The sequence below is a fragment of the Nocardioides pocheonensis genome (assembly GCF_003725535.1).
Classification (GTDB): domain Bacteria; phylum Actinomycetota; class Actinomycetes; order Propionibacteriales; family Nocardioidaceae; genus Marmoricola; species Marmoricola pocheonensis.
Window position 1 is genome coordinate 168010 of the sequence record NZ_RJSF01000003.1, and the last position, 56948, is coordinate 224957.

The 56948-nt window shown below is 72.0% G+C and carries 53 protein-coding genes, 1 pseudogene and 1 riboswitch (2 of these 55 only partly in view); of the genes and pseudogenes, 32 read left to right on the top strand and 22 right to left on the bottom strand.

The genetic code is table 11. The features are described 5' to 3' along the window. A protein-coding gene (locus EFL26_RS01275) for a hypothetical protein (protein ID WP_123221070.1) crosses the window boundary here: on the top strand, nt 1-192 show its 3' portion. It extends 165 nt beyond the left edge of the window; only the last 192 of its 357 coding nucleotides appear in the window; the start codon falls outside the window, past its left edge; the stop codon is at nt 190-192. A 26-nt stretch (nt 193-218) separates the two neighbouring features. Here EFL26_RS01275 and pdxY read toward each other — a convergent pair whose 3' ends face one another. After that, nucleotides 219-1079 (bottom strand): pyridoxal kinase PdxY, encoded by an 861-nt coding sequence (pdxY, locus tag EFL26_RS01280; protein ID WP_123221071.1) that lies wholly within the window; start codon nt 1077-1079, stop codon nt 219-221. A 129-nt stretch (nt 1080-1208) separates the two neighbouring features. On the opposite strand from pdxY, the gene EFL26_RS01285 reads away from it, so the two are divergent. Next, nucleotides 1209-2831: a GMC family oxidoreductase gene (locus EFL26_RS01285; protein WP_123221072.1), complete on the top strand. Its 1623-nt coding sequence runs from the start codon at nt 1209-1211 to the stop codon at nt 2829-2831. Between the two features lie 241 nt (nt 2832-3072). On the opposite strand, the gene EFL26_RS01290 is transcribed toward EFL26_RS01285, so the two are convergent. The 9 genes from EFL26_RS01290 to EFL26_RS01330 all read right to left on the bottom strand — a co-directional run bounded on the left by EFL26_RS01290 (nt 3073) and on the right by EFL26_RS01330 (nt 12798). Beyond that, the gene (locus EFL26_RS01290; RefSeq protein ID WP_123221208.1) at nt 3073-3852 is read right to left on the bottom strand and encodes a dioxygenase family protein; all 780 of its coding nucleotides are present in this window, start codon (nt 3850-3852) and stop codon (nt 3073-3075) included. A gap of 47 nt (nt 3853-3899) precedes the next feature. After that, nucleotides 3900-4232 carry a hypothetical protein gene (locus EFL26_RS01295; protein ID WP_123221073.1) on the bottom strand — a complete coding sequence of 111 codons (333 nt, stop codon included), beginning with the start codon at nt 4230-4232 and terminating at the stop codon, nt 3900-3902. A 120-nt stretch (nt 4233-4352) separates the two neighbouring features. Beyond that, the gene (locus EFL26_RS01300) at nt 4353-5039 is read right to left on the bottom strand and encodes a uracil-DNA glycosylase (RefSeq protein ID WP_123221074.1); all 687 of its coding nucleotides are present in this window, start codon (nt 5037-5039) and stop codon (nt 4353-4355) included. A 20-nt stretch (nt 5040-5059) separates the two neighbouring features. After that, complete coding sequence (gene ligD, locus EFL26_RS01305; protein ID WP_123221075.1) at nt 5060-6778, bottom strand: non-homologous end-joining DNA ligase; 1719 nt, start codon at nt 6776-6778, stop codon at nt 5060-5062. A gap of 61 nt (nt 6779-6839) precedes the next feature. Next, nucleotides 6840-8270 carry a pyridoxal phosphate-dependent decarboxylase family protein gene (locus EFL26_RS01310; protein ID WP_245999933.1) on the bottom strand — a complete coding sequence of 477 codons (1431 nt, stop codon included), beginning with the start codon at nt 8268-8270 and terminating at the stop codon, nt 6840-6842. Beyond that, nucleotides 8267-9595 carry an MFS transporter gene (locus EFL26_RS01315; RefSeq protein WP_245999934.1) on the bottom strand — a complete coding sequence of 443 codons (1329 nt, stop codon included), beginning with the start codon at nt 9593-9595 and terminating at the stop codon, nt 8267-8269. The genes EFL26_RS01310 and EFL26_RS01315 overlap by 4 nt, the downstream gene beginning before the upstream one ends. Nucleotides 9596-9638: 43 nt before the next feature. Then, nucleotides 9639-10535 (bottom strand): SGNH/GDSL hydrolase family protein, encoded by an 897-nt coding sequence (locus EFL26_RS01320; protein WP_123221076.1) that lies wholly within the window; start codon nt 10533-10535, stop codon nt 9639-9641. Between the two features lie 26 nt (nt 10536-10561). Next, entirely contained in the window at nt 10562-11443 is an 882-nt protein-coding gene (locus EFL26_RS01325; RefSeq protein ID WP_123221077.1) for an SGNH/GDSL hydrolase family protein, read from the bottom strand. Then, the gene (locus EFL26_RS01330) at nt 11440-12798 is read right to left on the bottom strand and encodes an alpha/beta fold hydrolase (RefSeq protein WP_123221078.1); all 1359 of its coding nucleotides are present in this window, start codon (nt 12796-12798) and stop codon (nt 11440-11442) included. The genes EFL26_RS01325 and EFL26_RS01330 overlap by 4 nt, the downstream gene beginning before the upstream one ends. Nucleotides 12799-12973: 175 nt before the next feature. Between EFL26_RS01330 and EFL26_RS01335 the strand changes: the two genes are divergently transcribed. After that, nucleotides 12974-13807, top strand: coding sequence for an oxidoreductase (locus EFL26_RS01335; protein WP_123221079.1), 834 nt, complete (start codon nt 12974-12976; stop codon nt 13805-13807). On the opposite strand, the gene EFL26_RS01340 is transcribed toward EFL26_RS01335, so the two are convergent. Then, on the bottom strand, nt 13782-15293 hold the full coding sequence (locus EFL26_RS01340) for a WS/DGAT/MGAT family O-acyltransferase (RefSeq protein WP_221176792.1): 1512 nt from the start codon (nt 15291-15293) through the stop codon (nt 13782-13784). The genes EFL26_RS01335 and EFL26_RS01340 overlap by 26 nt on opposite strands. An 18-nt stretch (nt 15294-15311) precedes the next feature. On the opposite strand from EFL26_RS01340, the gene EFL26_RS01345 reads away from it, so the two are divergent. Further along, the gene (locus EFL26_RS01345) at nt 15312-15767 is read left to right on the top strand and encodes a VOC family protein (RefSeq protein WP_123221080.1); all 456 of its coding nucleotides are present in this window, start codon (nt 15312-15314) and stop codon (nt 15765-15767) included. A gap of 4 nt (nt 15768-15771) precedes the next feature. On the opposite strand, the gene EFL26_RS01350 is transcribed toward EFL26_RS01345, so the two are convergent. Then, nucleotides 15772-17235, bottom strand: coding sequence for an alpha,alpha-trehalose-phosphate synthase (UDP-forming) (locus tag EFL26_RS01350; RefSeq protein ID WP_245999936.1), 1464 nt, complete (start codon nt 17233-17235; stop codon nt 15772-15774). Between the two features lie 133 nt (nt 17236-17368). Between EFL26_RS01350 and EFL26_RS01355 the strand changes: the two genes are divergently transcribed. The 5 genes from EFL26_RS01355 to EFL26_RS01375 all read left to right on the top strand — a co-directional run bounded on the left by EFL26_RS01355 (nt 17369) and on the right by EFL26_RS01375 (nt 20917). Further along, a complete protein-coding gene (locus EFL26_RS01355) occupies nt 17369-17662 on the top strand; it encodes a DUF3263 domain-containing protein (protein WP_123221082.1) in 294 nt (97 codons plus the stop codon). Between the two features lie 8 nt (nt 17663-17670). Beyond that, nucleotides 17671-18189: a LytR C-terminal domain-containing protein gene (locus EFL26_RS01360; protein ID WP_123221083.1), complete on the top strand. Its 519-nt coding sequence runs from the start codon at nt 17671-17673 to the stop codon at nt 18187-18189. A 29-nt stretch (nt 18190-18218) separates the two neighbouring features. Beyond that, nucleotides 18219-19061 (top strand): trehalose-phosphatase, encoded by an 843-nt coding sequence (gene otsB / locus EFL26_RS01365; protein ID WP_123221084.1) that lies wholly within the window; start codon nt 18219-18221, stop codon nt 19059-19061. An 89-nt stretch (nt 19062-19150) separates the two neighbouring features. Next, a riboswitch (SAM riboswitch) is annotated at nt 19151-19300 on the top strand. Between the two features lie 10 nt (nt 19301-19310). After that, complete coding sequence (thrC, locus tag EFL26_RS01370) at nt 19311-20612, top strand: threonine synthase (RefSeq protein WP_123221085.1); 1302 nt, start codon at nt 19311-19313, stop codon at nt 20610-20612. 29 nt (nt 20613-20641) lie between these two features. Then, nucleotides 20642-20917 carry a MoaD/ThiS family protein gene (locus EFL26_RS01375; protein ID WP_123221086.1) on the top strand — a complete coding sequence of 92 codons (276 nt, stop codon included), beginning with the start codon at nt 20642-20644 and terminating at the stop codon, nt 20915-20917. A 12-nt stretch (nt 20918-20929) separates the two neighbouring features. Here EFL26_RS01375 and EFL26_RS01380 read toward each other — a convergent pair whose 3' ends face one another. After that, a complete protein-coding gene (locus EFL26_RS01380; RefSeq protein ID WP_123221087.1) occupies nt 20930-21388 on the bottom strand; it encodes a hypothetical protein in 459 nt (152 codons plus the stop codon). Nucleotides 21389-21495: 107 nt separating this feature from the next. Here EFL26_RS01380 and EFL26_RS01385 point away from each other — a divergent pair, with 107 nt between their 5' ends. After that, nucleotides 21496-22146 (top strand): Pr6Pr family membrane protein, encoded by a 651-nt coding sequence (locus EFL26_RS01385; RefSeq protein ID WP_123221088.1) that lies wholly within the window; start codon nt 21496-21498, stop codon nt 22144-22146. Between the two features lie 211 nt (nt 22147-22357). Beyond that, nucleotides 22358-23983, top strand: coding sequence for a chaperonin GroEL (groL, locus tag EFL26_RS01390; protein ID WP_123221089.1), 1626 nt, complete (start codon nt 22358-22360; stop codon nt 23981-23983). 170 nt (nt 23984-24153) lie between these two features. Here the strand turns inward: groL and EFL26_RS01395 are convergent, their stop codons facing one another. Further along, nucleotides 24154-24330: a DUF1059 domain-containing protein gene (locus EFL26_RS01395; protein WP_123221090.1), complete on the bottom strand. Its 177-nt coding sequence runs from the start codon at nt 24328-24330 to the stop codon at nt 24154-24156. Then, a complete protein-coding gene (locus EFL26_RS01400; RefSeq protein ID WP_148046598.1) occupies nt 24327-25277 on the bottom strand; it encodes a sensor histidine kinase in 951 nt (316 codons plus the stop codon). The genes EFL26_RS01395 and EFL26_RS01400 overlap by 4 nt, the downstream gene beginning before the upstream one ends. A 262-nt stretch (nt 25278-25539) precedes the next feature. Between EFL26_RS01400 and EFL26_RS23980 the strand changes: the two genes are divergently transcribed. From EFL26_RS23980 to EFL26_RS01410, 3 genes are read left to right on the top strand one after another with little or no spacing between them, the layout of a single operon-like run. After that, nucleotides 25540-25707: a hypothetical protein gene (locus EFL26_RS23980; protein WP_183407979.1), complete on the top strand. Its 168-nt coding sequence runs from the start codon at nt 25540-25542 to the stop codon at nt 25705-25707. Beyond that, on the top strand, nt 25704-26354 hold the full coding sequence (locus tag EFL26_RS01405; RefSeq protein ID WP_123221092.1) for a cytochrome b N-terminal domain-containing protein: 651 nt from the start codon (nt 25704-25706) through the stop codon (nt 26352-26354). The genes EFL26_RS23980 and EFL26_RS01405 overlap by 4 nt, the downstream gene beginning before the upstream one ends. 1 nt (nt 26355) lies before the next feature. Then, a complete protein-coding gene (locus EFL26_RS01410; protein ID WP_123221093.1) occupies nt 26356-27318 on the top strand; it encodes a hypothetical protein in 963 nt (320 codons plus the stop codon). Here EFL26_RS01410 and EFL26_RS01415 read toward each other — a convergent pair whose 3' ends face one another. Next, entirely contained in the window at nt 27319-27942 is a 624-nt protein-coding gene (locus tag EFL26_RS01415; RefSeq protein WP_123221094.1) for an alpha-ketoglutarate-dependent dioxygenase AlkB, read from the bottom strand. Between the two features lie 44 nt (nt 27943-27986). Further along, on the bottom strand, nt 27987-29363 hold the full coding sequence (locus EFL26_RS01420) for an MFS transporter (RefSeq protein WP_123221095.1): 1377 nt from the start codon (nt 29361-29363) through the stop codon (nt 27987-27989). A 150-nt stretch (nt 29364-29513) separates the two neighbouring features. Between EFL26_RS01420 and EFL26_RS01425 the strand changes: the two genes are divergently transcribed. From EFL26_RS01425 to EFL26_RS01435, 3 genes are all read left to right on the top strand, one after another. Beyond that, the gene (locus tag EFL26_RS01425) at nt 29514-30254 is read left to right on the top strand and encodes a GntR family transcriptional regulator (protein WP_245999937.1); all 741 of its coding nucleotides are present in this window, start codon (nt 29514-29516) and stop codon (nt 30252-30254) included. 75 nt (nt 30255-30329) lie between these two features. Next, entirely contained in the window at nt 30330-30653 is a 324-nt protein-coding gene (locus EFL26_RS01430) for a PadR family transcriptional regulator (RefSeq protein WP_221176793.1), read from the top strand. After that, entirely contained in the window at nt 30650-31042 is a 393-nt protein-coding gene (locus tag EFL26_RS01435) for a hypothetical protein (protein WP_123221098.1), read from the top strand. Before EFL26_RS01430 ends, EFL26_RS01435 begins: the two co-directional genes overlap by 4 nt. A 50-nt stretch (nt 31043-31092) precedes the next feature. On the opposite strand, the gene EFL26_RS01440 is transcribed toward EFL26_RS01435, so the two are convergent. After that, nucleotides 31093-31443, bottom strand: coding sequence for a hypothetical protein (locus EFL26_RS01440; protein ID WP_123221212.1), 351 nt, complete (start codon nt 31441-31443; stop codon nt 31093-31095). On the opposite strand from EFL26_RS01440, the gene EFL26_RS01445 reads away from it, so the two are divergent. Together EFL26_RS01445 and EFL26_RS01455 are read left to right on the top strand one after the other, a co-directional pair. Then, a complete protein-coding gene (locus EFL26_RS01445) occupies nt 31436-32218 on the top strand; it encodes a copper homeostasis protein CutC (protein WP_123221213.1) in 783 nt (260 codons plus the stop codon). The two genes, EFL26_RS01440 and EFL26_RS01445, sit on opposite strands and share 8 nt — an antisense overlap. A 503-nt stretch (nt 32219-32721) precedes the next feature. Next, a complete protein-coding gene (locus EFL26_RS01455) occupies nt 32722-34362 on the top strand; it encodes a hypothetical protein (RefSeq protein ID WP_123221100.1) in 1641 nt (546 codons plus the stop codon). 613 nt (nt 34363-34975) lie between these two features. Here EFL26_RS01455 and EFL26_RS01460 read toward each other — a convergent pair. Further along, complete coding sequence (locus tag EFL26_RS01460) at nt 34976-37084, bottom strand: HelD family protein (RefSeq protein WP_245999939.1); 2109 nt, start codon at nt 37082-37084, stop codon at nt 34976-34978. A 273-nt stretch (nt 37085-37357) separates the two neighbouring features. On the opposite strand from EFL26_RS01460, the gene EFL26_RS01465 reads away from it, so the two are divergent. Further along, on the top strand, nt 37358-38863 hold the full coding sequence (locus tag EFL26_RS01465) for an alpha/beta fold hydrolase (protein WP_148046599.1): 1506 nt from the start codon (nt 37358-37360) through the stop codon (nt 38861-38863). Between the two features lie 188 nt (nt 38864-39051). Here the strand turns inward: EFL26_RS01465 and EFL26_RS01470 are convergent, their stop codons facing one another. Next, nucleotides 39052-40710, bottom strand: coding sequence for a DNA repair helicase XPB (locus tag EFL26_RS01470; RefSeq protein WP_123221102.1), 1659 nt, complete (start codon nt 40708-40710; stop codon nt 39052-39054). A gap of 180 nt (nt 40711-40890) precedes the next feature. Between EFL26_RS01470 and EFL26_RS01475 the strand changes: the two genes are divergently transcribed. The 7 genes and pseudogenes from EFL26_RS01475 to EFL26_RS01510 all read left to right on the top strand — a co-directional run bounded on the left by EFL26_RS01475 (nt 40891) and on the right by EFL26_RS01510 (nt 47674). Further along, nucleotides 40891-41652: a DeoR/GlpR family DNA-binding transcription regulator gene (locus EFL26_RS01475; protein WP_123221103.1), complete on the top strand. Its 762-nt coding sequence runs from the start codon at nt 40891-40893 to the stop codon at nt 41650-41652. Beyond that, complete coding sequence (gene pfkB, locus EFL26_RS01480) at nt 41649-42602, top strand: 1-phosphofructokinase (RefSeq protein WP_123221104.1); 954 nt, start codon at nt 41649-41651, stop codon at nt 42600-42602. Before EFL26_RS01475 ends, pfkB begins: the two co-directional genes overlap by 4 nt. Then, nucleotides 42599-44595 (top strand): annotated as a pseudogene (locus EFL26_RS01490) (PTS fructose transporter subunit IIABC). Before pfkB ends, EFL26_RS01490 begins: the two are co-directional and overlap by 4 nt. Nucleotides 44596-44730: 135 nt before the next feature. Further along, nucleotides 44731-45015: an HPr family phosphocarrier protein gene (locus EFL26_RS01495; protein WP_123221106.1), complete on the top strand. Its 285-nt coding sequence runs from the start codon at nt 44731-44733 to the stop codon at nt 45013-45015. After that, nucleotides 45012-46652, top strand: coding sequence for a phosphoenolpyruvate--protein phosphotransferase (gene ptsP / locus EFL26_RS01500; protein ID WP_123221107.1), 1641 nt, complete (start codon nt 45012-45014; stop codon nt 46650-46652). The genes EFL26_RS01495 and ptsP overlap by 4 nt, the downstream gene beginning before the upstream one ends. A gap of 43 nt (nt 46653-46695) precedes the next feature. Further along, nucleotides 46696-47235, top strand: a complete 540-nt coding sequence (locus EFL26_RS01505) for a dihydrofolate reductase family protein (protein ID WP_123221216.1) — start codon at nt 46696-46698, stop codon at nt 47233-47235. Nucleotides 47236-47254: 19 nt separating this feature from the next. After that, nucleotides 47255-47674, top strand: a complete 420-nt coding sequence (locus EFL26_RS01510) for an SRPBCC family protein (RefSeq protein ID WP_123221108.1) — start codon at nt 47255-47257, stop codon at nt 47672-47674. A gap of 3 nt (nt 47675-47677) precedes the next feature. On the opposite strand, the gene EFL26_RS01515 is transcribed toward EFL26_RS01510, so the two are convergent. Continuing rightward, nucleotides 47678-49915 (bottom strand): helicase C-terminal domain-containing protein, encoded by a 2238-nt coding sequence (locus EFL26_RS01515; RefSeq protein ID WP_123221109.1) that lies wholly within the window; start codon nt 49913-49915, stop codon nt 47678-47680. Between the two features lie 171 nt (nt 49916-50086). Here EFL26_RS01515 and EFL26_RS01520 point away from each other — a divergent pair, with 171 nt between their 5' ends. The 5 genes from EFL26_RS01520 to larE all read left to right on the top strand — a co-directional run bounded on the left by EFL26_RS01520 (nt 50087) and on the right by larE (nt 56701). Further along, entirely contained in the window at nt 50087-51007 is a 921-nt protein-coding gene (locus EFL26_RS01520; protein ID WP_123221110.1) for an ATP-binding cassette domain-containing protein, read from the top strand. Further along, on the top strand, nt 51004-51813 hold the full coding sequence (locus EFL26_RS01525) for a hypothetical protein (RefSeq protein ID WP_123221111.1): 810 nt from the start codon (nt 51004-51006) through the stop codon (nt 51811-51813). The genes EFL26_RS01520 and EFL26_RS01525 overlap by 4 nt, the downstream gene beginning before the upstream one ends. A 68-nt stretch (nt 51814-51881) precedes the next feature. Next, on the top strand, nt 51882-53522 hold the full coding sequence (locus tag EFL26_RS01530) for an AMP-binding protein (protein WP_123221112.1): 1641 nt from the start codon (nt 51882-51884) through the stop codon (nt 53520-53522). Continuing rightward, entirely contained in the window at nt 53519-55168 is a 1650-nt protein-coding gene (locus EFL26_RS01535) for a DUF885 domain-containing protein (protein ID WP_123221113.1), read from the top strand. The genes EFL26_RS01530 and EFL26_RS01535 overlap by 4 nt, the downstream gene beginning before the upstream one ends. Nucleotides 55169-55261: 93 nt before the next feature. After that, a complete protein-coding gene (larE, locus tag EFL26_RS01540) occupies nt 55262-56701 on the top strand; it encodes an ATP-dependent sacrificial sulfur transferase LarE (protein WP_221176795.1) in 1440 nt (479 codons plus the stop codon). A 62-nt stretch (nt 56702-56763) separates the two neighbouring features. On the opposite strand, the gene EFL26_RS01545 is transcribed toward larE, so the two are convergent. Beyond that, nucleotides 56764-56948 carry part of the coding region annotated (locus EFL26_RS01545) for an HNH endonuclease signature motif containing protein (RefSeq protein WP_245999940.1) on the bottom strand (this coding region is incomplete at its 5' end). Its footprint extends 691 nt past the window's final position, so 185 of the 876 annotated nt are shown.

Genomic DNA, 56948 nt, shown 5'->3' on the forward strand with positions numbered 1-56948 from the left:
CTCGCCCTCACCGACGGCTCCCACGACGAGACCAAGGCGCGCTACGGGTTCGTCTACGGCGACCTGCGCCGGGTGCACCGCACGGGTCTGATCGCCTGCGTGTACCGCGCGTCCGAGTGGCGCCACAAGGAGATCGAGCTCGCGGCCCACGACCTGCTCCAGGAGCTGGACGCGAAGGCCGGGATCGCCTGAACGACGCGCCGGTCGCGACCGCGGCTCTAGCGGACCCGACCGACCTCGAACTGCATCCGCGGGTCGGCGTACGCGTCCTGGGACTCGACGAGCAACAGCTCGCGGGCGCCTGCGTCCAGCGTGTTCACGAGCAGGTCGAAGACGCTGGAGGCCGTGCGTGCCAGCGCCGCCGCCGGGTCGCCGCCGGCCAGCAGGTGGGCGGAGAACAGCGCCGCCGTGACGTCGCCGGACCCGTTCGCGTGCATCGCGAGCCGGGGAGTGCGCACGCTCCAGGCGCCCGCGGACGTGACCGCCACCATCTCCAGCGTCTCCGGCGGCTGGTCGGCGTGCAGGACGCTCGTGACCAGGACGGTCTCGGGGCCGAGGGCGCGGGCGGCGTCCGCCGCGTCGAGCACCGTCGCGAGGTCCGCGCTCGCGGGGAGCGGGCTGCCGGTCAGCTCGCCGAGCTCGAACTGGTTGGGCGTGATCACGTCCGCGCGCGGGACGACCTGCTCGCGGATCAGCGGCGGGATCGCGGGGTCGACGAAGCAGCCGCTGTCGGCGTTGCCCATCACCGGGTCGCAGGCGTACGCCGCGGCCGGGTTGGCCGCCTTGACGCGGTCGACCGCGTCGAGGACCACCGACGCGATCTCCGGGCTGCCCTGGTATCCGGAGAGCACCAGGTCGACCTGGGCCAGGGCGCCGCGCTCCTCCATGCCGAGGACCACCTCGTGCACGTCGGCGCCGGGGACGACCGGGCCGCGCCAGGCGCCGTACCCGGTGTGGTTGGAGAACAGCACGGTGTGCACCGGCCAGACCTCGTGGCCGAGGCGCTGCAGCGGGAAGACGGCGGCGCTGTTGCCGACGTGGCCGTAGGAGACGCAGGACTGGATGGAGAGGATGCGCACCCGGCCAGTCTGCCGGTCGCCCGGGTCTGCCCGGGACGTGAGCCCTATGGTCGGCGAAACTAGAACGCGTTATAGTTCCATCGCCGGGAGGTGACGCGGGTCACCAGTGCGCGGACGAGTGAGGGAACCATGGGCAAGCAGCAGTCGAACGAGGCCGACTACGTGGTGGTCGGGTCCGGGAGCTCGGGCAGCGCGGTGGCGGGCCGCCTCGCCGAGGCAGGACACAGCGTGATCCTGCTCGAGGCCGGCAAGACCGACGAGAAGTACCTGGTCAAGAAGCCCGGCATGATCGGACCGATGCACTCGGTCCCGGAGATCAAGAAGACCGTCGACTGGGGCTTCTACTCGACCCCGCAGAAGCACCTCCTCGACCGCAAGATGCCGGTGCCGCGCGGCAAGGTCGTCGGTGGGTCGAGCTCGATCAACGGCATGGTCTACGTGCGCGGCAACCGCGCCAACTTCGACTCCTGGGCCGCCGAGGGCAACACCGGTTGGGACGCCGACTCCGTCAACGCGGCGTACAAGCGGATGGAGGACTTCGAGGACGGCGAGAACGCCTACCGCGGCGCCGGCGGCCCGATCCGGGTCACCCGCAACAAGGCTCCGCAGGAAGGCACGCTGCAGTTCATCCAGGCCACCTCCGACACCCTCGGGGTGAAGATCCTCGACGACTACAACGGTGAGTCGCAGGAGGGCATCTCGCGGATGCAGCAGAACGCCGCGGACGGTCTGCGCTACAGCGCCTCACGCGGCTACGTGCACAACCTCGCGCCGGCTCGGCTCGAGCTGCAGAGCGAGGTGCTGGTCACCAAGGTGGTGATCGACAACGGCCGGGCCACCGGCGTCGAGGTCACCGACAAGGACGGCACGCGACGCACCATCCGGGCGGGCAAGGAGGTCATCCTCTCCGCCGGCTTCGTGGGGTCCGCGCAGCTGCTCATGCTCTCGGGCATCGGGCACGCCCAGCACCTGCGCGACCACGGCATCGCCGTCCTCGCCGACCTCCCCGTCGGCGACAACCTGCACGACCACATGTTCCACGCGATGACCTTCCACGCCACGTCGGCCAAGATGAAGGGCAAGGCGTCCTTCTTCGCGCGCGGGCTGGCCAAGGAGCTGATGCGTCCGGGCACGACCTTCCTCGCGAACTCGGTCTTCGAGTCGGTGGGCTTCGTGCGCACGTCGCAGGCGACCGACGTACCGGACCTGCAGCTGCACCTGCTGCCCTGGGCCTACGTGTCGCCGAACCAGGACGAGCCGATCCGGCACAAGGTCGACCCCCGGACCGCGCTGACCGTGCTGGTCACGCTGATCTACCCGAAGAGCCGCGGCACGCTGCGGCTCGCGTCGACCGACCCGGCCGCCGCGCCGCTGATCGACTTCCAGTACCTCGCCGACCGCTCCGACCTCGAGGTGCTCGCCGAGGGATCGGAGATGGTGCGGGAGATCATGTCCGCGGCGGCCTTCGGCGGCTCGGTCAAGGAGGAGATCCACCCCGGTACGTCGCTGAAGGGCACCGACCTGCGGGACGCGATCCTGAACCGCGCGACCTCGGTCTACCACGGCGTCGGCACCTGCCGGATGGGCGTCGACGAGCTCGCGGTGGTCTCGCCGGACCTGAAGGTGCGCGGCATCGAGGGCCTGCGCGTCGCGGACGCCTCGATCATGCCGTCGATCACCGGGGGCAACACGAACGCTCCGGCGATCATGATCGGCGAGATGGCGGCGGGGCTCATCCTGGGCTCTGCTTGATTGCCCTCGCTCCGCTCGGGCGGGTGCGCCGCCTTCCGGGGTCCGTCTTCCCTCCCCCCTCGGCTCGCTGCGCTCGCCTGCGGTCGTCAGTCCAGACGGACCCGGCGGCGCACCGCCTGATTGCCCTCGCTCCGCTCGGGCGGGTGCGCCGCCCTCCGGGGTCCGTCTTCCCTCCTCCCTCGGCTCGCTGCGCTCGCCTGCGGTCGTCAGTCCAGACGGACCCGGCGGCGCACCGTGCGGGCTAGGCGACGAGCAGGCTCCGCTTCGACAGCCCCATCCAGTAGCCGTCGATCACCTGGTCGCCCGGCGCCTCGGGGTCGGTCGCAGCCCCCAGGGTGACGAACAGCGGCGTGTAGTGCTCGACGGTGGGGTGCGCGTAGGGCATGCCCGGCGCGTTCGTCCGGTACGCCGCCAGCTCGGCGACGTCGCCGCGGGCGAGAGCCTCGGCCGCCCAGTGGTCGAAGTCCTTCGACCAGCCGGGTGCCTCGGCGTCGATCCGGAACTCCCGCAGGAAGGGGAGTCCGTGGGTCAGGAAGCCCGAGCCGACGACGAGCACGCCCTCGTCGCGGAGCTCGCGCAGCCGGCTGCCGAGGGTCAGCAGGCGATAGGGTTCCTGGGTCGGCAGCGACATCTGCAGCACGGGGATGTCCGCCTCGGGGTACATGATCCGCAGCGGCACCCACGCCCCGTGGTCCAGGCCGCGCGAGGGGTGCTGGTGGACGCGATCGGTGTCGGGCATCATCGCCGCGACCCGCTGCGCGAGCGCGCTCGCGTCGGGGCTGTCGTAGCGCATCCGGTAGTACTTCGGGTCGAAGCCGCCGAAGTCGTAGACCAGCTCGGTGCCCGGGCCGCTGGCGCTGAGCGCGAGCGGCGCCGACTCCCAGTGCGCGCTGACGACCAGGATCGCCGTGGGTCGGGGCAGCTCCGCGGCGAGCGCGCGCAGCTCGCCCGACCACTGGGGGTCGTCGAGCAGCGGGGGCGCGCCGTGGCCGATGTAGAGCGCGGGCATGCGGGCGGTCATGGAGGTCATGATAGTTCAACTTTGAACTACCCGGAAGCATTCCCGACTCAGCGGTTCGGGCCTCGCCCGCGGTCCCGGCTCCGGGAGCGGGCGCGAAGGCCGAGCCAGAGGCCGACCGGCACGAGGGCGACGGCAACGGCGAGGAGGACGTCACCCGCGGTCGCGGGAGTGCGGGCAACCCGGTGGTCGATGCCGTAGTCGCCGCCGCCCATGAGGGCGTAGCCGCGCAGGTTGGTCACGATGCTGAAGAGGCAGCCGGCGACGAAGACCAGCGACCCGGCGATCCAGCTCCGGTCGCGGCGGAACGCCTGGACCACGCCCCACAGGCCGATCGGCAGCAGGAACGAGAAGATCAGCAGCTCCGACAGTGATGCGCTCACGGGTCCGGCCGCCGCCCGACGGTGCTCGCGGCGCTCTCCATGTCGTCCTCCCGAGACGGTCGCCCTGGTGCGGGCGTGCGACGCCGATCGTACGACGAGGGGTCGACTGCCGACGACCGGCTACGGCAGCTGCCACCGCACCGGCGTACCGCCCTGCTGCTCGAGCAACCGGTCGACCCGGCTGAACGGCCGGGAGCCGAAGAATCCGCGGTGCGCCGAGAGCGGGCTGGGGTGCGGCGACTCGACCCACGGCACCGGTCCGAGCATCGGCTTGAGCGACTGGGCGTCGCGGCCCCAGAGGATCGCGGCGAGCGGGCCGCCGCGCTTGGCGAGCGCCGTGATCGCGCACTCCGTGACCGGCTCCCAGCCCTTGCCACGGTGCGAGTTCGCGCGACCGGGGCTGACCGTGAGCGACCGGTTGAGCAGCAGCACACCGGCGTCGGCCCACGGCGTCAGGTCGCCGCAGGACGGCGCCGGCAGCCCGAGGTCGTCACCGAGCTCCTTGAAGATGTTGAGCAGGCTCGGTGGCAGCGGCCGCACGTCGGGCGCGACCGAGAAGCTCAGGCCGACCGGGTGTCCGGGCGTCGGGTACGGGTCCTGCCCCACGATCAGCACCTTGACGTCGGCCAGCGGTCGCTGGAACGCCCGCAGGACGTGCTCTCCGGCCGGGAGGTAGCCCCGACCGGCCGCGATCTCGGCTCGCAGGAAGACACCCATGCGGGCGATGTCCTCGTCGACCGGCGCCAGGGCCTCGGCCCAGTCCTCGGCCACCAGGCCCTTCGCCACGAGTCCGGCCAGTGCGCTCACGGCGCCGAGTTTCGCACGCCCTACCGGAAGTCCGGGAGCACCTGGTCGTGCACGAGGGCGCCGCGGAACGGGTCGCCCCGCTCCGCGAGGCGGTCGAAGACCGTCCGGATCGTCCACCGGTCGGGCCGCAGCTCGGGGTCCTCGAGCTCGTGCCAGCCGATCGGCACGCTCACCGGGGCGCCCGGCGCCGGCCGGGTCGAGTACGGCGCGACGAGCGTCTTGTTGATCGCGTTCTGGGTGTAGTCGAGCCGGGCCCGCCCCTTGCGCTCGGCCTTCTGCCACTTCCAGCTGACCAGGTCGGGGACGAGCTTGCCGATCGTCCGCGACACCTGCTCGACCCACGCACGGGTCTCGTCGAAGGTCGGTCCCGGCGCGATCGGCACCCAGATCTGGATGCCGCGCTTCCCGGTGACCTTCACCTGGCTGCGCACCCGCAGCCGTTCGAACGCGGTGCGGTGCAGCCGCGCCATCATGACCAGCTCGTCCCAGGAGGTCCGCTCGCCGGGGTCGAGGTCGAACAGCGCGTACGTCGGGCACTCGGGCGCCTCGGTCCGCGACGTCCACGGGTGCCACTCGAGCGCGCCGAAGTTCGCCGCCCACACCAGCGCGGCCGGCTCGTCGGCGACGAGGTAGGTCTGGGTCTCGTCGGCGGCGGCGAGCGGGTTGTCCCAGCGGCCCAGCCACGACGGGGCGTGCTTGGGCAGCTCCTTGTGCCAGAACCCCTTCGCGGCCGCTCCGTCCGGGTAGCGGTGCAGGTTCAGTGCCCGGCCCTCGAGGTAGGGCACCACGACGGGGGCGATCCGGGCGGCGTACCGGAGGAACTCGCGCTTGGTGACCGGCTCCTCGCCCTCCCGTGCAGGGAACAGCACCTTGTCGAGGTTCGTGACCACCAGCTCGCGGCCGTGGACCGGCCAGGTGCCACCCTCGGCGGGCAGCTCGTCGAGCACCGCGAGCGCGTCGTCGTCCTCGGCCAGGGGCTCCGGAGTGGTCACCTGCTCGGCCGCCTCGGCGGCCGGACGGTCGGAGTGCCAGTGCCGATCGGGATCGGCCTTCACCTCGTCGTTGGTGCGTCCGCTGACCACTGACCGCGGGTGCTCCTCCGGGTCCCAGCCGTCGACCGCCGCGTCGTCGTGCTTGTGGAGCAGGAGCCAGGACGCGCCGACGCCCTCGGTCTGCCCGCGTACGTCGCCGCGCGGCCGTTGTTCTTTCTCGCCGTCCTGCGCCCTGGTGCGCACGAGCACGAAACGACCGCGCAGCTTCTGCCCGTGCACGTCGGCGTGCAGCTCGCCGTCGGCGACCGCGCGCGCCGGGTCGTCGGTGTCGTACGGCTCCCACGTCCCGTGGTCCCAGACGATCACGTCGCCGCCGCCGTACTCGCCGCTCGGGATCACGCCCTCGAAGTCGGCGTACTCCAGCGGGTGGTCCTCGACGTGCACCGCCAGGCGGCGTGCCGAGGGGTCGAGGGTCGGGCCCTTCGGCACGGCCCAGGAGGCCAGCACCCCGTCGATCTCGAACCGGAGGTCGTAGTGCAGCGAGCTGGCACGGTGGCGCTGGACCACGAAGCGGCGGGCGCCGTCGCCGTGGGGAGCCTCGCCGCCACCGGACGGCTCCGGGGTGGCCCCGAAGTCGCGCATCCGGCGGTACGACGCCAGCCGCTGGGCCGGCGCGTTCTGGGCCGGCGCGTCCTGGTCCACGCTCTCTGCCGAGGTGTCGGCCGCACGACGCTTCCGCGGGCTCATGTCGCGCGCGGTACCCGGGCGTGGCACTCCGCATCCGCGACCGGTGTCCTGGCGCCTGGTGTCATCGCACCGCACGCACCGGTCGGGTCAGCCGGTCCAGGAACGCGACCAGCAGGGCCTCGCGCAGGGCCGGCGTCGCGAGGTCGAGGAGCGCATTGATCTGGGCCATCGACTCCGGCAGGCCGACCCCTCCGCCTCCGGCCATCCCGACCGCGGCGAGCAGCCCGTCGAAGTCGTCGTCGCTCAGGTCGTCGGGGTCGAGCGCCCGCACGAAGGCCGCGATGTCGGGGGTCACCTCGATCGGCCCCGCCGCGACGGCCTCGTCGACGGCCGCCCCCAGCGCGGTGAGGAACTCCTCGACCAGCGGCGCCGTGGCGGCACTGAGCGACAGGTGGATCGTGGGGCGTCCTGCCCGGAACGACAGCTGCGGCTGGACGTACCAGCCTGCGCGCGTCATCGCGTCCGTGATCGTGAAGACGTCGCAGCTGTCGTCGGTCGTGAGCGCGACCAGCGTCGAGTCGGGGGCGGCGACGACCGACAGCGGGCCGATCTCCCCGATCCCGGCGACGAGGCGGTCGACCGCGTCGAGCACGAGACGGGTGAGCTCGAGGTAGCCGTCGTCGCCGATCGTGTTCACGACCGCCCACGCGCCGGCCAGGGGACCCCCGGACTTCGTCGACTGGATCGTGGAGTTCAGCATCGTGTAGCCCGGCCAGTCCGCGCTCGCGAAGAACTGCGGCCGCCGCAGGTGCGGGTCGCGGTGGAGCAGCACCGAGGTCCCCTTCGGTGCGTACCCGTACTTGTGCAGGTCCACCGAGATGCTGGTCACGCCCTCGACCGAGAACGTCCACGGCGGCACCGGCCGGCCGAGCCGTGCGGCGTACGGGAGCACCCAGCCGCCGATGCATGCGTCCACGTGGCAGCGCACCCCGCGTGCCGCGGCGGCACCGGCGATCTCGCGGACCGGGTCGACCACGCCGTGCGCGTACGACGGCGCGCTCACCACCACCAGCACCGTGCTGTCGCCGATGGCGTCGGCCATCGCGGCGGGTCGGGCGCGGAAGTCCGCCCCGACGTCGACGAGGACGGGCCGGACGCCGAAGTAGTGGGCGGCCTTGTGGAACGCCGCGTGCGCCGTGGTCGGCAGCACCATCTCGGGACGCTCCACCTCGGGCCGCGCGTCTCGCGCGGCCTGCACCGCGAGCAGCACCGACTCGGTGCCACCGGAGGTGACCGTGCCGACGGCGTCAGGCGGGGCGTCGAGCAGGTCGCACGCGCGGCCCACCAGGTCGTTCTCCATCTGCAGCAGGGACGGGAACGCGGTCGGGTCGAGCCCGTTCGAGCCGGCGTACGCCGCCACGGCGGCCCGGCCCACCTCGTCGGTCTCGGCCAGCCCCGAGTCGTAGACGTAGGCAAGCGTGCGCCCGCCGTGGACGGGCACGTCGGCGGCCTGCATCTGGTGCAGCCGCGCGAGCAGGTCGCTGGTGGTCACGGGGTGAGTGCCTCCTCGACGACGTCGGCCCCGAGGTCGTAGCGGCGCAGCCAGAGCAGGCTGACCATCGTGAGGACCGCGGGCAGCGCCGAGAACCCGAGCACGATCGCCGTGATCGCGGAGGACGGCTGGGCCGCCCCTCCCGTGGTGGACGAGTGGTAGCCGCCCAGGGCGAGCACCAGGCCGTAGACGCCCGGGCCGAGCGCGAGGCCGAGGGTCTCGCCGGCGGTCCAGACGCCGGTGTACACACCGGCGCGGTTGACCCCGGTCCGGCGGGCGTCGACGGCGGCCGTGTCGGGCAGCATCGCCATCGGGAACATCTGCGCGCCGGCGTAGCCGGCGCCGACCAGGGCGGTGGCCACGAAGACCAGCGCGTGCGGGGCGCTCCGAGCGCCGATGAGCACGCACGCACCGGTGGCGAGCACGAGCGAGGCGGCGATGTAGCCGCGCTTCTTCCCGATCCGCTGGCCGACGAGGTTCCACACCGGCGTCAGCACGAGCGCCGGGCCGACGAAGCAGACGAACAGGATCGTCGAGAGCTCCTTGTCGCCGAGGACCCAGCGCGAGACGTAGTCGACGCCGGCGAGCATCGCTCCGGTCGCCAGCGCCTGCAGCACGAACGTCGTCAGCAGCAGCCGGAAGTCCCGCGCCTCGGCCACCACGCGCAGCTGGTCGCGCAGGGTGCCCTCGCCGGCGGTCGCCCGGCCGACGCGGGCCGGTACGGTGCCGACGTACGCGCCGACGACCCCGACGACCAGGATCACCGCGACCACCAGCCCCATCACCCGGTAGCCGGCCCGACCGTCGAACGCGTTGCGGATCGCCGGCGCGCTGGCGCCGCTGAGCAGGATCGCGAACGCGAGGATCGCGACCCGCCAGGTCATCAGGCGGGTGCGCTCGGCGTACGAGTCGGTGATCTCGGCCGGCATCGCGACGTACGGGACCTGGAAGAACGCGTACGCCGTCGCGCAGCCGACGAACAGCACCAGCACCCACAGCGCGTCGAGTGCCGTCGATCCCAGGTCGGGCCCGGCGAACAGCAGCGCGAAGCAGGCCGCCAGGAGCAGCCCGCCCCGCAGCAGGAACGGGCGGCGTGGGCCGCGCGGGTCGTCGGTGCGGTCGCTGATCCGCCCGGCGATCGGGTTCAGCACGACGTCCCAGGCCTTCGGGAGCAGCACGATCAGGCCGGCCACCGCTGCCGCCACGCCCAGCGTGTCGGTCAGGTAGGGCAGCAGCATGAGACCGGGCACGGTGCCGAAGGTGCCGGTGGCCACCGACCCGAGCCCGTAGCCCACCCGGACGCGACGGGGGAGCAGGTCGGTCACCCTCGCAATCTAGGCCACACCGACGTGTCGCGGGGCCGAGTGACTAGCCCTGCTTCAGCAGCGTCACGATCTTCTTCGCCACGGCCTCGTGGAAGGCCTCGAACGGGTGCAGGGCGACCGCCCTGCCCGGCTGCTCCTGCGAGCCGTTCACCCAGGGGTCGGCCGAGCAGACGTCGTGCCCCTTGCTCATCGCGTAGGTGTCGACGTAGTCGGCCCCGGCGGCGGCCGCGGCGGCCTTCCACTTCTGGTTGACGACCCTCAGCGCGCTGCGCAGCCGTGGCTCCATCGCGGCGACCACCGAGTACCGGTCGGGGCAGCTGCCGGAGTCGGGCAGGTAGCGCGGGTAGCCGACCAGCACGACCCGGGCGTGCGGCGCCGCCTTGCGGATCGCCCGCAACGTGTCGCGGACCCGGACCGCCGCCTTGCTGAGCTGCTGGTCGACCTGGGCCGTGGTGGCCTGGAGCACCGGTGCGCAGAGCGGCGTCGGCTGGGCGGCCGGCACGCACGCCGCCAGCAGGCCGTAGGCGAGCTTGTCGTCGTTCAGGCCGATGGTCAGCGTGACCAGCTTGGTGCGCGACCCCAGGGCGTCGAGCTGGGGGTCGTTGGTCGAGCCCTGCGTGAGCTGGGGCCGGAGCAGGTTCGTGGTCATCGCACCCGAGCAGCTGACGTCCTCGAAGGAGGAGTAGTGCAGCGTGCGCTGCACCAGCGACGGGTAGTTGCGCTTGGACCGCAGGCAGCCGCTGTCGGCGATCGGGGCGATCCCCGCGCCGGCGCTCTCGGAGTCGCCGAGCGCGGCGTAGACCGCGCCGTGCGGGACGGGTGCGGTGCCGCTGCCGCAGCCGGCCACCGCGACCAGGGCCACGACGGCTAGCACCGTGAGCACAGCGCGTGCCGGGTGCTGCCCACGGCGACGCGTGCGGGGAAGGGGAGTGGGGTTCATCGTGCCGGACGTCCTGGGATCGCCGTTCAACGCTGCTCGACCTGGGCGACGAGCTGGTCGGCGACCGCCCGCTGCTCGGCCTCGAGCGGGTGGTAGGCGACCGCCTTCCCCGGCTGGTCGCTCATCCCGTGCACCCACGGCTCCGCCGAGCAGAGCTGGTGGCCGTCGGAGAGCTTCGCGACGTCGACGTACCCCGAGCCGGTCTGGAGCGCAGCCGAGCGGACCTTCTCGTTGAGCTGGTCGAGCAGGTAGTTGACGACGTCCCGGTCGGCCCCGGCCGGTTGCGACGGGAAGTCCTTGCAGCCGCTCTCCGGCGGCGGGGTCAGACGCGGGTAGCCGACCACCACGATGTAGGCCTGCGGCGCCTTCGCCTGGATCGCGCGGATCGCCCGGGTGAGGGCGTCGCCGGCCTGGCCCACCTCGTCGAGCACCTGCGTGTAGAAGGTCGTGCCGGGGGCGCACGGCTGGACGAGGCAGATCCGGAACATCTCGTGCAGCAGGTCGTGGTCCTCGATGCCGGCGCCGATCGAGACCAGGTCGGTGTCCTTGGCGACCGCGTCGAGCTGCGCCGGCAGGGCCGGCTTGCCCTTGACGGCCTTGAACGTCGCGGTCAGGGCGTTGGTGGTCGCGTGGGTGCAGGACACGTCCTTGACCTCGGTGAGGCCCATCTTCTGCGCTGCGAGCGCCGGGTAGTTCTCCGCCGAGCGGAGGCAGCCGTCCTCGCCGGCGCCCTGGCCGGCGTACGGCGCCGCGGTGAAGCCGTCACCGAGCGCGACGTAGCTGCGGATCGCCGTGTCCGGCGGCGTCGGCGGTGCCGAGCTGAACCCGCCTCCGCCGCAGGCCGCGAGCGCCCCCGCGAGCACGAGCGTCAGGAGCAGGCCGGCGGCCTGCCGGACCCGGGCGCTCACCGCTTCGGGGCCAGGCTGCGCGAGGCGTCGGACCCGAAGCGGCGTGCCCGGTTCGAGCCGATCGCTCCGCGGTCGGGCGCCACCTCGGGCTGCGTCGTCGAGGACTCGGGAGGGGAGGTCTTCGTGGTGGATGTCGATGCCTTCTTCGTCGTCGCTGCGGACTTCGCGGTCGCCTTCCCAGGGGCGGCCTTCCGTGCTGTTTTCTTCGCGGCCGTCTTCTTGGCCGTCTTCTTGGCCGTCTTGGTCGCCCGGGTGCGGGCGGGGGTCGGCTGGGCGTCCTCGCGGTCATCGGGCGTGGAGTGCTGCGCGATCCACTCGTCCATGACGACCCAGGTCGTACGCCGGGCCGCCCGGCCGGTCAGCATGCCGAGGTGGCCGCCGGGCACGATCTCGAAGCGCACCTCGCGGGCGTTCGGGAGCAGCGGCAGGAGCGCCTTGACCGCGGGGATCGGGGCGATCCCGTCGGTGTTGCCGGCGAACACGAGCACCGGCACGGTGATCGCCGCCAGGTCGACCTCGTGGCCGCCGATGCTCACCTTGCCGGTGCGCAGCTGGTTGTGCTTGAGCATCCGGTGGTAGAGCTGGCCGAAGGTCCGGCCCGGGTAGGCGATCATGTTCGCGGTGAACCGGTCGACCGCCTCGATCTGCGCGAGCCACTCGCTGTCGTCGAGGTGCTGCACGATCGCGAGCGGCTTGGTGATCACCTTCGTGCCGCTGCTCAGCTGGAACGCCCGGCGTACGAGCGGCTTCGGCGCGCCACCGAGCATCCGGTAGAGGCGGGTCACGATGCCGCCGTCGGTGAGCCGCAGGATCGGGCGCAGGGGCGCGACCAGGGGCACCTGGCTGACGTCGAACGGCGACCCCACGACGGTGAGGGAGGCGATCGGCAGGTCGGGGTCGTCCGCGGCGACCAGGGTCGCGAAGATGCCGCCGAGCGACCAGCCGATCACGTGCACGGGCCGTCCGCCGGCGTGCTCGCTGACCACCCGCACGGCCTCGGGCACGACCTCCTCGACCCAGTGCTCCATGCCGAGGTTGCGGTCCTTGAAGGAGATCTCGCCGTACTCGACCAGGTACGTCGGCCGCCCGGCCTTGAGGAAGTGCTCGACCAGCGAGCAGTCGCGACGCAGGTCGTAGCAGGTGGCCGGCGCGGCCAGCGGCGTCACCAGCAGCACCGGGTCGCCGGTCGCGCGGACCTGCTTCTGGGGGCGGTAGTGGTAGACCTCGCGCAGCGGCCCGTCGTCGATCAGCGTGCGGGGCATCGGGCGGAGATCGGCCAGCCCGCCGTACAGCATCTTGTGTGCGACGTTGCTGGCAGCGGAGGCGACCTGGTCCGGCTTCGGGATCAGATCCATGCTCGGAAAACTACCAAGCGGTAGTGGACGTTACGGCGGGCCGCCGTGCATTGCGACACAGGGGCGACCCACGGGCCGACACCGGGGGCCACGCCGCGGGCCGGCGCCGGGGGGCGATCGGGCTGTGACGTCCGTGACCATGGACACCGGCCTCCCCTGCCGGTAGGCATGCCCCATGACTCAGCCCTCCCAGGTCGCCCTCGTCACCGGCGGCTCCTCCGGCATCGGCGCGTGCGCGGTGCGCGAGCTGCTCGACGCCGGCTTCACCGTCTACACCGTCGCCCGCCGGGTCGACCGGATGCAGGCGCTGGCCGACCGCGGCGCTCACGTGTTCGCGATGGACGTCACCGACGACGACTCGATGGTCTCGGGGGTCCAGCGGATCCTGGACGAGCAGGGGCGGATCGACGTGCTGGTCAACAACGCGGGCTACGGCTCGTACGGCGCCGTCGAGGACGTGCCGATCGACGAGGCGCGCCGGCAGTTCGAGGTGAACGTCTTCGGGCTCGCCCGGCTGACCCAGCTGGTCACCCCGCACATGCGCGCCCAGGGATCCGGGCGGATCATCAACATCAGCTCGATCGGCGGGAGGTTCTACGAGCCGTTCGGTGCGTGGTACCACGCCACCAAGTTCGCCGTCGAGGGCTTCAGCGACAGCCTGCGGATGGAGCTCAAGCCCTTCGGGATCGACGTGGTGATCATCCAGCCGGGACCGGTCGCCACCGAGTGGAACGAGATCGCGCGCGACTCGCTGCTCGAACGCTCGGGTGACACCGACTACGGCCGGTACGCCCGCCGGGCGCACAAGGTGCTGGTCGAGTTCGACAAGCCGAGCCGGGCGGCGACGCCCGAGGACGTGGCCCGCAAGATCCGCAAGGCCGCAACCACGCGGCGACCGGCCGCGCGCTACCCGGTGGGTCGCGGCGCCCGCGCGATCACGAGCAGCCGGGATCACCTGCCCGACCGGTTCTTCGACCAGGTCGTCAGCCGGATGTACGGGTCGCGCTGACGGGAGCATCCTTCGCCGCCACGGGCTCCACCGGGTCGTCGAGCCGGCCGCCGGTCGACCGCCCACGACGGGCCGAGCGCGCGCTCCGGCGCTCGATCGCCGCCTCGAGGGCGTCGAGCTCCTCGCCGGCGTACACGGCGATCCGCTGCAGGGACGGGATCGAGTCGCGGCAGCCGGTGAAGCCGATGTTGAACTGGCCGTCGTAGGAGACCGCGGTGATGTTGAGCGCCTGACCGTTGAAGAGCAGCGACACCGGGTAGATCTCCTCGAGCCGGCTGCCGTCGAGGTAGCGGGTCTCGGCCGGCCCGGGGACGTTCGAGATCACGACGTTCGACGCCGGTCGGCCGCGCCCGCCGATGCCGAGGATCGCCTGGCTCAGGAACGGCGCCATGAGCACGGCCGTGTAGGCGTCCATGGCGAGACCGCCGACGTGGGGGAGTCGCTGCTTGCCCAGCCGGGTCGACGCCTTGATCGCACGCATCCGCTCGACGGGGTCGGCGATGTCCGTGCCCAGCGTCGAGTAGAGGAACGTGATCGCGTTGCCGACCCCGTCGCCCTCCTCGGCGCGCACGGAGACCGGGACGTTCGCGATCAGCGGCTCCGGGGGGAGCGCGTCCAGCTCGTCGAGGTAGCGGCGGAGCGCACCGCCGCACACGGTCAGGAACACGTCGTTCAGGCTGCCGCCGGTCGCGTTCGCGGCCTTTCGCAACCGGTCGATCGGGTAGTGCTGGGTGGCGAACCGGCGCGGCGTGTGGATCCGCCCGTTGAACAGGGTCTTCGGTGCGCGGAACGGTACGGCGCGGGCGGACTCGTTCGTGCCGACCAGGCTCTCGGCGTACGTCCGGCCGAGGGACGACGCGACCTCCACGCCCTCGCCCGCGAGCCGGAGCAGGGACGGGCCGTCGTGCCGCTCGGCCGCCCGCTGCTCGGGCACCTTCGGCCGGTCCGGCAGGCCCGACTGGTCGGGGCCGCGGGTGCCGACCGCCCAGGGCGGGAGCATCTCGCGGGCCTCGGGATCGGCGCTCAGGATGCGCTTGAGCAGGCGCACACCGCCCACGCCGTCGATCTGCGAGTGGTGCACCTTCATGTACATCGACCACTGGCCGCCCTCGAGGCCCTCGATGAGGTGGCACTCCCACAGGGGGTAGCGGCGGTCCATCTTCGCGGAGTGCAGCCGCGAGACCAGCACGCCGAGCTCCCGCTGGGACCCCGGGCGCGGCAGCGCGGAGTGCCGCAGGTGGTAGTCCAGGTCGATCTCGTCGTCCCCGAGCTCCTGCCAGCTCGGGACGGGCGTGGCCCGCAGCAGGTAGTTGAACGGCGGCTGGAACTGGTGCACGTCGCGCCAACGGGCGTAGAGCTCCCCGACGAATTCGGGCCGGTCCTCCGGCACGCTGAACGTGGCCAGCATCGCCACCTGCATCGGCGTGCGGTGCGACTCGGCGTACAGCCAGGCGGAGTCGTTGATCTTCAGGAGTCTGCGGCCCACAGCCGCACCCTAGGGCGGATGCGTCTCGCTGGACAGGCCCGGAAGGCGTTTGACCCCCGCCGGCACACACCGCGATTCTGGCGGGGTCCCGACCAGACCCTGGAGGCCGCCGTGGCCGTGTGCCGCTACCTCGTCACCGACGTCGACGCGTCCGTCGCCTTCTACACGAAGCTCGGGTTCGCGGCCGAGCAGCAGTTCGGTCCGGCGATGGCGATCATGCGCCGCGACGACCTCGTGCTGTGGCTCGCCGGCCCGGACGCCTCGGCTGCCCGGCCGATGCCCGACGGCCGCCGGCCCGAGCCGGGCGGCTGGAACCGCTTCGTCGTCACCGTCGACGACCTCCCCGCCACGGTCGAGGAGCTGCGGGCCGCGGGCGTGGCCTTCCGCAACGACGTCGTCACCGGCCCGGGCGGCAAGCAGATCCTCTGCGAGGACCCGTCGGGCAACGTCGTGGAGCTCTTCCAGCCGGCCTGACCGGTCAGGCGCGCTTGACCGGGCGGAGGTGCTTGTCGTGCGCGGGCCGCGGCGTGGTGAGCTCGGTGAGGAACGCGTTCGCCCAGTTGGCGACGTCGTTCTCGGCGACCGTGCGGCGCATCGCGCGCATCCGGCGGCCCAGGTCCTTCGGGTCGGCGCGGTACGCCGCCAGCATCTGGGCCTTCATGCCGTTGATGTCGTAGGGGTTCACGAGGAACGCCTGCCGGAGCTCCTCGGCGGCCCCGGCGAACTCCGAGAGCACCAGCGCGCCGTCCTCGTGGAGGCGGCAGGCGACGTATTCCTTCGCGACGAGGTTCATGCCGTCGCGGAACGGCGTGACCACCATGATGTCGCAGGCGACGAAGAGCGCGGCCATCTCCGACTGCGGGAAGGACGCGTTGAGGTAGGAGATCGCCGGGCGGCCGATCCGGCCGAGGTCGCCGTTGATGTGGCCGACCAGCCGGTCGGTCTCGTCGCGGAGCTTGCGGTACTGGTCCACCCGCTCGCGCGAGGGGCTCGCCACCTGCACGAACGTCGCCTCCTCGACGCTGAAGTGGCCGTCGTGGATCAGCTCGCTGAACGCGCGCATGCGGGCGTAGATGCCCTTGGTGTAGTCGAGCCGGTCGATGCCGAGGAAGATCCGGCGCGGGTTGCCCAGGTCGTCGCGGATCTGTTTCGCCCGTGCCTGGACGCCCGGTGACGCCGCCAGCTTCTCGAACTGGGCGGTGTCGATCGAGATCGGAAACGCCTTGGCGACGACGGTGCGGCCGTCGGGGAGGTACACCGTGTCGCGGTGGGTCTTGTGCCCGACGCGTTGCCGCACCAGCCTGATGAAGTTCTGAGCGGCGCCGGAGAGCTGGAAGCCGACCAGGTCCGCGCCGAGCAGGCCCTCGAGCAGCTCGCGCCGCCACGGGAGCTGGGAGAACAGCTCGGCCGGCGGGAACGGGATGTGCAGGAAGAAGCCGATCCGCAGGTCGCTGCGGAGCTCGCGCAGCAGGCTCGGCACGAGCTGGAGCTGGTAGTCCTGGACCCAGACGGTCGCGCCCTCGGCCGCCACCTCGGCGGCGGTCTCGGCGAAGCGGCGGTTCACCGCGACGTACGCGTCCCACCACTCGCGGTGGAACTCCGGCTTCGCGACCAGGTCGTGGTACAGCGGCCAGAGGGTGGCGTTGGAGAACCCCTCGTAGTACTCCTCGTACTCCTGCTGGGAGATCCCGATCGGCACCAGCGTGATGCCGTCGTGCTCGAAGATCTCGCACTCCTCCATGACGTCGCCGGGCCAGCCGATCCAGGCGCCGCGGTTCGCGGCCATGACCGGCGCGAGCGCGCTCACGAGACCGCCGGGCGACCGGCGCCAGTCCTCGGAGCCGTCGGCGTGGACCACGCGGTCGACCGGGAGACGGTTGGCCAGGACGACGAGCTCGGCACGCACGTCGCCGGGGCTGCGTCGCCGCCGAGACCTCGTCACGACCCCCACCCTATGCATCGCCGCGCCGGCCGCGACCGGCCCGCCCCGACTCGGCGGTTCAAATGACATCGTTGTTGTTTGTCGCCTACGATGAACACAGCCCCGCAGTACCCAGCCCGAGGAGTCGACGACCATGGTCGCCAGTCACGCACTCAACTCCCAACCCGATGAGTCGGGTCGGCTGTCCGAGCGTGACCGCAGCATCCTCGACTTCGAGCGCCAGTGGTGGAAGTACGCCGGCGCGAAGGAGAGCGCGGTCCGCGAGAAGTTCGACATGAGCTCGACCCGCTACTACCAGGTGCTGAACGCCCTGATCGACCGTCCCGAGGCGCTCGAGCACGACCCGCTGCTGGTCCGCCGGCTCCGCCGCCTGCGCGCGACCCGCCAGCGTCAGCGCTCGGCCCGCCGACTCGGCTTCGAGCTCTGAGCCTGCCGATGGCATCGGGCCGGGGCGAGCACAGGCGCGACGAGCGCGGGCTCGTCCTGCCGACCCGGCTCATGGTGTTCAGCATCTCCGCGGTGGTCCTGGCCGGCCTCGCCTTCGTGGCGACCCAGCACGACCGCGGCCCCGACACCGCGACCCCGGCGGCGGTGACCCGCCCGAAGCCGACCCCGTCCGCGGTCACCACCACGGTCCCGGTCGCGCCGACCACCACGCCGGCGGCCAAGCCGGCCGTCCGGCGCGGCTCGGTGTACGTCGTGGTCTTCAACAACTCCAACGTCAAGGGCCTCGCCGGCAAGACCGCCACCCGGGCCCAGCGTGCCGGCTGGAACGTCGTGGCGACGGACAACTGGTACGGCACCGTCGACACCAGCACGGTGTACTTCCCGCCCCGTCTCAAGGCGGCGGGCGCGCTCCTTGCGAAGGACCTCGGGATCACCCGCGTGAAGCCGGCGATCGCCCCGATGCGCACCGACCGGCTCACGGTGATCCTGACCGGCGACTTCCACTGATCCCGGCCCGCTCTGGTTGAGTGGACCTCATGGAGCAGCCCCACTCCGCCTCGGCGAGCCCGGAGTACGCCGCGCTCCTCCGGGCCGGCGACCGGCTCCTGGTCGCCCTCGACTTCGACGGCACGCTCGCGCCGATCGTCGAGAACCCCGACGTGGCGCTGATCCACCCCGAGGCGCCCGAGGTCCTCGCCGGCCTGTCCGCGCAGGTCCGCGCGGTCGCGGTGGTGACCGGCCGCCCCGCCCGACAGGTGCTCGCGCTCGGCGGCCTCGACGACGTCGGCGACGCGATCGGCGAGTCCGGTCGTGAGCTGGTCGTGCTCGGCCAGTACGGCAACGAGCGCTGGTCCTCGAACGCCCGCCGCGTGGTCTCCCCGAAGCCGCCGGCCGGGCTGGCCAGCCTGATCGGCGACCTGCCCCGGCTGCTGCGGCGCGCCGACGCCGCGGAGGCCTGGATCGAGGAGAAGGGCCTGGCCGTGGCGGTGCACACCCGCCGCATGGCCGACCCGCGAGGCGCCTTCGAACGCCTGCTCCCCGTGCTCACCGACGCCGCCAAGACGCGCAACCTCACCCTGGAGCCGGGGCGCATGGTGATCGAGATCCGCTCCAGCGGCATGGACAAGGGCGTGGCCCTGCGCCGCCTCGTCGAGGAGTACGACGCGCAGGGCGTGCTGTTCGTCGGCGACGACCTCGGCGACGTACCGGCGTTCGAGGCGGTCGCCGCGCTCCGTCGCGAGGGCATGCCGACCCTGCTCGTCTGCTCCGGCTCGGACGAGGAGTCCACCCTGCGCGACCTCGCCGACCTGGTCGTCGCAGGGCCGGACGGCGTCATGGAATTCCTGCGGCGGCTGACCGCCGACCTGGCCCGGGACTGAGCTCCGCGGCCTGCCCGCGGTCCGAGACATGCGTCTCGAATGTCGGAATCGATGTGCACATTCTGAGACGGATCTCTACGCTGGAGCACAGCTCATCGAGAGGGACTGAGGGATACGGCCCGTTGAAGTCCCGGCAACCGCCGCGCGAGCCTCCGACCGCCACCGTCGTGGCCCGGATCCGCGGGGTGTGGTGCCAAATCCGTCCCGAGCCGAGAGTCGGCCCCCGGGGAAGATGAGAAGGAGGCCTCCTTGAGCACGGGAACATCGAAAACCGGCACCACGACTCAGGTCCACGAGACCTCGGGGGGCACCGTCCTCCGTGAGGGCGCGTTCGGCAACGCGAGAGGCCTGGTCTGTCGCGAGTGCGGCGCGACCCAGCCGCTCGGGCCGCACTACGCCTGTCTGGAGTGCTTCGGACCCCTGGAGATCGCCTACGACTTCCCCGAGGTCACCCGCGAGCAGATCGAGGCCGGCCCGCGCAACATCTGGCGCTACAAGGCGCTGCTGCCCGTGCCCGACGACATCGAGTCCTCCCCGAACACCGAGCCGGGGTTCACCCGGCTGCTCTGGGCCGAGAACCTCGGCCGCGAGCTCGGCATCACGACCCTGTGGGTCAAGGACGACTCGACCAACCCGACCAACTCCTTCAAGGACCGGGTCGTGGCGTGCGCGCTGAGCGCGGCGGTGGAGTTCGGCTCGAAGGTGTTCGCCTGTCCCTCGACGGGCAACCTCGCCAACGCGGTGGCCGCGGCCGGCGCGCGGGCCGGGATCAAGACGGTCGTGTTCATCCCGAGCAACCTCGAGCACCCCAAGCAGGTCAACTCCGCGATCTTCACCGACTCCCTGGTCGCCGTCGAGGGCAACTACGACGACGTCAACCGGCTCGCGTCGGAGATCGCCGGCGAGGAGGACGGCTGGGCGTTCGTGAACGTCAACGTCCGCCCGTTCTACGCCGAGGGGTCGAAGACGCTGGGCTACGAGATCGCCGAGCAGCTCGGGTGGCGACTCCCCGACCAGATCGTGATCCCGGTGGCCTCGGGCTCCCAGCTGACCAAGGTCGACAAGGCGTTCCAGGAGCTGATCAAGCTCGGCCTGGTCGAGGACAAGCCCTACCGGGTCTTCGGGGCGCAGGCCGAGGGCTGCGGCCCGGTCGCAACCGCCTTCAAGGCGGGCGTCGACGCGATCCGCCCGGTCAAGCCCGACACCATCGCGAAGTCGCTGGCGATCGGCAACCCCGCTGACGGCATCTACGTCCTCGACATCGCCCGCCGGACCTCCGGCGCGGTCGAGGAGGTCGACGACGACGCGATCCGGGACGCCATCGTGCTGCTCGCGCGCACCGAGGGCATCTTCACCGAGACCGCCGGCGGCACCACCGTCGCGGTCCTGAAGAAGCTGGTGGAGACCGGTCAGCTCGACCCCGACCTCGAGACCGTCGTGATCAACACCGGCCACGGCCTGAAGACGCTCGACGCGGTCTCCGGCCGGGTCGCCCCGGCGGCGACCATCGCCCCGACGTACGACGCCTTCGCCGCATCCGGCATCGTCTGACCTGCGTCCACCCGAGCCCGAGGAGAGCCATGAGCGTGACCGTCCGCATCCCGACCATCCTGCGCACCTACACCGGCGGGCAGTCGGAGGTCACCGCCGAGGGCGCCACGCTGGCGGACGTGCTCGACGACCTCGAGGCGAACCACACCGGCATCCGGGCCCGCATCCTCGACGACGCCGGGGACATCCGCCGCTTCGTCAACGTGTACGTCGGCAACGACGACGTGCGGTTCCTCGACGGCCTGGGCACCGCCACCCCGGACGGCGCTCAGCTCTCGATCATCCCGGCGGTCGCCGGGGGCTGACCGGGAGGTCGCTCAGCGGCCGTGGTGGCCCTTCCCGTGGCCACCGGGGTGGGCGGGTGCGGTGCCGCTCGCCAGGTGCTTCGCTCGGCCGGGGCCCAGGGGCTTCTCGCCGCAGGCCAGCTTCGGCGGCCTGGGTGCGCCCGCCGCCTTCGGCCCGCTGGCCGCCTGCGCGACGCAGTGCGCCCAGGCCTGCATCGCCTGGGCGTGGGCACGGCCCGCGGCAGAGGCGGGGTTCGGCGTCCCGGTGTCGCCCGGCTGCCCCGGTGCCTCGGTGTCGGGTGCCTCGGTGTCGGGTGCCTCGGTCTCCGGCGCCTCGGTCTCGGTGTCGTCGGGCTCCGCCGGATCGCTGACGTGCGCGGTCGCGGGCGGCGTACCTGGTCCGTCGCTGCCGCTGAGCGCGAACGCCCCGACCGGGAGCGCCAGGGCGGCCAGCGCGAGCCCGGCCAGGCTGGTGGTGCGGACGAGCCTCATCGGTGCCCCCTCGGGTCGGCTGTCCCGATTGTCCGACCTGGAACCCCTGCGGCGCAACGCTCGGCGTTGTCGAAGGCGCCCGGTCCGGTCTCGCTACGCTGCGGCACGTGACGCGCGCGCGGGCCTTCCACCTCCTCACCTTCCTGGTCACGGCCTTCGCGCTCGTGCTCCAGCTGGTCCTGGTCGTGCAGGGTCACCGCGTGCTCGACGAGCACCACCGCCCCGACCTGGCCACGCGGGTGGTCCGGTACTTCTCCTACCTGACGATCTGGTCGAACATCCTGGTCGCCTGGTCGACGCTCAGCCTGGCGCTGGGCCGGGACCGCGACACCCGCCTGTGGCGGGTGCTGCGGCTGGACGCGGTGGTGCTGATCCTGCTGGCCGGCGTCGTCCACTTCTTCTTCCTGCGCCCGCTGCTGGACCTGCACGAGTGGGACCTGGTCGCCGACCGCTCGCTGCACCTCATCGTGCCGGCCCTCGCCGTCGGGGGATGGCTGGTCCTGGGACCGCGGGGGCGGGTGGACCGGGGTGACGTGCTCGGGGCGCTCGTGCTGCCGCTGGCCTGGCTCGCGTACACGCTGGTCCGCGGCGCGTTCGTGTCCTGGTACCCCTACCCGTTCATCGACGTCGACCGGCACGCGCACGCCGTCGTGGCGCTCAACTGTGCTGGCGTCGCGGCCTTGATGCTGGCCTTCGCGTGGGGGGCGCTCCTGCTGGACCGGCGGCTCTCCCCGGCGGCCGCCCGCACCGCGAGCTGAGCGGGCCCGGCGCGGCGGACGACTGTTTGCACTCGTAGGGACCGAGTGCTAAAACTGTGGTTGGCACTCTCCGTGTGAGAGTGACAACTCAGGGCCGAGGAGTCGAGGTCCGAAGGCGCCGCCGGGAAGGGTCCGACGGGTCAGCCCGGGCCGTCCGTCGCGGGCGACGATTCGGCCGTCCGACTCATCTGCGTGAGGAACCGCACGAGTTATGTCGAAGCTGATTGCTTTCAATGAGGAGGCCCGGCGTGGTCTCGAGCGTGGCATGAACACGCTCGCCGACGCCGTCAAGGTCACCCTCGGCCCCAAGGGCCGCAACGTCGTCCTCGAGAAGAAGTGGGGCGCCCCCACCATCACCAACGATGGTGTGAGCATCGCCAAGGAGATCGAGCTCGAGGAGCCCTACGAGAAGATCGGCGCCGAGCTGGTCAAGGAGGTCGCCAAGAAGACCGACGACGTCGCCGGTGACGGCACGACGACGGCGACCGTCCTGGCCCAGGCCATGGTCCGCGAGGGCCTGCGCAACGTGGCCGCCGGCGCGAACCCGATGGCGCTCAAGCGCGGCATCGAGACCGCCGTCAAGGCGGTCACCGACGCCCTGCTCGAGATGAGCAAGGACGTCGAGACCAAGGAGCAGATCGCCGCGACCGCCTCGATCTCCGCCGCCGACACCACCGTGGGTGACGCCATCGCCGAGGCGATGGACAAGGTCGGCAAGGAAGGCGTCATCACCGTCGAGGAGTCGAACACCTTCGGGCTCGACCTCGAGCTGACCGAGGGCATGCGGTTCGACAAGGGCTTCATCTCGCAGTACTTCATGACCGACCCGGAGCGCATGGAGGCGGTGCTCGAGGAGCCCTACATCCTCATCGCCAACCAGAAGGTCTCCACGGTCAAGGACCTGCTCCCGCTGCTGGAGAAGGTCATGCAGGCCGGCAAGCCCCTGCTGATCATCGCCGAGGACGTCGACGGCGAGGCGCTGTCGACCCTGGTGGTCAACAAGATCCGCGGCACGTTCAAGTCGGTCGCGGTCAAGGCCCCCGGCTTCGGCGACCGCCGCAAGGCCATGATGCAGGACATCGCGATCCTGACCGGCGGACAGGTGATCTCCGAGGACGTCGGCCTCAAGCTGGAGAACACCGGCATCGAGCTGCTCGGCCAGGCCCGCAAGGTCGTCATCACCAAGGACGAGACCACCATCGTCGAGGGTGCCGGTGACGAGGAGCAGATCAAGGGTCGGGTCAACCAGATCCGCGCCGAGATCGAGAAGAGCGACTCCGACTACGACCGCGAGAAGCTGCAGGAGCGCCTGGCCAAGCTGGCCGGCGGTGTCGCGGTGATCAAGGTCGGCGCGGCCACCGAGGTCGAGCTCAAGGAGCGCAAGCACCGCATCGAGGACGCCGTTCGCAACGCGAAGGCGGCCGTCGAGGAGGGCATCGTCGCCGGCGGCGGCGTCGCCCTGGTGCAGGCCAGCGACAAGGCGTTCGAGAAGCTCGAGCTCACCGGCGACGAGGCCACCGGCGCGAACATCGTGAGGCTGGCCGCCGAGGCTCCGCTCAAGCAGATCGCGATCAACGCGGGTCTCGAGGGCGGCGTCGTGGCGGAGAAGGTGCGCAACCTTCCCGCGGGCGAGGGCCTCAACGCGGCCACCGGCGAGTACGTCGACATGGTCAAGGCCGGCATCATCGACCCGGCCAAGGTGACCCGGTCGGCGCTGCAGAACGCCGCGTCGATCGCCGCGCTGTTCCTCACCACCGAGGCGGTCGTGGCCGACAAGCCCGAGAAGGCCCCGGCGATGCCGGGCGGCGACGGCGGCATGGGCGGCATGGACTTCTGAGCCGGGACCCTGCGAGGTACGAGCAGGGTCACGACGCGAAGAGGTTGAGCGACGGCGGGCCGAAACCTCATCAGTGTCCAGCACGAACAGCAACAGGGGCCCCGGTCTTCGGACCGGGGCCCCTGTTGGCGTCGTGAGGTGTGCGCCTTCGAGACCTCAGGCGCCGGCGGTCATGCCGAGACGATGTTGGCGCCGATGGCCTCGAGCATCTCGGGCGTGACGTCGGTGACCCCGTGGGCCTCCCGGGCATGCACCGAGACGAGCTCCAGGATGCGCTCGCGGCTGTCTTCCTCGAAGCGGGCCGAGCAACCCGGCATCGCATCTCCGCAGCTGAGTCTGTACTTCATGGTTTCCCTCCCTTGTCACCGTCCGGTCCGGGCCCCGCTGGCGTCGGACCGGGCGCTGGTTCCTGTGCTGGTTCGCGGGGCAGTCGTGCCAGCAGCACGGTGCCTTCCTCGTCCCCCTCGGCCCCGAGGAAGCCTCCGTGGGCCACGACGAGAGCGCGGGCCAGGTACAGCCCGATCGTCACGCCCGTGGTGTCGTCGTTGGTGCCGAACGGGTCGAACAGCGCCCTGAGGATCATCGGGCTGATCGGCTCGCCCTCCCGGACGACCCGGATCTCCTGCCAGGAGCCGGACTCCACGACGTCGATCGACACGCGGTCCGGCGTCGGCTCGCGGTGAGCGGTCTCCCAGAGGTCGCGGAGCACCCGGCTGAGGAGCCGCGGGTCGGCGTACACGCTCAGGTCGGCGCCGTGGCGCACATCAGGGCTGCCGGTCAGGCCCTGGCAGAGCGTCGCGAGGTCGATCGGCTCGGCGTTCACCCGGACGCGGCCGAGCGAGGCCGACGCGGACAGCTCGACGTCGAGGATGTGGTCCGAGAGGCGGGTCAGCGCGTCGGCGAGGCGCTCGTGGGACTCCGGCAGCTTCTCCTCCGGGACGTCGCCCTCGGCCAGCATCATCGCCCACCCGCGGGCCACGGCGACCGGGGTGCGCAGCTCGTGCGCGAACGCGGCCAGGAAGCGGTCCCGTTGCCGCGCCTCGTCGGGGTCGGGCTGGTTGGTGATCACGGCCGTTCCGGCGACGAGGAAGTCGCGCACCCAGCGGTGCAACAGCGAGGACTCGACGTCCCACTCCTGGGCTACGTCCTCCACGGAGCGGCCGCCGAGCACGGCGAGGACCATCGAGACGCGCAGGTCCACGGCGGCCTGGGCGGTGACGCGCGGGTCGACCTGTCCGGACGTGCGAAAGCCCCGCACCAATTGCGGTCGCACCGGCTCAGGCGTCTCGGTCAATGCGCGTCCCTCGATCGAGGCGTGCCGTCCCCCCGGCGTGCCTTCCCTCCCCTCGCAGGCTCCCGAGCAGCGAGCGAGCCCGGGTCAACGCTACGCCGCTCGGCACGCAGCGCACGCGATTAACCCGGAATTGTCTGGATTTACCCGAATCTGCCTCCAGGCCCGCCTCCGCGCAGGACTTCCGACCCTACCCGGCCGGTGTGACGCCGGTCACCATCGGCACCAAGGGCGCCGCTGCGGCGCCGAGGTCGGGGCGGTTGTCATGACTCCTGGTTTGGTCGTCCTCGCCGGTCGCTACCTCGACTGGGGCGTGATCAGCATCAGCGTCACCAATGCCGCGATCATCGCGGCGATGGTCGTCGTGTTCGTCCTCGCGCTCGTGGCGCCGTTCCCGCACGACCGCGACGACGACGGGGAGCGACGGCCATGAGCGCGCGCGGCTCGACCGCGACAGCCGGCCGCAACTGGACGGTCGGCCTGCGCACCTGGGTGCAGGGGCTCGTCCCCAGCGGCCAGGCGCTGCCCGACCGGCAGCCCGTGTACGTCGCCTCCTGGATCTACGTCTTCGGCGTCCTCTCGCTCGCGTCGTTCGTCGTGGTCCTGGCCTCGGGGCTCGTGCTCACCGTCGGTGGGTCGCTGTGGTGGCACACGTCGTCGCTGGGCCACTTCGTGAACTCGATGCACCTGTGGAGCGTCGAGCTGTTCTTCGCCACGATGGTGATCCACCTCTGGGGCAAGTTCTGGATGGCGGCGTGGCGCGGTGAGCGTGCGCTCACGTGGGTGACCGGTGTGCTCCTGTTCGTGTCCTCGATCGGGACCGCGTTCACCGGCTACCTCTCCGAGTCCGACTTCACCTCCCAGTGGATCGCGGCGGAGGGCAAGGACGGGATCAACGCGATCGGCGTGGGCGCGTTCTTCAACATCCTGAACCCCGCCCAGATGCTGCTCTGGCACGTCGCCCTGCTGCCGCTCGCGGTCGGAGCACTCGTCGTGTGGCACGTGATCCTGGTACGGCGCCACGGCGTGGTGCCACCACTCGAGGCCTCCGCGCCCGAGCCGGCCCGGGTCGGTGAGTGAGATGGCCACCGTGACCCGGCCGGCGGCCGGCCGGCGCGCCCCGCGGACGGAGTGGGACTCCCACGACTTCCCGACTCGCCACTACGACCTGGTCAAGGAGTTCGTGATCGCCCTCGTGGTGATGACGCTCCTGACCGCGGCGCTGGCTGCGATCTTCTCCTCGCCCGACGACAAGGCGATCACGATGGCCCGCTGGGCCCAGGCCGACCCGAACGACGTGATCGCCACGGCGGCCGGCGAGCTGGCCGGCACCACCACCAGTGCGACGTACGGCGCGCCGTACAACCACGCGGCGGAGGGCCAGAGCGTGCTCGGCGTGCCGCTGCAGAAGTGGGGCGGCGTCCGGATCCCGGTGAGCTCGCAGGACCTCGTGCTGCAGCCGCTCGCCGGGGTGCGCGGCGACCCGGCCCTGAGCCAGGCGCTCGGTACGTGGAGGGGCTCGACCACCGACCAGCAGAAGAGCTGGGCCTCGGCGTACGTCGACGCGCTCGACAAGGCCGGCGGTGACCCGGCGAAGGTGGCGACCGGCGACTTCGGGCCGGTGCCCGCGCTGGCGGCCGGCCTGCTGTCCGTCGCCCGGTCGGGCGCCCTCGAGGGTGCCCTCACCTCGGCCGGGACGTTCTACGGAGGCGACCAGACCCGGTCGGTGCTGCTGCTGGCCGACGGTGCGTACCTCGAGGACACGGCGGTCGCCCAGCACCTGGGCGGCGACCAGTGGGGGATGATGAACGAGGTCGGCAACTACCCCGGCCAGCCGTGGATGTGGCTGTACACGTTCTGGTACCAGGTCAAGCCGTTCTCGACCTCGGACAACGCCGACGCCGAGGTCTGGGCGCTGATGATGCTGCTCACGCTGCTGCTCATGCTGGTGCCGTTCATCCCCGGCCTGAGGGACGTGCCCCGGTGGATCCCGGTGCACCGGCTGGTGTGGAGGGACTACTACCGCCGGCACCCGCGCACGTGATCAGAACACGTTGCGCGGCCGGAACTGCACGCTGATCCGGGGGCCGACGGGGCGGCTGGTCTTGGGCACGGCGTGCTCCCAGGTGCGCTGGCAGGAGCCGCCCATCACGAGCAGGTCGCCGTGTCCGAGCCAGTGCGTCTGCTCGACGCTGCCGCCCTTCGGGCGGAGCAGGAGCTTGCGCGGTGCGCCGAAGGAGACGATCGCCACCATCGTGTCGTGGGTGCGGCCCCGCCCGATCCGGTCACCGTGCCAGGCCACGGAGTCGTGGCCGTCGCGGTAGTAGCAGCACCCCGCCGTCACGAACGGCTCGCCCAGCTCGTCGGCGTAGTGCCGGCTGAGCAGGTCGCGCGCCTCGGCCAGTCGCTCGTGCGGAAGGGTCTCGCCGACGGCGTACGTGCACACGAGGCGAGGGACGTCGACGACGCGGTCGTACATCTCGCGACGTTCCGCCCGCCAGGGCACGTCCCTTACCAGCTGCGCGAACAGCTCGTCGGCTCCGGAGAACCACCCGGGGAGCACGTCGATCCAGGCACCCCGCGAGAGCGGGACCCGGCGCAGGCCGTCGAGGGCGCCGACCGTGATCTCGGGCGCGTCGAACAGCGAGGGCTGGAAGGCCGTGGCCATGCGGACCACTGTAGCCCAAGGTCGAACAGATGTTCGAGTGCTGCCTAGCGGGTCTCGACCGGCTCGACCGAGGGCGGGACCGTGGGACTGATCTGCTCGGCCGGGGCCACTTCCGCGGGTGGACCCGCCTCGGTCGTCGAGGAGCGGAGCCCGTTCGCGGTCGGGTCGAGCTGCTGCTCGAGGCGGCCGACCGACAGCCACGCGACCACGCCGCAGCCCGCGACGAGCACCAGGAGGTACGCCAGGTGCAGCCCGTGGCCGATCATGAACCCGGCCACGATCGGCCCCAGGATCGAGGCGAACTGGAAGCACCCCGAGGTCAGGCCGTTGTACCGACCGCGCAGGTGGTCGGGCGCGAGGTCGTTGACGATGGCCGGCATCGTGGGCTGCAGGAGGGTCTCGCCGAGCGCGAAGACCGACGCGCAGGCAGCGACGAAGAACGTCGCGGCCACCGAGCCGGGCCACAGCCCGCTGGCGCCGAGCAGCACCCACGACGCGGCCCAGACGATCGCCATCACCACGATCACCCGGGTGCGTCGACGGCCCTCGATCCGCTGCAGCACGATCAGCTGCAGCAGGACGATCACCAGCGTGTTGGCAGCGAAGGCCAGACCCAGGCCGCGGGTCGAGATCTGGCCGATCGCGCGGGCGTACGCCGGCATGCCGGAGTTCAGCTGGGCGTAGCCGACGAACGCGGACACGAACATCAGCGCGCACAGCGTGCCCATCGCCGGTGCCCGGAGCACCTGGAGGTAGCTGACCGTCGCGCCGTCAGCGTGGTCGCCGTGCGACGGCGCGGGCCTGCCGATGTGGCGCAGCGGCACCAGCAGCAGGAAGAGCCCGGGGAGGTAGCTCACCGCGTTGCCCAGGTACATCGCCTGGAACGTGACCGGCTTCTCGACGTCGACGATCAGCCCGCCGAGGATGCCGCCGATGCCGATGCCCAGGTTGAGCAGCGAGAAGTTCATGCCGAAGTACCGGGCCCGGATCTCCGAGGGAACCACCGAGGAGACCAGCGCCTGGACCGACGGCCAGCCCACGCCGAACCCGCCTCCCACGATCGCCATGCCCAGGACGGCGATCGGCAGGTTGACCGCGAAGGCCATCACCACCTCGCCGACGACGGAGGACACCAGCACGCCGATCATCGCCCGGCGCGGGCCCACCCGGTCGATCAGGGACCCGCCCGGGATCGAGGTCACGACGCCCGCCGCCGACATGCCGGCGATCAGGAGGCCGACGACGTCGAGGGAGAAGTGGCGGATCTCGTGGAGGTAGACCACCCAGAAGGGGAGCACGAGGCCGGTGCCGATGAACTCGAAGGCCACCACCGACAGCAGCAGCCGGCCCTCGCGTGGGAGGTCGTGCCAGAACGAGGAGATCGAGGGGCGCTGGGTCGGACGCTGGGTCGGAGTGGACATCGTCCTCGAGTCTCGCACCGGGCTCGGGGCGTTCGCACCGGGATAAACCCGGGGCTCGGCGTCCCGAGGCCCCTCGGACGGATGCGGTCAAAACGCCGTCGCGGTCCGTTTCCGGCCGATATCGTTGCCGACGGACCTGAGGAGCGGTACGTGGCTGATCACGTGATTCCGGCGAGCGCGTCGCAGCGCGGCCGCAAGCACTTGCTGGTGCGCGAGTATGTGCGCTCGCTGATCGTCGACGCCGAGCCCGGCAGCCCGGCGCCCTCCGAGCGCGACCTGGTCGAGCAGTTCGGGGTGGCGCGGATGACCGTCCGGCACGCCCTCGACGGGCTGGTCGCCCAGGGCCTGCTCGAGCGGATCCCCGGCCGCGGGACGTTCGTGACCAAGCCGCTGATCGACATGCAGATGCGGCTGTCCTCGTTCTCCGAGGAGATGGAGCGCCGGGGCAAGATCCCCGAGTCGCGCACGCTGCTCGCCCGCCGCGAGACGGCCGGTCCGGGACTGGCCCGCGCGCTCGAGACCGAGGTCGGCGCCCCGATCGTGCACTGGGAGCGGCTGCGCCTCGCCGACAGCCAGCCGATCTGCATCCAGCACGTGTACCTCTCGCTGGACACGTTCCCGCGGTTCCTCGACGACGCGTTGCCCTCCAGCCTGTACTACTGGTTCGCCGACCAGGACCTGATGCCGACCTGGGGCGAGGACTCCGTCGTCGCGGCCGTGGCCACCGAGGAGGAGGCCGAGGCGCTCGAGCTCGAGCCCGGAGCGCCCGTGCTGCACATCTCGCGTCGCTCGTTCTGCCGCGAGACCGCGGTCGAGGTGACGCGCAGCATCTACCGCGCCGACCGGTACACCCTCTGGGTGCCGGTGCTGCGGCCCGAGCACCTGCGCTGAGGACCCGCGACTCCGGTCGCGAATTCGTCGCGTCGGTGTCTTGTACTCTACCTAGCCCCTAGGTAGAGTACGAGCATGGCTCCGCGCATGACGATCCCGACCCAGCTGGTGCTGCGTGCCCTGCTCGAGGATCCCGACGAGGAGCGGTACGGCTACGACATCGGGGAGTCCGCCGGTCTGGCCAGCGGCACGGTCCACCCGATCCTCGCGCGCCTCGAGGGCCTCGGGTGGCTGACCTCGCGGTGGGAGGACGTCGACTCCAGGATCGCCGGGCGGCCGTCACGCCGGTACTACCGGCTGACCGCCGAGGGAGCGCACGCCGCCCGCGACGCGCTCGCCCGGACGCACCGCTCGCGCCTTCCCTGGCTCTCGCCGCAGCCCTCGCCAGGCACGTCATGACCAGCGCCGGGCGACGTCCGGCCTGGTGGTCGGCGAGCGTCACGCGAGCAGCCCTCCATGCCATCCCGCCGGGCGGGGCCCGCGACCGGTGGCAGCAGGAGCTGATCTCCGAGCTCTACGGGCTGAGCGCCGGCCAGCAGGTCCGGCACACCCTGGGCGTCGTCACCCGAGCGCCCGCCCTACGTGCCGCGGTCACCGGCCGCGACCGCATCATCGAGGAGAACATCATGAGGAAGCCGATCCGGTGCCGCCTGCACCTGCACAAGTTCCTCGTCGCGAGCACCGAGGACGGCTCCCGGTTCCTGCGCTGCCGCCGCTGCGGCAAGGAGGACCCGGGTCTGGGCGCCGGTCACTGGGCCGGGTCGCTCGGGGGCGGCGGATCCGCGTAGCACGTCGGGGGATTCGGCCCCAGCCAGCGAGCGATCCGTCAGGGTGCGGCTCACAGCCCGCCGATCGGGGCGACCACGATGCCGGCGGTCTCGCACACCCAGGTCGGGTCGGGGCCGCCGAGGTCGGGATCGACGTACAACGCGTGGGTCGCGTCGTCGCACGCCGTGCACAGCGGCCAGCGTCCCGACCGCTCGAGCAGGGCGTCCTGGACGTCCTGGGCCACCAGGCCGACCACGAAGTCCCGGCCCTCGGGCCACTGCTCGAGCCACCAGCCACGCTGGGCCACGGCGTCCTCGAGCACGGAGACGGTGTCGGGGTCGGCAGCGCCGGTGGACTCGAGGTCGCGCAACACCAGCGCGCGCGCCGTCATCACGGGGTCGTCGAATGCCACGATGACCATTGTGTCCCCCGACCCCGAACCGATCGCCTCGAGTGCACCGCCCGCGCTCCTGTCAGACCCGCTGCTCGAGGTGGTGGTGCTGCACCCTCGTGACGCCGAGGCGGCCACCGTCGGGCAGGCCGACCGGCTGCTCGCGCTGGCCGAGCCGGAACTGGGAGGACGCTCTCCCGAACCCGCCGCGGTGTCCGCGATCCTGCGGGAGACCGATCTGCCGGTCCGCGTGCTGCTGCGGCTGGAGGACGGGCTCGGGCTGAGCGTCGAGGGTCTCACCCGTCTCGCCGGCCTGGCCCGCGACTACCTCACGCTGGGCGCCCAGGGTGTGGTCTTCGGGTTCCTGGACCGCGACCTCGAGATCGACCGCACCGCCTGCTCGGCGCTCGCGCAGGAGCTGGCCGGCACGCCGTGGACGTTCGCGCGCGCCTTCGACGCCGCCCTGTACGCCGACCGCGCCTGGCGCGACGTCCGCCGGCTGCCGGGCCTCGACGGGGTCAGCTCGGCCGGCTCGACCCGCGGCTTCGCGGCGGGTGGCGACGAGCTGCTGCGCCGCTGCGCCGCCGACCCCGACGTCGCCGCCCTGCTGGTCGCCGCCGGGGGTCTGACCACGGAGCACGTGCCCTGGCTGATCCGGACCGGCGTGCGCCAGTTCAGCCTCGGCGAGGAGGCGCGCCCCGACGGCTCCTGGTCGAAGGCGTACGTCGCCGCCGACTACGTCCGGGCCTGGCGGATGCTGCTCGACGACGCCCACCAGAGGGCGCTCGGGGTGCCGGTCGACTGAGGCGGCGGCGTCCATTCCCGGGACAAGCCGGGAGTCGCGCCCCTAAAATCGGGGTCGCGTCGTCGTCCTCACTCATCACGTCTCGTACGTGCAGGATGGAGCCGGCCGCGGGCACGGGGGTGCGACGAAGGGTGCACCTCGGCGGATCGCCGGGCGGGTGCGGACCTAGCCGGCGAACCCATCGCCAATCGATCGAAGGCTGGATCCTAGACATTCTCGGGCTCTGGTCAGTGAGTGGGAACCAGCATGCAATCGCACCTCGGCACATCCTCGGCATCGGTGTCCGCCACGCGTGGGCCGGTGGACGCCGAGGTCGGCATCCTGGGCGCTGGTGCCAGCGGCCTGTCAATCGTCCTGTTGATCGACGAGGACCACGTCCCGATCGAGCGCAGCAGTCGCGCCGGGGGACACGCGCAGTCGACGACCAGCGACGGTTTCACGTTCGATGATCACCGGTTGTCCCTGAAAGCACCTCTTGTGCGACCAGCCGGGGCAAGTTAGCGATGGCTATTGCGTGGCCGATCCTGGTGGCGCTCGCGCTATTCGGCTGGGGTCTCGTCGCGTCTGCGGCGGCCAAGAGATGGAGTGGCGTCGACCTGGACGCCGCGGCGGACGCGTTGCCGTTGGGGATAGCGACGTATTTGGCCATTGCCGGCGGCGCTCTGGCTCTCGACGTCCACACTCGCTGGTTCACGACCGCGATGGTCCTGGCCGGGCTCGCCGCGACGGCGGTGACGTTGGTCAGGCGAGCCCGGCTCGGGTCGCTGAGGTTGTCCCCCAGGACTGTTGTCGCGGCTGCGCTGATAGGACTCCTGCTGGCGATCGCGCTGTGGCGAGCCGCACGATTCCTGTGGAACCCATGCGACGACGATCCCGCGTACCTCTACCTCGTGCGGCGCATGACCGAAAGCGGGAACCTGCTGGACCCGTCGAACCTTCGCCGGGCGACGAGCCTGGGTGGTATGTCGTCATTGCAGGCCATGTTCCTCGGGAACATGGATGACTCCGCACTGCCGCTCGCAGACCTGTTCCTCGGGCCGCTGCTCGTGCTCGTGCAGTTGTGGCGGACGTCAGCGGGTGGGTGGTCACGGTTGGGGATCGTCGGTGCCGTTGGCATCGCGTTGCTGCCGGCAAGCCTGGGCGTTAAGAACACCTCGCCAGCAATCCTTGCGATCGGCTTTGCCCTCGCTGCCTACCGTCTCGCGTTGCGAACGAGGACCTATTGCGAACGCCATGAGGGCGCCGGTGGCGTTGAATATCTCGAAACGACCGGCAGCAGGCCGCGCATCCCAGTGGTCGTGCACGGAAACCAACCGGCTGCGCGGGCTCGTCTCGTCCTGGGTGCCGCCACCGGGCTCGTCGTCGCGGCGGCCGGCACGATGAGACCACAGTTCGCCTTGGCACTCTTTCCTTTCGCAATCCTTGCCGCCCTCCTTCCCCTGGCTCCCCGGCCGAGCGTCTATTCCGTTACTGGTCTGGCCTTGGGCGGCGCCGTAGTCCTTACTGGCTGGATGGTCGCGTCTTGGCGGGCCGTCGGGACGCCGATGTTCCCGCTCCTCGGCGGCAACGTCGACCCGGCATGGCCTGTGAGACCGGACGTGGCAGGACCGACGGTGACAGACGTTCTGGGCAACGTTCTGGACGTCCTGACATCTCAGATCGGGCTGGCGTTGCTGCTGGGTGGGGCCGCCTTGGTGGGCGTCCGATGGACCGGGACGAGCGGGCTCTCGGGCAGATCCATCCAGTGGGCTGCGCGCATCTATGTCCTGGCAGTAGCTGCAAATGTTCTCGTGCTCGCGGTGCTGGGGACCTTGTGGTGGGGCGCAGGGACGCTGTTCACGTTCCAGCGTTTTTGGATGCCTATTGCTGTGGCAACTGCCCTGTTCCCGCTTGCTGTGTTGAACCAGGGGTCCTTCTTTGGCATGCGGGCCGCTCTTATGAAGGGTGTCGCGTTCGCCGCCGCCGCGGCTGTGACCGTGGGTCCCGGCGCGTGGCACGTCGACTTGAGCGATCTGGTGTCGAGCACGGCGTCGGGGCAGACGCTGCGCGCTCTCGCCACAGACCGGCATGAGCGGGTGGACGCCGACTACAACGAGGTGTCGCGGATGATCGAGCCAGGCTCAAAAGGTCCTGGCGTCTGTTGACGTCCCGTCCCTTCTCCTCGGGCACGATTTCAACGTCTACACGCTCGACGTCCTGGGCAGCACCTCGCCGAAACCGCGCTTCCCGTTCTTCTCAGGTGCGGAGGCGAAGCTGGCCTGGGCCCGAGAGCGTGGCTACGACTATTTCGTCGCCACGGACCCCGCCGCATCTACCTGCCTCTACAACGCCGACCGCCAGGAGAAAGGCGCCGTCGCGCGAGGTGGGGTGTTCCGCCTATGGGCTGCCTGGTACGCCGACTGGTTCGCGTTTCTCGGCGAGGTCACTGCCCCATCACCTCCCGACGACGCCTCGGCGACGAAGGTGGGATCACTAATCCTCGTCAGGATCGGACACCCGGCGGCGAGGATCTGACAGCGCCAGAACCCATGGCCGGCCGTTCAAGCGAGTGAGTTCGCGCCACAACCGCCGCAGAGATCCGCGCGCTGCCAGTTGTCCGCCCGGGCAACCAGCTGGCCGGACCCGAACCCGGCACTGCCGACAGCGCGACCGCACGACCGCACGCGAACGTGAAGGAGGTCGGAGGTTCGTTCAGGCCCCACATGGAGGCTTTTTGAAACATGCGTGTAAGGCGAGGACCTCGTCAGGGATGGAGGATTAGCGCAGCGCGGCGGGCAGCGGCTCGCCGTGCAGCACGACCAGCGACGTCACCGCCCTGGTCAGACAGACGTAGAGGCGCCGGAGGCCGGTGACCTCGTCGGGTTCGCCGGCGGCGATCGCGGCAGGCTCGACCAGCACCACGTGGTCGAACTCGAGGCCCTTGGCGAGCGACGCGGGTACGACGTCGAGGCGGACGTCGAACTCGACCTGCTCCCGGTCGGAGGTGCCCACCACCGCGAGCGGGTGGCCGTCGAGCACGCGCACGACGTCGGCGACCAGGGCGTCGGGCACGATCAGCCCGACCGAGCCGACGCGTTCCAGCACCCGCGAGACGGCCGCCGGAAGGGCTCCGAGGGGATCGGTCGCGACCACGTCGAGCTCGCCTCGCGCCCTTCGCACGGACACCGGCGGGGTGAGCTCGGGGGCGATGCGAGGTAGCAGCCTCGCGGCGTACTCGATCACCTCGCCGGGCACGCGGAAGCCGCGGGTGAGCTCGTCGACGACGGCGTCCGGCTTGCCCAGGTGGGCCAGCGCGCGCGGCCACGAGCCCACGCCCCACGCCGTGGTGGTCTGGGCGAGGTCGCCGAGCACGGTGGCCGAGCCGGTGGTGCAGCGCCGGCCGACCGCGCGGAGCATCATCGCGGACAGGTCCTGCGCCTCGTCGAGCACGACGTGGCCCAGTGACGGTTGGCGCGCGACCAGGTCGTGGGCCTCGTCGACGAGCACGGCGTCGGCGAGCGACCACGGCGCGGAGCCGGGTGCCTTGGCCGGCTTCGGCCAGAGCAGCAGCCGTTGCTCGTCGGCGCTGAGCAGGCCGTCGGCGGCCGTCGCCAGGAAGTCCGGGTCCGACAGCAGTCGCAGGACGACGCGGGCCGGGTCGACCGCGGGCCACACCGCGTCGACGTACTGCTTGACCGGTCGGCTGCGGGCCACCGCGTCCTGGACCCGGTCGTCGGGGGAGTCGCCCGCGTTCTCCATCTTCACCAGCACCGCGTGCGCGAGACGCTGGGCGAGCATGGCCCGCGCGGCGGCGTACCGGACCTCGCGACTGCGGAGCGTGGCGATCGTCTCCTCCACCTCGTACGCCGGTACCCGCCACCGGGCCGCACCGCGCGGGACGACCAGCCCCTCGGTCGGCGCGACCAGGTGGGACCAGACGGCGCGGGAGAGCACCTCGGCCATCCGGGCGTCCCCCTTCAGCACCGAGACCGGCGCCGGGTCGGAGCCGCGGACCGTTGCCTTGGCATGTGCGTGCCGCAGCGTGGTCGCGACCAGCTCCTCGATCGTGGTCTGCCCGACCGCCATCTCGCCGAGGGCCGGCAGCACGTCACCGATGTAGCGGAGGAACGACGCGTTCGGCCCGACGACCAGCACGCCCTGCCGGCTGAGCTGGTCGCGGTGCGCGTAGAGCAGGTACGCCGCGCGGTGCAGCCCGACCGCGGTCTTGCCCGTGCCGGGGGCACCCTGCACGCAGACCGAGCGGGACAGGTCGGCCCGCACGATGACGTCCTGCTCGGGCTGGATGGTCGCGACGATGTCGCGCATCGGGCCGACGCGCGGCCGCTCGATCTCGGCCTCGAGGAGGGCGGAGTACTCGTCCTCGACCTGCGCAGCACCCGAGGGTCGAGCCTCCCCGAACGCCTCGTCCTCGAAGCCGGTGAGGCGGCCACGCACGAACCCGTAGCGCCGGCGCAGCGCCAGGCCGAGCGGCTCGGACCGGCTGGCGCGATAGAAGGCCCGGCTCACCGGGGCGCGCCAGTCGACCACCATCGGGTCGCCGCGCTCGTCGGTGATGTGCCGGCGACCGACGTGCAGGCTCTCGCCACCGACGTCCGGCGCGTCGGGTCGGTAGTCGACCCGCCCGAAGAACAGCGGCACGGTCGGGTCGTCCGCGAGGGCCTTCCGGCGCTCCGCGAAGGCGGCCTCGAGGAACTCCCGGCTCACCCAGTCGCCGGCGGCGGCCGAGTCGAGGCTCTCGGTGCGGGCGCGCATCCGGGCGAGAGCGGCGCGGGACTCGTCGAGGTGGGCCTGCTCGACGCGGAGATCGGCGGGGACGTCGGTGGCGGGGAGGTCGGCGGGCGGGGACGGTGGCGTGGCTGAGGACACGGCGGGCTCCTTCGGCCGCGCGACGCTACCAGCGGCCCGCCGCCGACGAAACCGGTTTTGCCGGAGCACCCGCCCGGCGGGTTTCTCGGCGTTTCGGTGGACATGGGCAGCACGGTCAGGACAGGGTGAACCGGGGCAAGTCGACCGGACCGGCCCGGAAAGGGAGTCGTGAAGCGTCTCGTAGCCGTTCTCGTGGCGGCAGTACTGGCAGTGTCGTTGGCGTCGTTGACAGGCCTGGAGGGCGCGACCGCGTCACCCGGCACGGTCCGCACCGTGGCTTCGGCGTACACGCCGACCATCACCTTCGCCGGCTGCGGCGACGGCACCCCCGACCAGTGCGCGAACTTCGCCGTGCCCCTCGACTACGCCAACCCGGACACCAGCGCGGCGAACACGATCACCCTCGCCGTGCGGATGCGACCGGCCACCGCGACTCCCAACCTGGGCTACATGCTCGCCAACCCCGGCGGCCCCGGCGCCTCGGGCACCGGTCTGGTCGCGCTCGCCGGCAACGTGCCCAACAACGTCGGCAAGCAGTACAGCTGGATCGGCTTCGACCCCCGCGGAGTCGGTGACAGCACCCCGTCGCTGCACTGCAACACCCATTACTTCGGCGTCAACCGGCCCAACTACGTGCCGAAGACCCGCGCGCTGATGCACTTCTGGAAGACCAAGACCCGCCGGTACGCCGCCCAGTGCGGTGCCAGCGCGGCCGCCCGGCTCCTCGGGCACGTGTCGACGATGGACACCGTCCGCGACATGGAGAGCCTGCGCGTCGCGCTCAGCGCCCCGAAGATCAGCTTCTACGGGTTCTCCTACGGCACCTACCTCGGCCAGGCCTACGCCACGACGTACCCGGGCAACGTCGACAAGTTCGTGCTCGACGGCGTGGTCAACCCGGTCGACTACTGGTACGGCGCCAACCTCAAGCAGGAGCGCGGCTTCGACCGGAACATCAACATCTTCTTCAAGTGGGTCGCCCGCCACAACCACCGCTACCACCTCGGCACCAGTGGGCGCGCGATCCGCAAGGGCTACAACGCGCTGCTCAAGCGCCTCGACCGGCACCCGCTCGCGCACCGCAGGCTGGGTCCGGACGAGCTCACCGACGCGATGATCAACGCCGGCTACTACGTCTACAACTGGGACTACATCGCCGCGTCGTACTCCGCGCTGGTGCGCAAGGGTCGCGCGTTCGCGATGTTCGACATCTACCGGCAGCTCAACATGGGCGACGACAACGGCTACGCGATGTACCTGGCGACCCAGTGCACCGACGTCCGTCGGCCGTCCTGGCACAAGCAGGTGCTCGACGCCTGGCGGATCCACCGCAAGCACCCGTTCCTGGCCTGGGACAACACCTGGTTCAACGCACCGTGCGTGACCTGGCCGGCTGCGTCGCAGAGCCGGATCCCGATCAGTGGTGCCGCCGCGGCGGCCGCGGGCGCGAAGTTCCTGCTGGTCAACGAGACCAAGGACGCGGCCACGCCGTACTCCGGTGCCCTGAAGGTGCGGTCGCTGTTCCCCTCGTCCGCGCTGATCGCGGGCGTCGGGGGCACCACGCACGCCGGCTCGCTCTCGGGCGTGTCCTGCGTCGACGACCGGATCGCCGACTTCCTCGCCAACGGCACGCTGCCCGCGCGGCTGGCCGGCACCCGGTCCGACGTGAACTGCCCGAAGGTGCCCGCACCGTCGAGCCGCTACGCCCGGACGGCGAGCGGCGGCGTCCCGCCGGCCCTGCGCCAGCAGCTCTTCGCGGGCCAGCTCCCGAGGCTCTAGCCCGCGCCGCTGGTTGAGGGGCGAGCGCCAGCGAGCCCTTCGGCAGGCTCAGGAACCACCTCGAAACCTCCGGACGCCCCCACGGGCGGCACCGGGTTTCGAGGCGGTTGCTGCGCAACCGCACCTCAACCAGCGGCGTCGAGGCGGTTGCTGCGCAACCGCACCTCAACCACCGAAGCGCGGGCAGTTCAGTCGGGGATGTCCCCGGCGTCCACGATTCGGTAGGCGTAGCCCTGCTCGGCCAGGAACCGCTGGCGGTTCTGGGCGAAGTCGGCGTCGACGGTGTCCCGGCTGACGATCGTGTAGAACCGCGCCGTCCGACCGTCGCGCTTGGGACGCAGCAGCCGGCCCAGGCGCTGGGCCTCCTCCTGGCGTGAGCCGAAGCTGCCGGAGACCTGGATCGCCACCGCGGCCTCAGGCAGGTCGATGGAGAAGTTCGCGACCTTCGAGACCACGAGCAGGTCGATCTCGCCCTGGCGGAACGCCTCGAAGAGCTTCTCGCGCTCCCTCACCGTGGTCTCGCCCTTGATCACCGGGGCGCCGAGGTGCTCGCCGAGCTCGTCGAGCTGGTCGAGGTACTGCCCGATCACCAGGGTCGGCTCGCCGGCGTGCTGGCGCACGAGGCGCTCGGCGACCCGGGTCTTGGCGAACGTGGAGCTGGCCAGCCGGTAGCGCTCGTCGGCGTCCGCGGTCGCATAGGCCAGCCGCTCGCCCTCGGGCAGGGTCACCCGCACCTCCACGCAGTCGGCCGGCGCGATCCAGCCCTGGGCCTCGATGTCCTTCCACGGCGCGTCGAACCGCTTGGGCCCGATCAGGCTGAACACGTCGCCCTCACGGCCGTCCTCGCGGATCAGCGTCGCGGTCAGGCCGATCCGGCGCCGGGCCTGCAGGTCGGCGGTCATCCGGAAGATCGGAGCCGGGAGGAGGTGCACCTCGTCGTACACGACCAGGCCCCAGTCGCGGGCGTCGAGCAGCTCGAGGTGCGTGTAGGCGCCCTTCCGGCGTGTGGTGAGCACCTGGTACGTCGCGATCGTGACCGGACGGATCTCCTTGCGGGCGCCGGAGTACTCGCCGATCTCGTCCTCGGTGAGGGTGGTGCGCTTGACCAGCTCGTGCTTCCACTGGCGCGCGCTCACCGTGTTGGTGACCAGGATCAGCGTGGTCGCCCGGGCGTGCGCCATCGCGGCCGCGCCGACGATCGTCTTGCCCGCGCCGCAGGGCAGGACCACCACCCCGGAGCCGCCGTGCCAGAAGGAGTCGGCCGCCTGCTTCTGGTAGTCGCGCAACGCCCAGCCGTCCTCGACCAGCGCGATCGGGTGGGCCTCGCCGTCGACGTACCCGGCGTGGTCCTCGGCGGGCCACCCGAGCTTGAGCAGCGCCTGCTTCAGGTTGCCCCGCTCGGAGGGGTGCACGGCCACCGTGCCCTCGCTGCCCGGCGCGTCGTCGAGACGCTCGCCGAGCATGCCGGCGATCCGCTTGCTGCGGATCACCTCCTCGAACACGGCCCGGTCGGTGCTGGTCAGCACCAGGCCGTGGACCGGGTGCTTGTCCAGGCGCAGCCGGCCGTAGCGGGCCATGGTCTCGGCGAGGTCGACCAGCAGGCCGTGCGGCACGGCGTACCGGCTGTAGGTGAGCAGCGTGTCGACGACCTGCTCGGCGTCGTGACCGGCCGCGCGGGCGTTCCAGAGCCCGAGCGGCGTCAGCCGGTAGGTGTGCACGTGCTCGGGGGAGCGCTCGAGCTCGGCGAACGGCGCGATCGCGCGCCGGGCCTCCTCGGCCTGCGGGTGGTCGACCTCGAGGAGCACGGTCTTGTCCGACTGGACGATGAGCGGGCCGGGGTTCGTCATGACCGCGCAAGTCTACGAGCGAGCAGGGCACGAATCGGACCTCGTGGGTTTCGTTGTGGACTGATGCCCGTTTCTGTTGGAATCTCTTGACTTCTGTTGGTTCCGGGTGTGTAGTGAGCGAAGAGACGCACGTCACACCCGGCCGGTGAGGCCGGCGGGAAGTCCGAGGAGGCAGCGGCGATGTACGCAGAGGAGCGGCAGGCGGCGATCGTGACCCGGGCCCGCGCCGAGGGCCGCGTCGAGGTCGCCTCGCTCGCCGACAGCCTGGGCGTCACCACCGAGACGGTGCGCCGCGACCTCACCGCGCTGGAGCGGGCCGGCGTGCTCCGCCGGGTCCACGGCGGCGCCATCCCCGTCGAGCGGCTCGGCTTCGAGCCCGCCGTCGACACCCGCGAGCAGGTGGCCACCTCGGAGAAGGAGGCGATCGCCAAGGCCGCTCTCAACGAGCTGCCCGTCGACGGCGCGATCGCGCTGGACGCCGGCACGACGACGCTGCGCCTCGCCGAGGCGATCCCGGCCGACCGCGAGCTCACCGTCGTCACCAACGGCCTGCCGATCGCCATGGCCCTCGCCGGACGTCCGAACCTCACCGTGCACGTCGTCCCCGGTCGGGTGCGCTCGCGCACGCTGGCCGCGGTCGGGGAGGCCTCGGTGGCCTTCCTCCGCGAGCTGTACGTCGACGTGGCGTTCCTCGGCACCAACGGGTTCTCGCCCGAGCGAGGGTTCACGACGCCCGACGCCGAGGAGGCGGCGACCAAGCGCGCGCTGATCGGCTGCGCCGGTCGCAGCGTCGCCCTCGCCGACAGCAGCAAGCACGGGGTCAACCACTTCGCCGCGTTCGCCGGCATCGAGGACATAGACCTGCTCATCACCGACGGCGGGCTCGACCCGCGGAAGGTCAGCGGCCTCGAGGCCGCCGGGCTCCAGGTGGTGCGGGCATGATTGCGACCGTCACCCTCAACCCCAGCCTGGACCGCACCCTCCGGGTGCAGAGCCTCGAGCGCGGCGAGGTCCAGCGCGCGCTCTACAACCACACCGACCCGGGCGGGAAGGGCGTCAACGTGGCCCGCGCGCTGAGCGCCCACGGCGTCCCCGTCGTGACGGTCCTGCCCGCCGGCGGCACCACCGGCGCGTCGCTCGTCGCCGGGCTCGTCGAGGCCGGGGTCGACCACGTCGCCGTACCGGTCCAGAGCCGCACCCGGGCGAACGTCTCGATCGTCGAGCCCGACGGCACCACCACGAAGATCAACGAGCCGGGCGTCCCGCTCACCTCGCGCGAGCTGAAGGCGATCACCGACGCCGTCATCGCTCGTGTGGGGCCGGGCGACTGGGTCGTGACCGCCGGGTCGATCGCCCCCGGGCAGGACCCCGAGGTGTACGCCGCCATCGGGCGCGCCGCCCGCGCCGCCGGCGCCCACTGGGCCGTCGACACCTCCGGGGTCGCGCTGGCCGCCTCGCTCACCGCCCGCCCCGACCTGGTCAAGCCCAACCGCGAGGAGCTCAGCGAGGTGCTCGGCGTCGAGCTGCGCACGCTGGACGACGTGGTCGAGGCCTGCGACGGCCTGGTCAACGGCAACGGCCTGACCGTGGTCTGCAGCCTGGGCCCCGACGGCGCCCTGCTGGTCGACCGCCACGGCGCCTGGCACGGCACAGGTCCCCGCGTGCAGGTCGAGAACACCGTCGGCGCCGGCGACGCCCTGCTCGCCGGCTTCCTCTACGGCCTGACCGTCGAGGGCAGCGCGCAGGACGGTCTCCGGTCCGGCATCGCCTGGGCGACCGCTGCGGTCGCCACACCCGGCACCGGCGTACCGGCCCCCGACCGGGTGCGCCCCGACGACGTCCACATCACCGAGGCCGCTGCGGCCACCCTCACCCACCTGGAGAGCGCATGAACGACCCTGTGACCGACGTCGGGCTGATCACGCCCGCGCTGGTCGACCTCGACCTCGACGGCCACGCCGCGGACAAGGACGCCGCCATCCGGCGCCTCGTCCAGCTCGCGTACGACGCGGGCCGCGTCACCGACGTGGAGCAGATGCTCGCCGACGTCCGGGCCCGGGAGGCCCAGATGGCGACGGGTCTCGAGGGCGGCATCGGCATCCCGCACGCCCGGTCGGCCGCGGTGCGCGTGCCGACGCTGGTCTTCGGCCGGTCCAGTGCCGGCATCGACTTCGGTGCGGAGGACGGTCCGGCCCGGATCGTGTTCCTCATCGCTGCGCCCGACGACGGGGAAGGCGAGCACCTCACGGTGCTGGCCGCGTTGGCGCGACGCCTCGTGCACCAGTCCTTCCGCGAGGCACTCATCAACGCAGGCGACTCGGAGGACGTCGTCGAGCTCATCCGAAGCGAGGTGGAGAACCGATGAAGTTCGTAGCTGTCACGTCGTGCCCGACCGGTATCGCGCACACGTACATGGCGGCCGAGGCACTCGAGCAGGCCGCGCGCGACGCGGGGCACGAGATCCAGGTCGAGACCCAGGGCGCCGGTGGGCTGCAGGCCCTCGACCAGAGCGTCATCGACGCGGCCGACGCGGTGATCTTCGCCGCGGACGTCGAGGTCCGCGGGCGTGACCGGTTCGCCGGCAAGCCGACCGTGACCGCCCCGGTCAAGCGCGCGATCAACGGCGCGGCCGCGATCGTCGAGGAGGCCGTCCAGGCCGCCCGGTCCGGTGTCGTCACGGCGGCTGCCCCCGCGGGCTCGTCTCGCGGCCTCACCACCAAGGTCGACCACGACGCCGGGGTGGGCACCCGCGTGCGGCAGTGGCTGATGACCGGCGTGAGCTACATGATCCCGTTCGTCGCCGCGGGCGGCATCCTGATCGCCTTCGGCTTCATGATCGCCCGCTTCGCCGGGGGCGACAACGGCGCCATCGAGGTCACCAAGATCCCGATCGCCGACCTGATCAAGCACTTCGACGCGACCTCCGGGATGCAGTGGGCAGCCCTGCTCTTCCAGGTCGGCGTGGCCGCCTTCGGGTTCCTCGTCCCCGCCCTGGCAGGCTTCATCGCCTTCGGCATCGCCGACCGGCCCGGCATCGCTCCCGGGTTCGTCGGCGGCGCGCTCGCCGGCGTCGTGGGCGCGGGCTTCCTCGGCGGCATCGTCGCCGGCTTCCTCGGCGGCTTCGTGGCCCTCTGGGTCAGCCGCTGGCGGGTCCCCAAGGCGGTCGCGAGCATCATGCCCGTCGTGCTGATCCCGCTGGTCGCGACGCTGATCACCGGCGGCCTGATGATCGTCGTCCTCGGCCGCCCGCTGTCCTGGGTCACCGAGAAGCTCACGGCCGGCCTGAACAACATGTCCGGCGGCTCGCTGATCCTGCTCGGCGTCGTCCTCGGCCTCATGATGGCCTTCGACATGGGCGGCCCGGTCAACAAGGTGGCCTACACCTTCGCGACCACCGGCCTCACCGCCGCGGCGATCGCCTCGCACGGCACGCAGCTGACCGTCATGGCCGCGGTGATGGCCGCGGGCATGACGCCCCCGCTGGGTCTGGCGCTGGCCACCGTCGTCCGCAAGGAGCTGTTCACCGAGCCCGAGCAGGAGAACGGCAAGGCCGCCTGGCTGCTCGGTGCCTCGTTCATCACCGAGGGTGCGATCCCGTTCGCGGCGGCCGACCCGCTGCGCGTGATCCCGTCGATCATGGTCGGCTCCGGCATCACCGGCGGCCTCGTGGCGGCGTTCGGCAGCGAGCTGGCCGCACCGCACGGCGGCATCTGGGTCACCCCGCTGATCAGCGGCATCCCCGGCTACCTGTTCGCGATCCTCGTGGGCACCGGCGTGACGGCCGCGCTGGTCGTGCTCGCCAAGTCGGTACGCCGTACCGAGGTGGCGGAGGACGAGGTCTCCGTCTCGGGCGCACACGCAGCAACGAACATGGCGACCGTCTGAGCCGCGAGGCCGGCGACGTCGACCGAGCACGCAGGTGGGGCCGTGTAGCCCCGAAAGCCGGCCCCACCTGCGCTCCAGGACCTTGATCCACTGCACAGCCATCCGTACCGTCCGCACCCAACACCAGGAGTAGTCATGCCGACTCGCACCGCAGTCATCGCCAGCTCCGTCGGGCTCCACGCCCGACCGGCCGGTCTCTTCGTCGGGATCGCCGGCGAGGCGGTCCGCTCCGGGGTCACCGTCACCATCGGCCGACCCGGTGAGGAGCACGTCAACGCGGCCAGCATCCTCAGCGTGCTGTCGCTGGGCGCCCGCCAGGGAGACGTCGTCGAGCTGAGCGCCGAGGGTGAGAACGCCGACGCGGTGCTCGCCCGGCTCGTCGACGAGCTCTCCGTCGATCGGGACGCCAAGGCGTCATGAGCACCGTGGTCACGACCCTGACCGGCGTCGCCGCGAGCCACGGCTCGGTGCACGCCCGCGCCGTGGGCTGGGACCCCGGCACGGCCGTCGCCGTCGAGCCCGCGGCCGACATCGACGACGCCTCCGCCAGGGTCGTGGCCGACCTGAGGTTCCGGGCGGCCGCGGCGACCAGCCCCGAAGGGGCCGAGGTGCTCGAGGCGCTGGTCATGTTCGCGGCCGACCCCGAGCTGCTCGCCCTCGCGAAGTCCCGCGTGGACACCGGCGAGACGCCCGAGGCAGCCGTCCGCTCCGCGGCCTCGACGTACGCCGAGCAGCTGCGCGGGCTCGGCGGCTACCTGGCCGAGCGAGCACCCGACGTCGAGGACGTCGGTGCTCGCCTGGCCGACAGCCTCGCCGGTCGTGCCCCCGCCGAGCTGCCCCGTCCCGGTCATCCCTACGTGCTGGTCGCCCGCGACCTGGCCCCGGCCGACACCGCCCTGCTCGATCCTCAGGTGGTCGTCGGCATCGTCACCGAGCAGGGCGGCCCGACCAGCCACACCACGATCCTGGCCCGCTCGCTCGGCATCCCCGCCGTGGTCGCGTGCCCCGGCGCCCGGGCTGCCCTGGACGGGCACGAGGTGCTGGTCGACGGCACCCGCGGCGAGGTGCACCTGGACCCCGACGCCGACCTGGTGGCCTCCGTGGAGTCACGGGAGCAGCAGGTCGCCGAACGGCGCGCGCAGGCCACCGGGCCGGGCGCGACCGCGGACGGCGTACCGGTGAAGCTGCTCGTCAACGTCGGCACCGTCGATGAAGCTGTCGCCGCCGCCGGCCAGGACGTCGAGGGCATCGGACTGTTCCGCACCGAGTTCCTCTTCCTCGGCCGCACCGAGGAGCCCGAGCTCGCCGAGCAGATCGAGACCTACGCGGCCGTGCTCGAGGCCTTCGGCGAGCGCCGCGTCGTGTTCCGCACGCTCGACGCCGGATCGGACAAGCCGGTGCCCTTCCTCGGCCTCGCCGAGGAGGAGAACCCGGCGCTCGGGGTGCGCGGCCTGCGGACCGCCACCTCCCGCCTCGACGTGCTCGAGCGGCAGCTGCGGGCGTTCGCCGAGGCGGCGTCGCGCACCGGCACGGAGCCGTGGGTGATGGCGCCGATGGTGTCCACCCCGGCCGAGGCCGACGCCTTCGCCTCGCTGGCGCGCGGGACGGGCCTCCACCATGTCGGCGTGATGGTGGAGGTGCCGTCCGCGGCCCTGCGGGCGGCCCAGGTGCTCCGGTCGGTCGACTTCGCGTCGATCGGCACGAACGACCTCGCGCAGTACGCACTCGCGGCCGACCGCCAGCTCGGCGACGTCGCGCCCCTCCTCGACCCGTGGCAGCCGGCGCTCCTCGACCTGGTCGCGTCGACCTGCACGGGTGCGTCCGGGCGCGAGCTCCCGGTCGGTGTCTGCGGCGAGGCGGCGGCCGACCCGCACCTCGCTGTCGTTCTCGTCGGGCTCGGCGTGCGCTCGCTCTCCATGGCGCCGCGCGCCGTGCCCGCCGTGCGTGCCACGTTGGCAGAGGCCCACCTCTCCCTCTGCCGGCGTGCCGCCGAGGTGGCTCGTGCGGCCGCCGACCCGCAGTCCGCGCGGTCGGCGGTCGCCGAGCTGCTGGGCTGAGCTGGCGCTTGCGGGGCCGTGCCCCGGCGTGAAGGCTGCGGGCATGGCCACCGTGCTCTACTCCGCGGCGATGTCGCTGGACGGCTTCATCGCCGGACCCGGAGGAGACCTGTCCTGGATGCGCCCGTACCTGGGACCGAACCCTCCGGTCGACGCGCTGCAGGAGCGGATCGGCTCGCTGCTGATCGGCAGCCGCACCTTCCGCGGCGACGACCCGAACCGGGGCACCGAGCAGGAGGGTGCTTTCGGAGGCACCTGGTCGGGGCCGTCCTTCGTGCTGACCCACGACCCCGAGCAGCCGTCGGCCCCTGACGTCACCTTCGTGTCCGACCTCGGATCGGGGCTCGCCGCGGCGAAGGTGGCAGCCGGCGACGGGTACGTCTGCGTGCTCGGTGCGGACGTCGCCCGGCAGTGCCTCGAGGCCGGTGAGCTCGACGAGGTGCTCGTCGCCGTCCTGCCCGTGCTGCTCGGCGACGGCACGCGGCTCTTCGAGGTCGAGGGTGGCCGGTCCGTCCCGCTCGAGCAGATCAGCGTCGACGAGGTGCCGACCGGCGTGGACCTCTGGATGCGCGTCGTCCGCTGACCCGCCTACGCTCGGCCGCATGCGCTTCGAAGCCAGCATCGACGTGGTGGCGCCGGCCGAGACGGTCTTCGACACGTACGCCGACGTGGAGCACTGGCCCTCCTGGACCAGCAGCGTCACGAGCGTCGAGCTCCTGGACCGCGGGCCGCTGCGGGTCGGCGTACGCGCGCGGATCCGGCAGCCGCGCCTGCCGGTCGCGATCTGGCAGGTCACCGAGCTGGTCCCGGGTGAGTCGTTCACCTGGGTGGCCCGGGCGCGCGGGGTGACGACCACCGGCACCCACCGGGTGGTCGCGACCGGGCCCGGCACGGCGCGCGTGACCGCGCTCCTCGACCAGGAAGGTCCGCTCGGCCCGCTGGTGGGGCTGGTCACGGCGAGGCTGACCCGGCGCTACCTGCGCACCGAGGTCGAGGGCATCAAGGCCTACTGCGAGAGCTGAGGGTCACCCGGTCGCGCGCGCCTGCGTGATCCGGTGGATCGCGAAGCTGCGGACCTCGTCGGTGCGCTCGTCGTACGCCGACAGCTGGCCGCCGCCCACGTCGACCGGCCGGACGATGCGCTCGGTGCTGGTGCCGTGGTTGTCGAGGTAGCCGATCCACACCTCCCGGCGCGACTCGACCGCCTCGCGCAGGACCGCCATCACGTCGGCCGGTGTGGTGGCCGGGCCGCGTGAGGGCCGCTCGGCGGCGGCGCGGTCACCGGCCCGCACCGCGGCGACGACGGCGGCCACGCGGGCCGCCTGCCGCGCGGCGTCGCGGCCGGCGGTGCGTGCGTGCTTCGGGGTGCGCGCGCGGAACTCCTCGGGCCGGGCCACCCGCACCGTGCCGTCGGGCGCCTCGACGACCGGAGCCGCGCCCAGCTCGCGCAACCGGGGCAGCAGCACCTGCAGGGGCACGTCGGAGACCACCACGGTCGGGGCGATCCGCCGCAGCCGGAGCGACGCGGCGTCCTTGTGGTGCAGCAGCTCGGTGAGCGCGGTCTCGTCGTCGCTGCGCAGGAACGACTCCGCGACGCCGACTCGCAGGGTGCCGAAGCGCCGCGAGACGTCCTCGACGAGGAAGTCCAGAGCCTGCGGCACGGGCGTGCGGGAGGACGCGCGCAGGAAGTCCTTCACCTCGATCGCCGACCACCCGGAGTCGAAGGCCCGGCGGACGGAGTCCGCGGAGAACCGGTACACGGTCGCGCCCCCGCGCGACTCGACGTCGGCGAGCAGCCCGAGCCGGTGGGCGAAGGTGCGCTCCAGCGGGCCGGGGGCCACCGCGGTGAGGTCGGCCTGGATCAGCACGTGGTCGACCGGCGCGGGGAGGAGGTCGTCGAGACCCGGCCCGACGTCCTCGCCGTCGAGGAGGGGACGTGCGTACGACGCGACCGCACCCAGCCCGACCAGGCCCACGGTCGCCGCCTCGTCGAGCATCGTCGCGACGTGGGCCAGCCGTCCGGCCGGGCGACGGGGGTGTCGCCACTGCAGCCGCGCGACCAGCGACGCGACGCCGGTGCCGGCGGCGAGGGTGTGACCGGGCTCCAGGGTGGCGAGCTCGCGGAGCACCGAGTGCCGGTCGCCCGGGAGCCAGCCGCGCTCCAGGCCCGGGGACAGCGCGTTCACGGGTTTGTCGCCGTCGCGGCCCCCGACCGCGGACACCAGCCGCGGGTTGTCGAGCCACGCCCGGGCGAGCACGGCCCACCGCTCGGCGGTCGAGCGGGCCGCCCATCCGTCGTACGCGTCGGTCGGCAGCCAGGCGGAGTCCAGCTCGTCGTTCATGCCGAGCGCGAGCAGGCCGGCGGCCGCGGTGGTCTCGACGACCAGCGCCGCGACGGGGAGGTCCGCGTGCATCAGGTCCGCAGCCGCCCGCAGCTCGCGGACGCCGAGGCCACCGGTGCGGAGACCGCCCGGCGGGCGGACCGCCCATTGCTCGAGCAGCATCTCCACCCGGCGGGTGAGCTCGTGGGCGGCACCCGCCGCGGCCCGGTCGACGATCTGGGCGTCGCGCTCGCCGGCCGCCAGCACCGGCTCCTCGTCCACCCGCTCGCGGGTGGAGCGGCCGCCGCGCAGGTGGAGCAGCACGTTCCAGGGGAGCACCACGTGCCGGTCGCCCCGGGGCGCCAGCAGCCGGCGCGCGAGCAGGTGCTCGGTGGGCGTGGTCGCGTCCTGCGGACGGACCGGCACACGGGTCTCGGCCACAGTGCCCGCCGCGTCGGTCTCGTCGAGGTGGTCGAGGATCGCGCGGGCCCGGTCGTCGAGCGCCGCGAGGAGGCCCGGGACAGCGGTCGCCTCCGGCCCCGCCGGTACGCCGAGCAGCTCGGCCACCACCGTCAGCGGTCGCCAGACCTGGGGCGTCCCCCAGATCAGGGCGAGGTCGCTCAGCCGGCCGAGCGCCGCGTCGACGGACGCCGGCGACGCGTGCACCACCTCGCGGATCCGCTCGCTCCCGGTCGGCCCCTCCTGGACCACCGCCGCCAGGACCGCCAGCTCGAGCCGGTCGAGCAGGTCGACCGCCCGGACCACCGACGTACGGACCACCGCGCGGCCGGCGAGCTGTGCGGAGTCCGCCGGCGCCGGAGCCGCCAGGTCGGGGCGCAGCCGCAACAGCGTCGCGAGCCGCTCGTCGGGCCAGCTGCGCAGCTGGTCGGCGAGGGTCCGCGGCGCCGGTGCTGGTCCGCCGGCAGGGCTCGAGGTGGGCATCCGGCCAATTCTAGGGACGGCCTGGGGATGACAGTGGGTGCTGAGGCCTCGGTGAAGATTTCGAGCCGCCGTCGCGGGTTCGCAGGCTCACCCGCGGGCTCCCTCAACCTCCTCGCGTCGAGACCTCGTTCGTTCCTCACGAGTTCTCGGCTCGGATGGCAGGATCGGGCCATGGCGACCATCGCGGCTCAGGGTCTCGGCAAGAGCTACGGCGGCAAGCCGGCCGTCACCGACCTGTCGTTCGACGTCCAGCCCGGCAGCGTGACCGGCTTCCTCGGACCGAACGGAGCCGGCAAGTCCACGACGATGCGCTTGATGCTCGGCCTGGACAACGGAGTCGGCCGCACCACGTTCGACGGCCGGCCGTTCGTCGAGCTGGCGCACCCGATGCGCCACGTCGGCGCGCTGCTCGAGGCGAAGCCGTTCCACCCGACGCGCAAGGCCCGCAACCACCTGCTGATGCTGGCCGCGGCCAACGCGATCCCACGTGCGCGCGTCGACGAGGTGCTCGCCCTGGTCGGGCTCACCGAGGTCGCGAAGGCCAAGCCGAAGAGCTTCTCGATGGGCATGGGCCAGCGGCTCGGGCTCGCCGCCGCCCTCCTCGGCGACCCGCACACCCTGATCCTCGACGAGCCGGCGAACGGCCTCGACCCGCAGGGCATCCAGTGGATGCGAGTGTTCCTGAAGTCCCTGGCGGCCGAGGGCCGCAGCATCTTCGTCTCCAGCCACCTCCTGTCGGAGATGGCGCTGATGGCCGACCACCTGGTGGTGATCGGCCGGGGCCGGCTGATCGCGACCGGCCCGGTGGCGGAGTTCGTCAACAGCGCGCAGGCCAGCGCCGTCGTCGTACGTACGCCGGACGCGTCTGCGCTCGCCGCCGCCCTGCAGTCCCGGGGAGCGCAGGTCGAGCCCGGGGACGACGGCACCCTCGTGGTGCGCGGTCTCACCGTCGACGCGGTCGGCGACCTGGCCTTCGACGAGGGCGTGCGCCTGCACGAGCTCTCGACGCGCGTGGCGACGCTCGAGGAGGCGTTCCTCGAACGCACCGCCGGCTCCGAGGAGTTCCAGGCCACCGGCGGAGGTGCGGCATGAGGTCGGCCTTCGCCTACGAGTGGATGCGGATCCGCACGATCCGCTCGACCTGGTGGCTCACCGCGCTGGCGGTCGTGCTCGGCGTCGGCATCTCGACGCTGTTCTCGTGGGCGATCCACCACGACTTCTCCCAGTCGGGCATCAGCGAGAGCGACCTGGACGGCCTCGGTCCGGCGATCGTCACGCAGCTCGCCGCGAGCGGCCAGATCCCGAGCGTGGTCTGCTTCGTGCTCGCGATCCTGGGCATCTTCGCGTGGGGCCACGAGTACCGCCACGGCATGATCCGGGCCTCGCTGACCGCGCTGAACTCCCGCACCGCGCTCTGGGTCGCCAAGTTCGTGGTGGTCGCGGTGTGGGTCGCGGTGGTCGCCTTCGTCACCCAGGTGCTCTCCGGGCTGGTCGGGATGATCTACCTGCACCAGTACCTCAGCGTCTTCGGCGGGGAGACCTGGAGCATCATCGGGCGCCAGGTCGTGTTCGGCGTGCTGCTCGCCTGGCTCGCGATGGCGTTCACCGCCACCACCCGCTCGCAGGCCTTCGCACTGGTGGCGCTGTTCCTCTGGCCGCTGCTGATCGAGCACCTCATCCAGGTGTTCTTCCTGCTGGTGCCGGGCCTGCGCGACCACACCGACGTGCTGCGCTTCCTGCCGTTCCTCGCCGGCAACCGGATGGTCGACGTGATCAGCCACCCGACCGGCACCTTCGGTGACCCGTTGTCGCCGCTCGGCGGTGCGCTGGTGTTCGGCGGCCTGGCGGTGGTGCTGATGGCGGCGTCGTACGCGCTCTTCGAGAAGCGCGACGCCTGAGCCCGGCCGGACGCGGGGCCCGCTCGCCGGGACTGTCCGGATCTGGCCGAGGTCTCTAAGGTCGGGGCATGGAGTCCTACGCGCGCGGGGAGACCGACCCGCCCCTCTTGGACCAGACCATCGGTGCGAACTTCGAGGCGACCGTCGCCGCGCACGGTGACCGGGAGGCACTGGTCGAGGTCGCGACCGGGCGACGCTGGACCTACGCAGAGCTCGACCGGGACGTCGACGCCCTCGCCATCGGCCTGATCCGGGCCGGGATCGGCAAGGGCGACCGGGTGGGCATCTGGGCGCCCAACTGCGCGGAGTGGACGATCACCCAGTACGCCACCGCCAAGATCGGCGCGATCCTGGTCAACATCAACCCGGCCTACCGCACCCACGAGCTCGCGTACGCGCTGAACCAGAGCGGGGTGAAGCTGCTGGTCAGCGCGGAGGAGTTCAAGGGCAGCAACTACCGCGCGATGGTCGAGGAGGTGCGCCCGAACGTCCCGACCCTCGACGAGGTGGTCTTCCTCGGCAGCCCGGAGTGGACCGAGCACAACGTGCACGACCCCGGCGTGACCCTGCTCGAGCTGCTCACCTGGACGCTGCAGCCGGACGACCCGATCAACATCCAGTACACCTCGGGCACGACCGGCTACCCCAAGGGCGCGACCCTGTCGCACCGCAACATCCTCAACAACGGGTACTTCACCACCGAGCTGATCAACTTCACCGAGCACGACCGGCTCTGCATCCCGGTGCCCTTCTACCACTGCTTCGGCATGGTGATGGGCAACCTCGGCTGCACCACGCACGGCGCGACCATGGTGATCCCCGGGCCCGGCTTCGACCCGTCGGCGACGCTGCGCGCGATCGCGGAGGAGCGCTGCACGGGCGTGTACGGCGTGCCGACGATGTTCATCGCGATGCAGAACGCGCCTGACTTCGCCGACCACGACCTGAGCAGCCTGCGCACCGGGGTGATGGCCGGTGCGGTGTGCCCGGTCGAGGTGATGAAGCGCTGCATCAACGACATGAACATGACCGAGGTGTCGATCGCCTACGGCATGACCGAGACCTCCCCGGTCTCGTGCCAGACCCGCAGCGACGACGACCTGGACCGGCGTACGGCGACGATCGGCCGGGTGCACCCGCACGTGGAGATCAAGATCGTCGACCCCTTGACCGGCGAGACCGTCGAGCGCGGCCAGCCGGGCGAGTTCTGCACCCGCGGCTACTCGGTGATGCTCGGCTACTGGGACGATCCGGAGAAGACCGCCGAGGCCGTCGACGCCGATGGCTGGATGCACACCGGCGACCTCGCCGAGATGCGCGAGGACGGCTACTGCAACATCGTCGGCCGGATCAAGGACATGGTGATCCGCGGCGGGGAGAACATCTACCCGCGCGAGATCGAGGAGTTCCTCTACACCCACCCCGACGTCGAGGACGTGCAGGTGATCGGGGTGCCCGACGAGAAGTACGGCGAGGAGCTCTGCGCCTGGATCCGGATGCGCCCCGGGTCCACGCCGCTCGACGCCGACGCGGTCCGTGCCTTCGCCACCGGCAAGCTGGCGCACTACAAGATCCCTCGCTACGTCCTGCTGGTCGACGAGTTCCCGATGACGGTGACCGGCAAGATCCGCAAGGTGCAGATGCGTGAGGAGACCACTGCCCGTCTCGGGCTCGACCGTCCTGCGGGACCAGAAGAGGAACAGCATTGAGCAGCTACATCGACGACCTGGCAGCGGAGTACTTCGCGGCGTACCTCAACGCGTTGCCCACCGAGGCGCACGTGCTCGGCCAGTACGCCTGGGCCGACCGGTTCGAGGTGCCCACCCGCGAGGAGGAGGACCGGCAGATCGCCGAGCTCCGTGGCTTCGTGGCGGTGGGTGAGGCGATCGCCGACGCCGACCTCGACGCGCAGCAGCGGATCACCCGTGACGTGCTGGTCAGCGACGCGCGTGCGCGTGCCGACATGATCGAGGCACGGTTCGCCACCCATGCGGCGGACCCGATCTTCGGGCACCAGACCCAGCTCCCCGTGGTCATCGGCATGCTCGGCATGCCGACCCCCGACGTGGCCGAGGCGATGGTGGAGAAGTTCCACGGCATCGGGCGCTACTTCCGCGACCTCGCCGAGCGCCAGCGGGAGGGCCGGGCGGCCGGACGGGTCTCGGCGGAGTTCGCGGTCAGCGGCACGATCGCGCAGATCGACGCGGCGCTGGCCGTCCCGGCCGACCAGGACCCGTTGCTCGGCACGACGGCGCTGCCCGACGGCGTCGAGGCCGACGCCTGGCGCCGGCGCATGGTCGACGCGATCGAGCAGTCGATCCGACCGGGTCTCGCGGCGTACCGCGAGGCACTCGCCGAGGTGCTGCCGGCGACGCGTCCGGACGACCGGGCGGGGCTGTGCTGGCTCGACGACGGTGACGACGCCTACGGCCGCGCGCTGCGGTACTACACGACCACGGACAAGTCCGCGGAGGAGATCCACGAGATCGGGCTCCAGCAGGTGGCCCAGCTGGCCGACGAGTACCGCTCCCTCGGGCCCGAGGTCGTCGGCACCGACGACCTGCACGAGATCTTCGACGCGATGCGCACCGACCCCAAGCTGCACTTCGAGCACGGCGACCAGCTGATCGACGCGGCGCGGGTCGCGATGCACCGGGCGTGGGACGCGATGCCGGCCTGGTTCGAGGTGCTGCCCCAGGCGCCCTGCTCGGTGCAGGGGACGACTGCCGGCGCGAAGGCCTACTACTACGCGCCGGCCGCCGACGGATCCCGTGGCGGCACGTTCTTCATCAACATCGTGGAGCCCGAGTCGTGGGGCACCTTCGAGCTCGAGTCGATGGCCTTCCACGAGGGCATCCCCGGCCACCACCTGCAGCTCGCGATCTCCGCGGAGCTGCAGGACGTGCCGGAGTTCCGCAAGCACATCCACAACTCGGCGTACGCCGAGGGCTGGGGGCTCTACACCGAGCGGCTCGCCGACGAGATGGGTCTCTACAGCGGGGCCGTCGACCGGATGGGCATGTTCTCCGCGGACTCCCTGCGCGCGTGCCGGCTCGTCGTCGACACCGGGATGCATGCGCTGGGCTGGAGCCGGCAGCAGGCGGTCGACTACATGCTGGCGAACTCGCCCCTCACCGAGGGTGTCTGCCGGCCCGAGGTCGACCGGTACCTGCTCGTGCCGGGCCAGGCGACGTCGTACATGATCGGCCGGCTGGAGATCCTGCGGATGCGCCACGAGGCGCAGCAGCGGCAGGGTGACGGCTTCGACGTACGCCGGTTCCACTCGGCCGTGCTCGACAACGGCTCGCTGCCGCTGGGCGTTCTCGACGAGGTGGTGCGCGCCCGGCTGCCCTGAGCGGCGGCTCGCCTCCCGGTGGTTGAGGTGCGAGCGCCAGCGAGCCTCGAAACCACGTCGCCGGTCTGTCCCTCGTCCCCGTACGCTGGCGGCGTGGTCGGGAGCAGCGGTCTGGTGGTGGGGTTCGACCTCGACCTGACCCTGATCGACACGGCCGCGGGCGTCGTCGCCACACTGGACGCCCTCGGCGACGAGCTCGGCGTCGCCTTCCCTTCGCACGAACTGGCCGCGGCGCTCGGGCCGCCGCTGGACCAGATGCTCGCGCCGTACCTTCCCGAACCTGAGCTCCCGGCCGCGACCGACCGGTTCCGTGCGCTGTACCCGGACCACGCGATCCATCCGACGCCTGCCCTGGCCGGCGCCGCCGAAGCGTTGGCCGCCGTACGCCGGCACCACGGCCGCACGCTCCTGGTCACCGGCAAGTACACGCCGAACGCCCAGCTCCACGTCGACCACCTCGGCCTGGACGTCGACCTCGTCGCCGGCATGGTCTGGGGCGAGGGCAAGGCCGCGGTGCTGCGCGACGAGGGCGCCTCCGTGTACGTCGGCGACCACGTGCACGACGTCGCCGGTGCCCTGGCCGCCGGTGCGGTGAGCGTGTCGGTGCTGACCGGCGGTTGCACGCGCGAGGCCCTGGTCGAGGCGGGCACCCACGTGGTGCTCGACGACCTCGGGCAGTTCCCGGCGTGGCTCGACGAGCACGTGCTCCAGACCCGGCTCGCGGCACTCGAGGCCGACCTCCGGGAGCGCGGGCGGCTGATGGTGGCGTTCAGCGGGGGAGCCGACTCGGCGTTCCTGCTGTCCGCGGCGGTGCGTGTCCTCGGCCCCGACCGGGTCGTCGCCGCGACGGCGTACTCGCCGTCCCTGCCGCTCTCCGAGCGACAGCCGGCGCTCGAGTTCGCCGCCTCGCTGGGTGTGCAGGTGCTCACGCCGGAGACCGACGAGCTGGCCCGCGACGGCTACGTCGCCAACGCCGGCGACCGGTGCGCGTTCTGCAAGTCCGAGCTCCTCGAGGTGCTCGGTCCCCTGGCCCGACAGCACGGGTTCGCGTACGTCGCCACCGGCACCAACGCCGACGACGCCCGCGCGGGCTTCCGCCCCGGCATCAGGGCGGCCGCCGAGCACGGCGCCGTCACCCCGTTGCTCGACGCGGGTCTCACCAAGGAACAGGTGCGCGAGGCTTCGCGACGCTGGGGCCTGGCCACGTGGGACAAGCCCGCCGCTGCCTGCCTGAGCTCCCGCGTGGCCTACGGCGTGCCGATCACCCGTGAGCGCCTCGCCCGGGTCGAGGCGGCCGAGGCCGCGGCTCGCGAGGCTCTGCAGGCGGCCGGGCACGTGGTGCGCGATCTGCGGGTGCGCGACCTGGGCGACCGCGCCCGGCTCGAGGTCGATGGGGAGCTCGTCGCGCACGTCGACGCCGTCGTCCTCGCCGCGGTCCGCGACGCAGGCTTCGCCGAGGTGGAGGTCGACCCGCTCGGCTTCCGCTCCGGGTCGATGAACGAGCTGCTGCCCGACCCCGAGCGCTACCGGTAGCCGAGCCGGGCCGTTGGGCATGCCGGCAGCCCGGCGCGTGCGCCGGGTGCGGGGCGGGGTGGCTACTGGTCGGGTGGGTCCGCCGGGCTGGGCACGGTCGGCGGGCTCAGGTCGGTGGTGCCGGTGCGGTCTCGGAGCCAGGTGTGTCCGTGGGGGCTGTGCCAGAGGTAGGTGCCGGGGGTGAGCATGGTGTAGGTCCAGCCGCCGTGGGTCTTCAAGCGGTGATGTCGTCGACACAGTGCGGCGA

Coding starts and splice junctions, on each gene's coding strand:
- EFL26_RS01285 (WP_123221072.1), top strand. CDS start 1,209: ATGGGCAAGCAGCAGTCGAACGAGGCCGACTACGTGGTGGTCGGGTCC.
- EFL26_RS01290 (WP_123221208.1), bottom strand. CDS start 3,852: ATGACCGCCCGCATGCCCGCGCTCTACATCGGCCACGGCGCGCCCCCG.
- ligD (WP_123221075.1), bottom strand. CDS start 6,778: ATGAGCCCGCGGAAGCGTCGTGCGGCCGACACCTCGGCAGAGAGCGTG.
- EFL26_RS01320 (WP_123221076.1), bottom strand. CDS start 10,535: ATGAACCCCACTCCCCTTCCCCGCACGCGTCGCCGTGGGCAGCACCCG.
- EFL26_RS01330 (WP_123221078.1), bottom strand. CDS start 12,798: ATGGATCTGATCCCGAAGCCGGACCAGGTCGCCTCCGCTGCCAGCAAC.
- EFL26_RS01335 (WP_123221079.1), top strand. CDS start 12,974: ATGACTCAGCCCTCCCAGGTCGCCCTCGTCACCGGCGGCTCCTCCGGC.
- EFL26_RS01345 (WP_123221080.1), top strand. CDS start 15,312: ATGCGTCTCGCTGGACAGGCCCGGAAGGCGTTTGACCCCCGCCGGCAC.
- EFL26_RS01355 (WP_123221082.1), top strand. CDS start 17,369: ATGGTCGCCAGTCACGCACTCAACTCCCAACCCGATGAGTCGGGTCGG.
- EFL26_RS01360 (WP_123221083.1), top strand. CDS start 17,671: ATGGCATCGGGCCGGGGCGAGCACAGGCGCGACGAGCGCGGGCTCGTC.
- otsB (WP_123221084.1), top strand. CDS start 18,219: ATGGAGCAGCCCCACTCCGCCTCGGCGAGCCCGGAGTACGCCGCGCTC.
- EFL26_RS01375 (WP_123221086.1), top strand. CDS start 20,642: ATGAGCGTGACCGTCCGCATCCCGACCATCCTGCGCACCTACACCGGC.
- EFL26_RS01380 (WP_123221087.1), bottom strand. CDS start 21,388: ATGAGGCTCGTCCGCACCACCAGCCTGGCCGGGCTCGCGCTGGCCGCC.
- groL (WP_123221089.1), top strand. CDS start 22,358: ATGTCGAAGCTGATTGCTTTCAATGAGGAGGCCCGGCGTGGTCTCGAG.
- EFL26_RS01395 (WP_123221090.1), bottom strand. CDS start 24,330: ATGAAGTACAGACTCAGCTGCGGAGATGCGATGCCGGGTTGCTCGGCC.
- EFL26_RS23980 (WP_183407979.1), top strand. CDS start 25,540: ATGACTCCTGGTTTGGTCGTCCTCGCCGGTCGCTACCTCGACTGGGGC.
- EFL26_RS01405 (WP_123221092.1), top strand. CDS start 25,704: ATGAGCGCGCGCGGCTCGACCGCGACAGCCGGCCGCAACTGGACGGTC.
- EFL26_RS01410 (WP_123221093.1), top strand. CDS start 26,356: ATGGCCACCGTGACCCGGCCGGCGGCCGGCCGGCGCGCCCCGCGGACG.
- EFL26_RS01415 (WP_123221094.1), bottom strand. CDS start 27,942: ATGGCCACGGCCTTCCAGCCCTCGCTGTTCGACGCGCCCGAGATCACG.
- EFL26_RS01420 (WP_123221095.1), bottom strand. CDS start 29,363: ATGTCCACTCCGACCCAGCGTCCGACCCAGCGCCCCTCGATCTCCTCG.
- EFL26_RS01430 (WP_221176793.1), top strand. CDS start 30,330: ATGGCTCCGCGCATGACGATCCCGACCCAGCTGGTGCTGCGTGCCCTG.
- EFL26_RS01435 (WP_123221098.1), top strand. CDS start 30,650: ATGACCAGCGCCGGGCGACGTCCGGCCTGGTGGTCGGCGAGCGTCACG.
- EFL26_RS01445 (WP_123221213.1), top strand. CDS start 31,436: ATGACCATTGTGTCCCCCGACCCCGAACCGATCGCCTCGAGTGCACCG.
- EFL26_RS01440 (WP_123221212.1), bottom strand. CDS start 31,443: ATGGTCATCGTGGCATTCGACGACCCCGTGATGACGGCGCGCGCGCTG.
- EFL26_RS01455 (WP_123221100.1), top strand. CDS start 32,722: ATGGCTATTGCGTGGCCGATCCTGGTGGCGCTCGCGCTATTCGGCTGG.
- EFL26_RS01470 (WP_123221102.1), bottom strand. CDS start 40,710: ATGACGAACCCCGGCCCGCTCATCGTCCAGTCGGACAAGACCGTGCTC.
- EFL26_RS01475 (WP_123221103.1), top strand. CDS start 40,891: ATGTACGCAGAGGAGCGGCAGGCGGCGATCGTGACCCGGGCCCGCGCC.
- pfkB (WP_123221104.1), top strand. CDS start 41,649: ATGATTGCGACCGTCACCCTCAACCCCAGCCTGGACCGCACCCTCCGG.
- EFL26_RS01495 (WP_123221106.1), top strand. CDS start 44,731: ATGCCGACTCGCACCGCAGTCATCGCCAGCTCCGTCGGGCTCCACGCC.
- ptsP (WP_123221107.1), top strand. CDS start 45,012: ATGAGCACCGTGGTCACGACCCTGACCGGCGTCGCCGCGAGCCACGGC.
- EFL26_RS01505 (WP_123221216.1), top strand. CDS start 46,696: ATGGCCACCGTGCTCTACTCCGCGGCGATGTCGCTGGACGGCTTCATC.
- EFL26_RS01510 (WP_123221108.1), top strand. CDS start 47,255: ATGCGCTTCGAAGCCAGCATCGACGTGGTGGCGCCGGCCGAGACGGTC.
- EFL26_RS01515 (WP_123221109.1), bottom strand. CDS start 49,915: ATGCCCACCTCGAGCCCTGCCGGCGGACCAGCACCGGCGCCGCGGACC.
- EFL26_RS01520 (WP_123221110.1), top strand. CDS start 50,087: ATGGCGACCATCGCGGCTCAGGGTCTCGGCAAGAGCTACGGCGGCAAG.
- EFL26_RS01525 (WP_123221111.1), top strand. CDS start 51,004: ATGAGGTCGGCCTTCGCCTACGAGTGGATGCGGATCCGCACGATCCGC.
- EFL26_RS01530 (WP_123221112.1), top strand. CDS start 51,882: ATGGAGTCCTACGCGCGCGGGGAGACCGACCCGCCCCTCTTGGACCAG.